Raw genomic sequence first — 57,193 nt, forward strand, 5'->3', positions numbered from 1 at the left:
AAGTGCGGGCGATCTACGATAACTATGGCTATGAAACAGAGATTATCGTCGCTTCTGTCCGCTCGCCACTGCACGTCACCGACGCGGCATTAGCGGGCGCTGATATTGCAACGATCCCCTTTAAGGTGCTTGGGCAACTCGTCAATCACCCGTTAACCGATCGTGGTATTGAGGCGTTTCTGGCCGACTACGCTCGTTCACAGCAATAATACTGTTGTAAGCGCATCTTGCGCCTGCTTGTGTAAGGAAGCTGACACGTAAACCCTCATAAATAAAATGAGGGTTTATCTTTAATGGGTCAAATTATTATTTTCACTTTATTTAATAGTAATATGATAAGAAATATTTTTGTTAAATTTACTGTGTAAATAGAATTCATGGTTGACGATTTTAAAACAATTTTTTATACATGTGCTACTGCTTTTGTTGCGAGTGATTCCTCGGTGTGAGTGCCATGTGATCACGCTACAAAAGTGCTTTTATTACTTACAACAGGAATGCGTTATGGTTATGCCTCGAAAAAAAACCGACTATACTGTTCAATCCGTGTCTCATGCGCTCGATATTCTGGAAGAGTTCTGCCTGAATCGCGAGCCAGAAATGGGAGTTACTGAGCTTTCAAAAAAGCTAGAACTCCATAAAAACAATGTCTTTCGGCTCCTTGCAACGCTTGAATCGCGTGGGTACATTGAGCAGAATCAGGCAAATGGGAACTATCGCCTTGGGCTGCGCTCATTGGAACTTGGGCAGGTGTTTATCCGGCAGCTTGGCCTGGTGAAGCAAGCCCGCTCTGTGCTTGAAGAGGCTTCGCGCGAGTGCAATGAGTCTATTTATCTTGGTGTTCTGCGTGACTCTAACGTTGTCTATCTTGATATGGTAGAAACGACGCATCCTGTTCGCGTTGTGCCGCGCGTTGGCAGTATTGTGCCAGCATATTGCACGGCCATTGGAAAGGCTCAGATGGCGCACGATAGCACTGACGAGATCGCGCGTATTCTCAGTAAGTGCAAGCTTACGAAATGGACGCCCAAAACCATGGATAGTATGCCGGATATTTTGGAAGAGATTAAGCGGTGCGGCGAACGCGGCTACTCGCTTGACGACGAAGAGTACCAAGCCGGCGTCATCTGTGTTGGCGTCAGCGTGCGTGATTACACAAATACCGCCGTTGCGGGAATTAGCGTGACCGGCCCTGTGCAACGCATGTCCAGTGAGCGGATTGAGAAGGAAATCATCCCGCTCGTAACGCGTGCTGGTCGCGAGATTTCGCGTCGCCTTGGGTCTGTCTACTACGATTAACAAAGAGGAACCCCTTTCATGTATTATGCCTATTGGATGAATCAGACTACTTTTACACCCGGTAAAATACTGTGCGTGGCGCGTAACTATCGTGATCACGCCAAGGAAATGGGGAGTGATGCTCCTTCTGAACCTGTTTTTTTTCTGAAGCCATGCACGTCGATAGTGCCTGATCCGTCGAAGGCGATTATTCCGTCATGGACGAACGATTTCCAGCATGAAATAGAATTGGTTGTGCGTATTGGGCGCATGTGTCGTAATTGCACTGCAGCAGAGGCGGTGTCCGCTATTGATGGCGTGGCCGTTGGTATCGACTTTACTGCTCGTGATATGCAGCAGCGTCGCAAGCAAGCTGGCATGCCGTGGGAGCAGGCCAAAGCTTTCGATGGCGCTTGCCTCCTTTCTCCCTTTGTTGGAGCCGATGCGCTTGACTTGAGTGCGCTTGACCTTGATCTCTCGGTCAATGGCGTTGTGCGCCAGCAGGGAAATTCGAGCCAGATGGTGCATGATATTCCAGCGCTGATCGCGGCTGCCAGCCGCTACTTTACTCTTGAAGAAAACGACTTGATTATGACGGGAACGCCCGCCGGTGTTGGTCGATTGGAGCATGGAGATCGCGTTGTCGCCACTATTGCCGGTGTTGGTGCGCTGGATTTTGCGGTAGTGGACGAAGGTGCGGTGTGATGATTCGCCTTGCCATTTATCAAATGGATGTCGTTACCGCTGATCCTCGGGCGAATTATGAAAAAGTTGCCGCAACATTGGCGCGTACGCCATGCGATGTGCTGGTGTTGCCTGAATTGTGGAGTACGGGCTACTGTAATAAGGAATTCGCTGAGCTTGCTCCCGAGTGCGACGCAATAGAGGCAAAACTTGCCGCGCTTTCATCGCAGTATCATTGCACTATCATCGGTACGATGCTCCAGCAGCGCGGGAGTGCGATATATAATCACCTCACCGTCTGGAATAAAGGGACGCTTGAGCTTGTTTATGACAAGATCCACCTTTTTACCCTGTTGCGTGAAGAGAAATACCTGACTCCCGGTGGAGCAATCGCGCTGAGTGACACAGGAGTTCTGGGCGCGTATGGCGTTGGCATATGTTACGATCTACGCTTTCCTGAAATGTTCCGCGCCCTTTCTACAAATGGTGCCGGTGCGCTCTTCTTGCCGAGCCAGTGGCCGCTGGCGCGTGTCGATCATTTTCGCGCCCTTTGTATTGCCCGTGCGATTGAGAATCAGGCATATTTTATCAGCTGCAATAATGTTGGCAGCCTCCATGAGAATATGCAGTTTGCCGGCAACTCGATGGTGATTGATCCGTGGGGCAATGTGCTTGCGGAAGGGAGTCGCAATCATGAAGAGGTGCTCTGCGTCGAAATTGATCCCACGAAAAGCAGTGAAGTGCGTCGGATCATTCCGGTATTTCGCGACCGTCGTCCCGAATGCTACTGATGGAATCAGCGAATATTTTCCATTGCAGAGGGAAAACGGGTGTGGTAGTATCCCCTGTCGATTTTAAGGAAACAACGTTTACTTTTTATAAAGATCTGGAGGTAGGTACGTGGCCAGAAAGTGTGACATCTGCGGCAAAGGACCTCAAGTTGGAAACAACGTGAGCCATGCCAACAACAGAACGAAAAAGCGCTCTCTTCCGAACTTGAAGAGCAAGTTGGTAGAAGTCAATGGCAAGCCAATGCGTATTAAGATATGCACCGGCTGCCTGAGAACCCTTGACAAGGTAAGCTAAGTAGCGGATTTTGTCAGAGTGTCAAAAGCCCAGTGGAGTGAGTCCGCTGGGCTTTTTGCATTTCAGTTTATGCTGGTGGGTCGGATTGGTGCAGGTAGGCTTCCCGCGTTAGCCGTGCCGCATTGGCAGGGAAAATCGTAAAAGCAGGTGAGCCGTCGAGTATTTGGGCATTCACCAGATCCGTTGCTACGCCAGCGTGCTGCACACGGGCAAACGGAGGGCGGACAGACACGTCAAGCTGCCACGTATCACGAAAGTATTGTTTCACGGCCGACCTGCCAACGTATTCAGGTGGAAGCGTAAACGGCATGTACGCTTCGGGCGTTGCGGAGTAGTAGTGCTGGTGTTTTTCGTGCAGCCAGACGATGGTGGCGCGCGCCTGTCCTCTCCGTTGTTGTTTGATCTGTGGGTCTTGCGGGCTACGACTGACAGCGTTTGCATGGCAACACTGCGGGCGCAACGGGCAGGCCTCACAGTGTGGTTCTTTGCGGCAGACCACTCCTGCGAAATCCATCAGTAAGCCATTTAATTCCGGTAGATAGGGAAGTAAGGCTGTTTCTGCGTCAGCAAGCTCTGAGCTTTTACGTTTTTCGCCATACAGATAGCGCCCCAGTACTTTTTCGAGATTGGTGTCGCAGGCCAGTACCGCTTGCCCGAAGCCAAATGCTAGAATGGCGCGTGCGGTATACGACCCAATGCCGGGCAGGCGGCGCAGGGCGGTTTCATCGTTGGGAAACATTCCACCGTATTCGTGGCAGAGGCGTTGCGCGCACAGGAGCATATTGCGGCCGCGTTGATAGTAGCCAAGCCCGGCGTAGTAGGGCAGAAATTCTTCCCATGGCACATTTTGCAGGTCATGCAGTGAAGGGAAGCGGGTGATAAACCGCGTGTAGAAAGGGGTGACTCGGCTGACTTGCGTTTGTTGCAGCATCACCTCGCTCACCCAGATATGATATGGGCTCGCCGTGGCAGTACGCCAGGGGAGCCCTTCGCGACGAAACAGAGGAGCGTGAGCAGTGAGTGTGGCTCCTAGGAAATCGAGCGTCTCTGTGATCAGCACGCCCCAGCCCATTGCGTAAAATTCTGTAAGTCTTGCTCGATCATCCCTTGCAGCATGGCGCTTATACCGACACCCTCTTCGGCGCCATCTAAGTGCGGAAAATCAACCGTAATGATAGCGCTATCGCTGTCGGCACCTGCTTCAACGCCAAAGCGACTCAGAATAGACATGCCAAGTGCCTGATAGGTCGCCTCAACACGCCGTTCCGCATCATGGCACTGCCATGTAAAGGGAATTGGCCCCATCATGGTGATGGCACTCCACGAGCCGTTGGTTTGTGGCTCGACGGCGTCGATCATCATTGACCATTCCGGGTAGGCCGAAGGGTCTTTCAGCATTGCATAGACCTGATCTGGCGGGAGAGCTATCGGATAACGGCTCTGGTTCACGCTTTTCCTCCAAGACGGGTTAGGTATTCGGTCAAGCGCAAGGCGGCTTTACTTCCCTCGCCGACAGCAATGCCAATTTGCTTGTATTTGACGCTTGTGACATCGCCTGCAGCAAAAATCCCCGGTACGTTGGTTTCGTTGAGGCCGTTGACAACGATTTCGCCCATTTCATTTGTTTCTAATAAGTTATCTGCAAGCGCAAAGTTTGGTGAACGGCCGATTTCGACGAAAACACCATCAGTTGTAATTTCTTTGGTAACGCCGGTGTTCTTTTCTTTAATACGAATAGCGGTCAGGTATTGGCCATCGCCGATGATTTCGTCTGGGATATAATTTTCATACACATTGACGGGCAGCTCGGCAAGGCGATCCATCAGAATTGGTTCGCCGCGCAGTTGACTGCGGACAATAAGGTTAACCTCGCTGGCAATCTTCGCCATCTCCAGCGCAGCTTCGACGCCAGAAGTGCCGCCGCCGATGATAGTAACCACTTTTTTGCGGTACAGTGGGCCGTCGCAGGTGGTGCAGTAGGTTAATCCTTTGCCGTTATATTCATCTTCACCAGCGACGTTGATTTTCTTGGGTTTTGCCCCAGTCGCGATGATTACCGATTTGCCGGTATAGCGTTTGCCGTCAGTGGTGATGAATGTTTTTGTGTCGCCATGATCTTCAATTTTTTCGACAGCGGCACCGAGCTCGATATCGACGGCATATTTCCGGACGTGCTCTTCAAAGAGCATTGCCATTTCCCAGCCAGTGGAGTGGATAATGCCCAGATAATTTTCGACATCAAAGGTTTTGGTCAACTGTCCGCCGGAATCATAGGCCACAATCAGGGTAGAAAGGTTTTTGCGCGCAGTGTAAATGGCGGCCGAGGCACCCGCAGGGCCGAGTCCGGCAATAATGACATCATAGATTTTTTCGGTCGTATTCATGTATGACTCCTCCATAGAACAAGTTAAAATTGCACAACGGCACTGCCGTGTCCGCGCCGGATTTCCATTTTTCCGCCACCCTGAGCGCGGGCAGCCAATAAGGCCTCTACCAACCGAGGCAAAGTGCCGACTTCTTGCCCATTGATGGACATAATAAAATCGCCCTGCACTAACCCAGTTTTATCACCCCAGCTACGGCGAAGCACTTCTTTTATTTGCATCGCACGTTGTTGATAGGGCTCAACGCGCAATCCTAACCACTCTTCCAGTACTTTCAGGCCGTATTCAATCGGTAATGAACGCGCGGCCACCGGAATGCGCAGGAGTTCGCCGCGCCGCACAATGGTCAGCGTAATCGTGTCGTCCGGCGTGTAGTCGCCCACTTGCTCTAGAAAATCGGCTTCACTGGAAACGGGAATATTGCCAACTTGGATGATAATATCCTGTGGTTGTAACAAGCGTTGTGCGGCAAGTTGCTGGTCGATAATACGGCTGACGAGTACGCCATACGGCAGCGTATGGCCGCCAAACACGGTGCGCATCTGCTCGTTCAACTCCTGCACTTCTATGCCAATCCATGCCCGTTCAACTCGCCCATGACGTACCAGCGAGCGGTACACGCGCAGTGCTTTGTTTGAAGGAATGGCAAAGCCAATCCCCTGTGCATTGCGATAAATAGCCGTATTAATACCGATTAGATCGCCATTGATATTCAGGAGTGGCCCGCCACTATTGCCAGGGTTGATCATGGTGTCGGTTTGGATCAGATTGTTGAACATTCGGTCGTTATCCTGAATGGAGCGTCCTGTAGCGGAAACGATTCCCGTGGTTACGGTGTTTGAAAAGCCAAACGGATTACCGATGGCGACAACTGGTTCGCCAATCAGAATATGATCGGAATCAAATGGGCGGATGCACTGGAGCGGTTCGCCAGGGCTTGCTTGAATGCCCAATACGGCGATGTCGCTACGGCGGTCAAGTCCAATGAGTGTGGCAGTATAGCTACGGTTGTTGCTGGTGAAGACCGTGATCTCTGTCGCGCCATCGACCACATGCGTGTTGGTGAGAATGTGCCCTTGGCGGCAGTCGATAATTACTCCTGAGCCAAGCGAGCGGGCGCGATAGGTGCGGCGTGGATCGCGGAAAAAATTGCCAAAGAATTCTTGAAATACCGGATCATTAAACACAAACGGCACTGACTGTGTTTGCTTGACCGTTACCGTGGATATGTTGACAACGGCGCCGCCAACCTTTTCCACAACCTCAACCACCGGCGTGCGACGTGGATCGCCAAAGGCATTTGGCGTTATCGCTAAGTATATAATGAGGAAAAGTAAAAGAATACGGCTCATAGATTGATCCTTACGCAAAAAACNGTAAGGGATGATAATGCGCGGGTGAAATTACTTCTCTGATGCTTTTTTTTCCGATTCGGTGTGATGACTCTCGGTCTCTACCCCTTCGGTGCGTGGCGTGGCAATGCCAATATCGTCAGCGATGTAATCTTCTGGAGCGTCAATGGGTTTCTTGCTATTTTCATCGACTTCTTCAGGTTTTTCTTCTGGCTTTGTTTGTTCATCAGGAGTGAGGTCGGCCATCTCGCTGCTCAGGTGAATTTCTTCCAGCAATGAATCGTGAACCGTAATTTCCGCTTCTATTTTTTCCACCTGCTCGATAAGGCCAAGAAATTCTTCATTAAACTGGAGATTTCCCGTCTTGAGCAATTGATAGGTTAATTCCCCTAATTCCTGAAGCTTAGCGGATTTTTTCCGCTCAAGGTTGACGATTTCAAGCTTGAGTTTGCCGATTTTTGTCAGCTTAACCACTTCGTCTTTACTTTTTACAACCCCTTTACGAATCGATTCGTAAATTTTGTCAAGCGATCCGCGTGTATCTTTGGAATCCATGTGGCACCTCCGTGCTGGTTATGTAGCCGTGTTGACAATGCGACGACTGGTAAGCTCCCACCAGAATTCTTCTACGCCAACACGAGTGACGGATGAAAATGGCAAGAGAGTAACGCTGCGTGAACTGTAGCTCTTCTTGAGAACCGAAAGCCGTTTGTTCAGCTCAGACTTTCCGAGTTTATCTGTTTTTGTCGCCAGAATCAACACTGGCAATTGGACTTTTTCCAGCATTGCCAGCGCTTCGATATCGTTTTTCTGTGGCTCAAGGCGGGAGTCGATAATCAGTACTGCCAGTACGAGCGCCTTGCGGTGAGCCAGATAGTGGTAGATGGTTTTATTCCATTCCTGCCGCTGCGCTTGTGAAACCTTTGCGTAGCCATAGCCCGGCATATCGACAAAGTAGGCTTCATCGTTAATATTAAAGTAGTTAAAGAGCCGTGTGCGCCCTGGAGTTTTGCTGGTTCTGGCGACTGAATTGCGGCGCAGCACCGAATTCAGGCAGCTCGATTTGCCGACATTGGAACGACCAAGAAAAACCACCTCGGGGCGATCTTCGGTTGGGCATTTGTCGAGCGATGGTGCCGAAGTGATGAATTCGACCTTATTCGCATTGTAGATAGTTTTCGGCTCGTTGGTCATGTCTCAATTCCTTCGTGAGTACCCTGTTGGATACGAAAAAAGGGAACCATTCGGTTCCCCTTCTGTTTTTAGCCCTGCATTCTGCGGAGCTTGTTGAGCAATTTCTGCTGCTTGCGCTTTGCTTTCAGAAGCTTGCGTCTTCTGGCTTCGGTTGGCTTTTCGTAGAAGGTATATTTCTTCATCTCACGAATCAGACCTTCCCGTTCAACTTTCCGCTTAAATGCTTTCAACGAATCGCTGATGTCGTCGCCATCCACTCGGATAAATGCGTTGACGCTCACGATCAATCACCCCATTTCTGTATACATTAGCCGGAATAGTTAGCATAGTGCCGCGCGCGAAGTCAAACTATTTTCGACCGCGTGAGCGGGTGGCTACACGCCAAAGACTTTGCAGCGGGCATGGAAACATCCGACAAACTCACGGTGGTAGCGATGGAAGAGTTCGTCGCTAAAGGCTTTCGCATCGTGTATGCCAAGTTCCGGCAGCGAGATGGTCGGCACCGGGGTGTTGTGTGAAGAGAGATTAAAGCCGCAGTGGATCAGCGTTGAAACACGCGAGGCAGTGGCAATGGAGACCGACAGTTTTCTATCGTTGGCGTAGATATCGTCGCCACGGCGCGCAACCGGTGCGCCATGTTCGCGGAGTAAATCGGTGACCAGCGAGATAAAGAGTCGTTGCAAAAAGACCGTCGCGAGGAGGTCGATATCGAAATATTCGTGAATGCAGTGGAGCATAGATTCGGAATATATTGGTGCGTTCTGCGCCACATCATCGCTATCGACAAGGTGTTCAAGTTCAACGCGGCAACCGCCGAGAAAGGCAACCGCCCCATTTCCCATTACCCCGCCACTGGTGCGCGGAAAAAGTTCGCGCAGTTGTGTACCGTCGTAAAAGAGCGGTTTTTCCAGAAAGGTGTACGCAAACGACACGGGCTAGTCCCCAATCATAGCGCGTAGTTGTTCGACACCCAGCCATTCGGCGTTATTATCGCTGGAGTAGACGAATCCTTCTGGCACTGGTGTTCCCTGAATTTTTGTTTTCCCTTTCCACCACCACGCTTGTGGGAGAATAACATAACGATCATCGAGTTCGACGGCGCTACGGGCATCGTCTTCTGGCACCATAACTTCATGCAGCTTTTCGCCGGGGCGAATGCCTGTTACGACTTGTTGGCAATTTGGTGCAATGGCGAGCGCTAAATCCATAATATTCATAGAAGGGATTTTCGGGACGAAAATTTCGCCGCCGTGCATCATTTGGAATGAAGAGAGGACGAATTGCACCCCTTGCTCCAACGTGATCCAAAAGCGGGTCATCCGTGAATCGGTAATCGAAATCTCTTCGCCTGTGGCGGCCTTGGCTTTGAAAATAGGGATAACGCTGCCGCGCGAGCCGATGACGTTGCCGTAGCGCACAACCGAAAATATCGGGCTTTTGCCGCCGCTGTACGCATTGCCCGCGATAAAGAGTTTGTCGGAACAGAGTTTGGTGGCACCGTAGAGGTTGACGGGGTTGGCGGCTTTATCGGTCGAAAGGGCAATAACTTTTTTGACATCGGCTTCAAGGCACGCTTCGATGATATTTTGCGCCCCGAGAATGTTGGTCTTGACGGCTTCAAACGGGTTATATTCGCAGGCGGGAACTTGCTTGAGCGCAGCGGCGTGAATCACATAGTCAATCCCTTTGAGCGCCATAGTGAGCCGTTGCTTGTCGCGCACATCGCCAAGGAAATAGCGGACTTTAGGGTTTGACAGCGTTTCCTGCATTTCAAATTGCTTCAGCTCGTCACGCGAATAGACGACGACGCGCTTGGGCTGATGGTCGCGTAGCAGAATTTCGATACATTTTTTCCCAAAAGAGCCTGTGCCACCAGTAATCAGGATGCTTTTTCCGTCAAGAAAGCTCATGTGGTCACCTCGTAATTGTTGCAAGAGCGCTCTATTAGCGCTGTTCTAAGAGTTGTGACTTTTCGGGTCGTGCCGCAAGACTCTCCGCAAGCGTGGCGAGCGCACGGTATTCAAAACGGGTAATTTCCCCATCTTGCATGTAAATATCGAGCCGCCGTTGTACTTCCGGCCATGTTTCTGCGTAGGCGCGAATTTCGGCATATTGATCGTTGCTGATTTCTACACCGTCAAAGTAGAGCTTCGTACTTATCCCCAAAAGAAGCACCAGAATGGCTGCTGATACCCAGTGGAGGCCACCAAGCTTTTCTTCGCGCCACCATCCACTGATGAGGATGAAGAGGAGAAGCAGAATGATACCACCGAAGATGAATGTCATTATTCTCTCCTTTACAAACGTTTACAGCCCAGAAAAACCCTGCTCGCGAGTTTTGGCAAATACCACGTCCGGCCATTGTTCCTGAACGTATTTAAGCTGCCAAGCGTTTGGAGCAAGGTACGTCAGATGATCCTCGGCGTCTAGTGCCAGATTGGCTCGACATTTTTTTTCAAAATCGGCCAGCATCTTCTTGTCCGCACATTGAATCCAGCGAGCGGTGGAATATTCGACTGGCATATAGTGCGCCTCGACCGAGTACTCATTTTTCAGGCGTGCGACCGTTACTTCAAACTGCAAAATCCCGACTGCGCCAAGGATAAAGTCATTGCCCATCAGCGGACGGAAAACCTGTACCGCTCCCTCTTCGGCAAGCTGTACTAGCCCTTTTTGCAGTTGCTTCGCCTTCATCGGATTGTCCAGCACCACTTTTTTAAAGTGTTCTGGGGCGAAGTTGGGAATGCCGGTAAATTGTAATAACTCTTTTTCCGTGAAGGTATCGCCGATTTTGATCGTACCGTGATTATGCAGGCCGATGATATCGCCGGAAAACGCCTCTTCGACATTGGCGCGATCCTGCGCCATGAAAATCGTAGCGTTGGCAATAGAAACATCTTTGCCGATGCGGTGATGGCGCAGCTTCATGCCACGGGTGAATTTGCCGGAGCAAATACGCAAAAAGGCAATGCGGTCGCGGTGCGCGGGATTCATGTTGGCCTGAATTTTGAACACAAAACCGGAGAATGAAGCTTCGTCCGGTGCAATCATTCGAGACGTGGTTGGGCGCGGACGCGGAGCAGGCGCCAGTTCTACCAGTGCATCAAGCAGTTCGCGTACGCCAAAGTTATTGATAGCACTGCCGAAAAATATCGGCGTCTGGCCACCGTTCAGGAATTGCTCCGGATCAAACGGACTGGCCGCCCCTTCCAGGAGTTCAATATCAGTACGCAGATCGTCAGCTTGCGAACCAAGGTGTTCGTCCAGCAAGGGACTGTCGAGCGAGTCGATTAGCACCACATCGCTGTGACGTTCCGATTTTTTGGACTGGAACAGGCACAGCGAACGGGTAAAAAGGTTATATACCCCGCGAAACGATTTCCCCATGCCAATCGGCCACGTCATCGGCACGCATTCCACCTGCAATTTATTTTCGATATCTGCCAGAATGTCGAGGGGCGCAAGCCCTTCGCGGTCGAGCTTATTGATGAACGTCAGGATTGGCGTGTTGCGCATGCGGCACACTTCCATCAACTTTTCCGTCTGCGGTTCAACCCCTTTCCCGCTGTCAATCACCATCATGGCGCTATCAACCGCCGAAAGAACGCGGTAGGTATCTTCAGAAAAGTCTTGGTGGCCGGGGGTATCAAGCAAGTTGACTTCAAAATCGCGGTAGTCAAATTTCATCACCGACGACGTCACCGAAATCCCGCGCTCCTGTTCAATCTTCATCCAATCGCTGGTGGCGTGACGATCTGACTTGCGCGACTTGACCGTTCCCGCCATCTGAATCGCGCCGCCAAAAAGCAGCAGCTTTTCGGTCAGTGTGGTTTTTCCGGCGTCCGGGTGTGAAATAATGCCAAACGTGCGGCGGCGGGCGACTTCATTTGCAATGATACTTTGCACAGTAGAATCCTTGTCTGGTTAAAAATAGAAAAAGGCACGGACTCGTGCCAGCAAAACGCAATGCAAAATGGTTGGAGCGGGAAAATTGGTTGACTATCCCGAACAGTGGGCTCTGCCAAGCTGAGCGACACTCCAAACATAATGGCTACGTATGATAAACCATTAGCGAATCATGTCAACTTTGAATTCAATTTGGGTGTGGGGTTGGGGGGGGGTGGAGGAATCCACAGGCAAGGATACTCAAGTTCGGTGGATCCCTTACCATGTGAACGAGTTGGTGGAGCGGGGGAATCGAACCCCCTATTCGTGGCGTATGCTCTTATGTAAGCGAAGTTTGCCAATTAATACTGCGTATCTTGTTTGGGTAGAGGTTTGCTACCAAGCACTCCAGAGACGCCACAACCCCAAGCCAAGCACGTACGAATGAGTTAGTCATAATGGTCTCCTTTACTATTGAAAGTGTAAAGCGAACCTCTACCCCAAACGATACGCCAATATTTAAGCTACACTTCGCTATATGCCATAAGTTGTTTAAAACTAGGGAGTATATTTTGTTTTTTGACACCGTGGGCAGGGTGGCAATGTATCCGTCTTGTCATTTAGCACAACAACCTGCCCGCAATTATCGCAAGTATATGTCCCTAGTCCTGGTTTTTCGCCTGTGTTAGACATTTTTCCTCCTTATGATTTTTGAGGCGGCATGAATTGCGAATCAATCATAACTCAGAAAATTATATCCTGCACCTCCCTATTTTATCAACAAGAAACATGGTAGAGCGCATTTGTCGTTAATGGCAAGGTTGTGGCTCCAACCAATTTCTCGCACCAGTGGTGCGAGTTTTTCTCGTACAGAGTAGGTTTCGAAAAATGCTTTCATCCGCCAGAGGTTGGAAGCTGAAAAGCCACCTATACCGGGGAACTCCGTCTGTAAGTCGACGGCGAGCAGCTCCACCACGGATTTACCCCAACCTTCAGCATTCTGCCGTTCGACGATCATCTGCCCAATGTCCCAATAGAGGCCGACCAGTTGCTTGTTGACCGCCTTGAGGGCTTCGTATTGGGCGGAGCGGATGCGCTGTTTGATCTCGGTCAGTAGGTGTGGGTAGTCGCCCGGTTTGTCGAAGCTGTTTGCTGGAGTTTTGTCGGTCGGCTTCATGGTTAATCCCTCCTTGCATTTTCAATCAGGTTATCGTTTTTCTTGAATTCCCTGTGCCGCTGCCAGCAATTGCCCCAGTGCCAGCGCGCCATCGTTGGGCGGATAGATGCGCGGGAGGTAGATTGGCAGGCCGGTTTCCCGCAGTGCTTCCAACGCCAACGTGCACAACACGCGATTTTGAAAAACGCCACCACAAAGCACGACTGGAAGCCCTTCTTGGCGGGCAAGGGTGACGATCAGTTTCGCCAAGGTGTGGAAAAACCGCGTGGCTCCTACGGTGGGGTTTTGTTCCAGCATCAGCGCGCGCGCCATGGGGCGTGGGTCGATCAGCATACCGTCGATTGGCATGGGGTAAGGTTTTACGTGTAGATTGGGGTCGAAGTGGGCTTCGAGTCGCATCGGGGCGTCGGCGTCGTGCCGCGCAATGTGACACAGGCCAAGGAGGCTGGCGGCGATATCAAAAAGCCGTCCCATCGATGTGGTGCGGATGGTGGTGGGTTTGCTGGCCAGCCCCGCAAGAAGGTGAATTTCCTGCGGCGTGAAGGTGGCAAGCGCGCGATCATCGGTTGGGATAGCGGCGGCACCGAATATTTCGCAGAGCATACCTAATGCACTGCGGCGCGGTTCACGCGCACATTTTTCGCCGCCGGGGAGTGGGAATGGTCGCAGATGGGCGAGTCGTTGAAATCCTTGGGGGTCGACGCGTAGCACTTCGCTGCCCCAGATCATGCCATCGCTGCCATAGCCGGTGCCATCCCACGCCAGTCCCAGCACGGGTTCGTTCAGTTGGTATTCTGCCATAACGGCCAGAATGTGTGCGTGGTGATGCTGCACGCGCACGAGTGGCAGCCCTTGCTGGGTCGCCCAGCGCGTGGTGTCGTAGTTGGGGTGCAGGTCGCATGTGATCTGCTGCGGTTCAAAGCGGTAGAGGCGGTAGAGTGTTTCGCGCATTCTGTCAAACGTGGCAAAGCTTTCCAGCGTGTCAAGGTCGCCGATATGCGGGCTGAGAATGGCCTGATCGTCCCAACCGATGGCGATGGTGTTTTTCTGCTGCCCGCCAACAGCCAGCGTTGGCACGGCGAGTGGGATGGGTAGGCGGGTGGGATGGGGCGCCATGCCGCGCCCTTTGCGCACGGGCAGCGGGCGGTCGCCAATGACGGCAATCACGCTGTCGTCGCAGCCGTTGACGATTTCGCGGTCGTGGTCGAGGACGGCGTCGTACACGCCTGTCAGATGGCGAGCGAGCGTGTCAAATTCGGTGATGATCGGTTCGTCGGCAATGTTAGCGGATGTCGCGATAATCGGTGTACCCAGTTGTTCCAGTAAGAGCATGTGGAGTGGCGTGTAGGGGAGAAATGCCCCGATCCACGGCAGGTCGGGGGCGACGTGCGAGCTGAGTTGCTGGGCGCCGTCGTCATGGCGTGTGGTGATCAGCACGATAGGGTGGGCGGGGTGTTGCAGCTGCCGCCGCTCTTCCGGCGTGGGCTGAAGGTACGCATTCAGCTGATCAATAGTGGGAAACATGACGGCAAACGGTTTGGTCGGACGGCGTTTGCGCTGGCGCAAGGTTGCCACGGCATAGTCATTGGTGGCATCGCAAATCAGGTGATAGCCGCCAAGGCCGCGCAAAGCGATGATGCCACCACGCTGAATCCATGCGGCGGCTTGGTGCAGGGCGTTTTCGCCAGTGGCGCACTCCTGGCCCGTGCTATCGCGCAACCAAAGGCGCGGACCGCAGGCAAAACAGCTCACGGGCTGGGCGTGAAAGCGGCGATTGGCGGGGTCGTGATATTCCGCGGCACACGCCGGACACATCGAAAACGGTGCCATCGATGTTGCGGGGCGGTCATACGGTAAAGTGTGCAGGATCGAGTAGCGCGGCCCGCAATTGGTGCAGTTGATAAACGGATAGCGGTAGCGGCGGTTGCGGGGATCGTGCATTTCGGTGACACACTCATCGCACAGGGCAATGTCGGGCGGCACGGAGACGGTTATGTGGTGGGCGCTGTGCTCGGTGAGATTGATGTGAAAACCCTGCTGTATTTGATAGGGAATCTCATTGTGCTGTTGTGTGGCAATATGCGCCATGGCGGGGAGTGCGGTGGGGAGCGAGGTGAGGAATTGTTCGATGGCGCTGCTCAGGCCGTGGAGTTCGGCGGTAACGCCGGTAGCAGTGTTGCGGACTTCTCCATCAAGTCGGAGTTCTTTGGCGAGCCTGGCGATGGCGGGGCGGAATCCGACCCCCTGCACCGTACCGGTAAAGTGAAGGCGGATTCCTTTGAGGTGAGCAAGCATATTAGCGTTTCGATGGTTTTGCGTTCATGGCATCAGCAAAGGCGAAGCAGGCTTCAGCAGAAACAAAGCCGGAAGTCACCTGCTCTATCACCTGCGCGAGTTTGAGCGAAGGGTAGTGAATGCCCCGTTCAATAGCGCTGATATGGGCGCGCGAAACGTGTAGCAGGTCGGAAAGATCAGCCTGTGTCATATTGCGCGTGATGCGGTATTCGTAGAGTGGATGGATTGGTATGGCTTTAAATTTCATGGAATCCTCCCCGTTCATTTCTCATGCGCTACACCCAGTATAAATATGAGAATTGAATGGATTTGTGTCAATTGTTAATTGTGTTATTTCCAGAAACCTATTCGGCCTACTTGCATGGCAAGTATCCGATTTGTCCAAATCCCTCCGGTTAACACGGGAGTCAGCGTTTGCGAAGCGTCGGCAAGCTGGCTGGCAACAGCATGGGCGGTAAAGTCTGCAAAGCTTTCAATGCAACCAAAAGCAATAGCCGCTGGCGAAGCGCCCGCCATGCGATAGCTGATGACGGAACGCAGCAGCCAACGGGGATCGAACAGTGCCTCGAATGATGTGCCCTGCGGCGCACCGTACTGCAAGCGCAGCCCTTTGGCAAAGGGTTGCTGGAGGGCGATGGATTCAAGTTCGGCGGCATCGTCATCGAGCGTATTTTGGGCATTTCCTTGTCCGAGAATGCGGCTGGCAACGCCCCAGACGTGCCAGACACTGCCAAGGTGCAGCGGGGTGTGATCGTGGCTCAGATGTTGCCAAATTTCGGGATAAGTAGCGCGAAAAGTTTCTAAAAGACGCGCGGCACCTTCGTCGAGCGTGGCAATGCTCTGCACCAGTCCGGCGACAGTTTGCGTTTGGTCGATGGCGCACGGCACGGCTGTTTGCTGCCCATCATGGCCGATTTGGTAGAGTGCTAACGCTTCACTCCCGAGTGGAGCGTGACAGACGATCGTTCCGGCCACTTCGTTGTGCGGCAGCGCATGGAGGTCGAGCGACCGCTGGCCGTCGCGAATACGTAGTGTGCTGTCGGTGCAGGCTATGCGTGGCCGCTGTTCCGGCTGAAAGAGTTCGCCGCTGAAACTCAGCCGATAGCTGGCATTTTCTGGATCATCGCATGGCCATGTCACCAGTGGCAGCGATTCAGCATCGGCTAGCGGTTGTGCTATCAAAAAAAGCATTAGGTCGTCGGGTAAGGCGCACCATATACCGCCCCAATCGCTGTGTGTGCGTTGGCGGAGTGCTTCGCGGACGGGGACAAAGAGGGCAGGTTTTTCGATGGTAGCGCAGAGTTTTTCTTCTTCTGGGGTGGCGTGTGTCCAACGCGATATCCCACTGAGATCGGCAAAAATAAGGGTTGCGCCGCGACGATTCCGAGCACTTTGGGCGTCAATCATTGCGACTTCCTGCCAGCCACTGAATGTGTGCACCGCGACTGATTCTCCCTGACGCAAGGTTTCCACGCATTGTTGAAAAAGGAGGGGGAATTCTTCGCTCGCATGCGCCACGGTGCCGACGCCGTTTGGTTCATGCCATTCCAGAGTCCGTGGTTGTGGCGCAAGGCTCTTTGTGTACCCACAACAGGGGCAGAAATGAAACGGATTGGTATATGCGTGGCTGTGCGGATCGTTTACATTCGCAACACAATGGGCGCACGGTGGAATATTGAGTGGTATGTTTGGTAGGTTCCACTGTTCGTTTTCAGCGGGCCACTCGGTTGCGATAGTGACGTTCGCTTCACTCAAAAAAAGCGATGTCGGGATTTCGAGCGCCAAGACTTCGCCAAATTGACCGAGCGCTTCGGCGGTGCCACGTGCAAAGAGCAGTGTTTGTGTCTGGCGACGGACAAGCTGTGTTTCCAGAGTGGGTGCGGCGCTCATGCAGCGTTGCAAAAAGCGTTCAATAATTCCGGTATCCGCACAATTTTCAAAGGTAAAGAGGAGTGTATGGTTCATCGTGATGTCTCCAGCGAAGGTTGGCAGCTTTTTTGTGCCAATTCGGTTAGTGTTTTTTCGGCAATGCGTGTGGTTTGGACGCCTAAACCGTGCAAATGTGCCAGAAGTTTTTTCTCCATAACGGCTGCGCCGTGCAATACGGCAGGTGTCATAACAAAAGAGGTTTCGGCAATCACTTCAGGGACAACTCCCAAAATGAATGTGGTTGGCCGGTCGCCCGCCATATCCATCATGGTGAGGGTGTGCAGCATTTCCACTTCGTGGGCACTCCCCTGCCAGCGGATGGCGTCGGGGATAACGGCATAATCAAAAAAATAGACCTCGCCAACGGCACTGTTCGCCACGTCTACGGTGTCAAGAATGACAACATGATCGTACGCGGCGATGGTGGGAATCAAGTGGTGCGCCAGTGTGCCACCATCAAGAATATCTACTTGATGTGGTCCATCGTAGCGATAGTTGGTAATCATGAGCGTAGCCAAATGTACGCCCACCCCTTCGTCACCAAAGAGGACATTGCCGATGCCGAGCAGGAGAATTTTCATGGTAACCTCGTTTGGTGAAATTGGGCGTTGCTGCGGGCATTTCTAGCACTCGGATAGCTGCGCATCAAGGTTTTTATCCGGTACAGGTGGGAGTATCCGGTGAAATATTTTGATCTGGAAACCGTGCCAGCCGTTCCGGTATTCATAGCCTTCAAGAAAAAAAATATGCTACAGTACGCAAAGTTTCAGATCAATGGGAGAGGCTAATGGAACGCTACCTTGAAGACCTGCTGCGACAGACGCAACATACGATTAAACTTGGGCTTGAAAATACAGTATTGGCCATGGAAATCTTTGGCAATCCGCATCGGCGCTATCGTTCGATCTTGGTTGCCGGAAGTAATGGTAAAGGAACCACGGCGGCGTATATTGCCGCTGGGCTCCGTGGAGCGGGATTTCGCACGGGACTTTTTTCTTCGCCACATCTGGTTTCGCTTGCGGAACGAATCAATTTGGATGGGAAAGATATAGATGTCGCTCTATTAAAGGAGTATATCGACTCGACGGTGACGACCTGCCGCAGGCATAACCTTGAGCTGACTTTTTTTGAGATTATGACGGTTGTTTGCGCTCGTTGGTTCGCCGATCAGCAATGCGAGTATGCGGTGATAGAAGTTGGCCTTGGTGGGCGACTCGATTCGACGAATGTCCACCCGAATGAGTGGTCGGTGGTAACCACTATCGGCCTGGAACATACGCAGATTCTTGGCAATACGGCAGAGGAGATCGCGGCGGAAAAACTAGCAATTGTCAAGCCAGGAACGGTGTTAATTACCGGCGATGCCACTGGATGGGAAAAACCACTGGCGGAGGCGCTGAAGAAAAATAGTGCTACCCATATAGACTCGCGCGGCGAAGATATTGCGCCAGATGTGCACGATGCGCTGAGCTATCCTTTCCTTGAAGCAAATTTTCGCCATGCCGTTGCCTTTATGCGGTACCTTGGGGTTGTCGATCCGGCAATATTGCGCCAGATGGCGGCCGTTCGTGTCCCGTGTCGTATGCAGGAACGGACGTACAAAAATCGCCCATTACTGCTGGATGCGGCGCATAACTCGCCCGCGATAGAAGTTATTCAGCCGCACGTGAAGGAGTTTATCGCACGCCATAATCAGCGGAGCATCTTAGTCACAACGCTGCTGCGCGATAAGGAGCTGGATAAAACCGTCTGTGACTTTTGGAAATGCTTTGATGTGGTGATTCTGACGCCGATCAGTAATCCGCGTAGCCGTACTTCGGACGAGCTTTTTGCGTTGCGTAATAATTGCGGGCACGAAAAAATATTTATGGCGCGGGGGGTTGGCCCTTCTGTGAAAGCGCTCAATAATTTTATCACCGGAAAAAGCCCGTTTTCGGTCGTGGTCACCGGATCGATTTATCTGCTTGGACAAATCCTGCCACTGCTGGAGGAGGCGTGATTCGGCACTTTTTGTCAGCACGCTTGCGCTCTCTGGCGCTTTGTTCCACCCTTCTTGCGAGCCATATGGCGTATGCCGATCAATGTACGACTTCGGCGGCGTTGATGGCCGACGCGGTAACGCGCAATCCGGCAACCGAGCAGATGATTGCGACGGGAAATGTCACGTTAGAAAATGAAGAGTATCGTATTCGTGCGGATCGTGCCGAATATTTTGAACAGGAACGGCTTATCGTTTTTCGCGGCAATGTTACCGTCGACAGTGTCGGAAGTCGCATTACGACGGAGCAGATTGAATATTCTTTAGACAGCGGACTTGGCGAAGCAACGAACGCCCAAATCGTTCACGATGATACCTACCGCTTTTCAGCCACCAGCCTGCGTCGCACCGGAGCGCTGAGTTATCAACTCGAATCGGGAACTTTCACCACCTGTGCTGGTGATTGCCCCGATTGGCAATTTCGTGCGGGGCAGGCTGAAGTGACGCAAGGGCGTTATTTGGTCGCTCGCGATGTGACGTTTCGCATCCGCAATGTTCCCGTTTGGTATTTTCCCTATTTGGTCTATCCCGTCAAAAATCAGCGCGAAGCGGGGATCTTGATTCCGGCATTGACGAGCAGTTCGAATAATGGAACTGGATTGGAAATGACGTACTTTCATCCATTTGGCGATGCGCGCGATATTTCAATTTTTGCGAACGTGTACACCCGCACTGGTGTGATGCTGGGCGGCGAATATCGTCAGGCTGATGATGGCTTTGGCGCGCTCGCACTGAATCACCGCTTCATTCAGGAAAGCAAGACCAAGTCCGACGATCCGCACCGCTATCGCACGTACGGTGAATATCAATTGCGGCGTGATGCGTGGATGGTTGATGGTCGCTACGATGCGGCTTCTGATCGCGATTTTGCGCATGATTATAACGATGAGTCCGGCCCAGAGTGGTTGCGCGATGCTGGCCGCAGTGAAACGCTGGCCAGTGTTGGTTATCAGGGAGAGGCGTGGAGTGCGTTTGTGCGTGGGCAGAGCCAGCAGACGTGGATTCATGAAGCCACGCAGCACCGCGATAATCGGCTGACGACCGCCCCCTATGGCGCGGCATTTCTGGAACGCTGGGGTAGCGACTGGCAGCTTTCTGGATCGCTGGATGCTGGTTCCTATCGGCTTCGCGAATCGACACTTCCGTTTACGACTGACGGCAACCGTTTGCGCTACAGCAGCCGTAATTCTGACTATGACGCGATTGATTTTAGTCGTGCCACCCTGACGCTCCACCGGCCACTGGCCACGCGCTATTGGGGAATGGAGTGGCAAGTGGGTTTGCAAGGAGAAACGTGGAAGCCGCAGGACGGAACCACACTGAACGCTCTCAATGAAAAACCACTTTGGCGAGCTGAAGGCGATGAGACAATCAGTTATCTGCTCCCCTTTGTGCAAGTGCGCTGGAACAGCGCCCGTTTGTACGCCGATCACGGGTGGGCGCGCCACAGCATCGGATTAGAATTTGACGCCGATTACCGTCAAGATTCTAGCGTAACGGCCGCTCAGCCACTGTTCGATACCTTGCTGGCACAGCATGAGCATCGCTTTACGCCGCGGCTGGTCAACCGACTCACCGGAACCAATTGGTACGCGGAGCACCATATTGGGCAACCATTTTCCCCAACAGAATTTGGCAACAATAATTCAGGCGAAATCCTGAACGGCATTGTGTTGGGGATTGGCCGCTTTCGCGTTGATTGGCACTCGTTGTACGATCCAAATCAAAAAGAAGTGACGCGCCAAAGTGTTGGAACTTCATGGGAACTGTTGCAAGGGGTACGGCTGGGTGCAGTGCACACGTATGAACGGCGTGGTGTCAGTAATGGGGCGCTCGATCTGCGCCTGACGCGCGGACAGTGGGAAGTGATTCTTGGTACGGAAATGACCGCCGAAGAAAACAGTGTCAAGCGAGCCTTCAGTGAAATGACCCCGCGCCGTAAGCACGTTGAAGTTATCCATCATGCCGACTGCTGGCAAATGCGCGTGGGAGTTGCCGAAGACCGCACGCCCGCGATTGAAGTTGATCGCACGGTCTATGTCAAATTTACCTTAGCGGGGTAATTCTACTCTGTTAAAAAACAAAAAATCCCCCGCGTGGCACGCGGGGGATTTTTTTTCTATTCAACAACTAAAGTTCCACGCAAGCGCGTATGTAGCGGACTACAGATAACGCTGCACACAAAGCCGAATTCCCCTTTGCGTTTCGGGGTAAACTCAATGGTTTTCATTTTACCGGGCAGGATTTTGCCCGCGTCAACACCCAGTTCGCCGATAATAAAGCCGTGGGTAACATCTTCGCTGATGAGGCGCAAGCGCACAGGTTCGCCCTGTTTGACAACGACTCGGTTTGGCGAAAAACCGCCATCTTCCGCCGCACGGATGATAATGTCGATGGTGTTTGGTTCCTTGCCAATGTTTTTTGCCAGCGTGAAGCCGATCGGCAGGCCGATAACCATGGCAATCACGACCAGTGCAGCAAGTATTTCTTTGAATGATCTCATTGTCCCCTCGCTTTCTGCACTTACATGAACAGCCAGATAAACAGGCTGGTGACCAGCGTCAAGAAGGCCGTTACCGGCAATAGAATCGCCACCTTCTGCCCACCGCTGACGTCATATTTTGCCAGTAGTTTCGCTCCGATGGTATTGGAGAAAAGCAGTCCGACAAAGAGGATAGCCGCCTGAATGTACGGATAGAATGATGTGCCAACCGGCTTCCATTCGATTCCCTTGGTGCCGAACAGATCCCAGCCCCAGCCGAAGGGGTCGGAAATAACGTGCAAAATGTAAATGCCGTTAATAAAGAGGAACGATACGCTGAATGCCATCCAGCAGGCCAGTCCCAGCGGTACCAGAACATATGTCATGGTGACAAACAGGTCGCCAAAAGGGATTGGATCTTTATTTTCCTCTATTGGCGCAGCTTCCGCTTCTTTTTCCTTACTGCCAAAGATTAGCCCTTTGGTGATGATAGCGAGCTGCACTACCGGATAGAAAATATTCCCCAGCGATGAGAGTTTGCGATCGGCTAACCCTTTACCGATCCAGACGGCAATGGCAAATAGGATCGGCACCACAATCAGATTCAGCGCCAGGAAACCACCCGCGTACCAAGCAAATCCCGGCATGCTCAGGTTTGCCCATTGCTTGACAGAACCCCACGAACTTTGGAAGATAACGGAATAGGCGAGTGCACACGAAAGCATGATGAAGGCTTTGTAGGCTTCGTCCATGCTTTTCCCTTTGCTTACCAACAAGTCGCTACCGAACTTCTGCCAAACGAGGCGGATGTTATTTTTTGAGCAGGTCTTAAAGCATTCGGTGCACAGTCCGCAGTAGGCATTACGTTCGATATTCCACGGTGCTTCCATCCACGGACAGCCATACCCTTTTTCGCTACCGACAATGCACTCTTTTTCGCGGTGCCCTTTACACACGGCTTTGTCACCCACGCGCACACCCAGTGGCGCAAGCAGTGAATAGAGGCCGATGAATCCCCCGACCGGGCAAAGGTAGCGGCAGAAAATCCGTCTGCCGTAAATGAGCGAAAAGACGATGGCCAATACGATAAACAGTGACAGTACTACTCCCGTCACGACAGGACGGGTGAGGATGATACCACTTAAAAGCGCAACTAATAAGAACGACCAGTTTTGCAACCAGATATTCTTCAGCCGCTTTGGCCATTTGGCGTTCGTCAGTGGTTGCTCGCTCCCCTTATCTACAAATGCCTTATGGTCAATCCACTCACCGGGAGCAGGCAGTGGACACATGGTACACCACAGGCGTCCGCCAAGCGGCAGAAGGATCAGAATCAGCGCCGCCCACCAGACAATCCAGACAAAAATCAACGAGAAGTTGGCGTTGCCGACATGAGTTCCGGCAAACGCGGCATAGAGAATAATGGCAAAGAAAAATACGTTGACGACCATGAGGATATACTGCAAAGAGCGCTGCTTGAGCAAAGCCAGCAGCCACGGAAAGCGCGACGTCAGGTCAATTGGAGGCTCGGCCTGTGCCGCCGTGACCTGCGCAAAATAGGTTTTACGCTTCAGGAAAATATAGAGCAGGCTGCCAAGTCCGATCGCAATCGTGACCAGCAACGCGGTCGGAGCAACAAACCCCGGCTCTACCACGAGCGTGCCGACCATGAAGGGGTGCATTGGGCCACAAACCACGTTGCAGCGGAAGGTAAAATTACCGACCTTATCGGCAACGAATTCAACCGTGCCTATCTGTCGATCTTTTGGCGAATCCTGCACGCTTACATCGTATTCGTCAATATAGAGGCCGTGAGTCACATCTTCGGCAATCAGTTTTATTTGTACTCGATCGCCTTCGCGAACTTTGACAACACTGGGTTTATATTCAAATTGACTGGCATGAATCTCGATGACGACCAGATCGGCCGTATCTTGCGCCGAAGCTGGAAGAGCAATGATTCCTAAAAATAAAATGAGGCTAAAAAAAGAGGCGAACAGTCGCTTCATCTTGGTACCACCTTCCGTATAAAACCCAACTCTGAAAAAAAGTCGCCCCCAGTACGGGAGCGACTTTCATCAGTAAACCAGAGCCACAATTATGGCAATTCAGGCTTTTCAACTATTGGCAGCGTACCACCAAGGGACTTGAGGAATGCTACGAGTTCCCCTTTTTCTTTGTCGCTCAGGTTCAGCGGACGTACCAGTGGGCTGGTGTTCGGATGACCGTCGCCACCTTTATTTTTGAACTCAACCACATCTTCTATCGTTCTCAATGAACCGGCATGCATGTATGGCGCGGTGTGTGTGATGCCACGAAGAGCAGCGGTTTTGATTTTCCCGAGGTCTTCTGGGTTGCCAGTGAAGCCAGCGCGGCCTTTGTCTTCATCTTTGATGCCGATATTGTGGAAGTTATTGTCGGTCAGACTTGAACCATTATGGCAGCTAATGCAGCTTGCTTTGCCAGCAAAGAGTTGCATGCCACGCTTTTCCACGTCGTTCAGCGCTTTATCGTCCCCTTTTAGGTAGCGATCAAAGGCGGTATCGGTAATTACGATGGTGCGCTCGAAAGAAGCGATAGCTTTACCAATGTTCTCGGGGTTGATACTGTTTTCACCGAATACTGTATTAAAACGCTCAACATAGGCTGGAACAGCTTTCAGGCTATCAACCAGAACGTCGAGTTTCTGGTTCATTTCGCCTGGATCTTGAATCGGGCCAAGAGCTTGCTGCTCAAGGGTTTTCATCCGGCCATCCCAGAATTGCAGGCTGTAGTAGCCAGAGTTAATGATGGTAGGTGAATTGCGCGCCCCTCTGTGTCCTTTAAAGCCAAGGAACGTTCTGCGAGCATCGCTCCACCCTTTGGTTGGTTCGTGACAGCTGGCGCAGCTTAATGTTCCGTCGCCGGAAAGGCGGGTGTCGAAGTAAAGCAGTTTTCCGAGTTCAATTTTTTCAGGAGTTTGGGGGTTATCTGCTGGAATTGGCATTTCACCGAGTGGTTGGAATACTTTTTTGGGGTCAAGATTCTGATTCGCGGCAACTGATGTTGCTCCCATGATCAATGAAAGACCGACGATGCAGGAAATGATGCTTTTCTTCTTGAAGTTCATACTCTACCTCTCCCTAAAAAAATTTGTTACTCAACAATAAACGTCATTTTAATCCATGGATGGAGCGTGCAAAGCGGCTCATGCACTCCGGGCTCACCCGGAGCCGTCCACAGTCGGCGTACGGTCTGCCCGCCGTATACCAGAATCTCAGGTAAGTCGGCTGTCGAGGAAAGGAAGTTGTGTTCGCCATCTTCGTCCGTGTTTTTGATAACAAACAAAATCTTTTCACCCGCCTTAATGTTGACCGTGTTCGGTAAAATCGTTTCCGGCGTAAAGTCGAGCTCAATCACGCGAGCATCTTCAGCACCCGCTGGAATCGGCTCGTCCTTTGTGTACTCCACCGCAGCAGTCGGACTGCTGGCAGCGGCGGTGCTGGCAGTAGCGCTACTTTTCTCCTTGTCACTCCCACAAGCTGTAATCGTGATCAAAAGCGCAAGCAGAACCGAAAACAAAAACCAATTACGCATCTCTTCACCTCCCTTCACTCTTTTCGATAATAGTATCTGTTACGATTTCTATCAGAGGCATAAGGAGATATCAAGTGATTTTTAGTGCGAGTGAGAATTATTTTTATTTAAATTGAATGGCTAATTGGCAATGAATGTTGGAATTGATTTTAGATGGAATAAGTTATGCTTTGTAGAGGGTAATGTGTGTAATAGTGAATATAGAATAGGTTTATAAAATGGAACGTATCTTCAGGAGAAGCAAACAGCGTTTTGATGTGCGCAACACGCAAAGCGGTGTCAATGAGCACTGCAAATTAACTTTCCTGTAGCAAGCCTTGATCCATCCGATAGCGGCGGGTAGCCCACTCTGCCCAGCAATGGTGGTGGGTCACCATAACAACAGCTTTGCCGCGCTCCACTTCGGAACGGAGCAATTGCATGACTTTTTCTGCCCACGAGGGGTCGAGGTCATTCGTCGGTTCATCTGCAATCACAAGCGGAACATCCTGCGCGAGCGCCCGTGCAATGGCAACACGGCGCCTTTGGCCGACGCTAAGTGCATGCGGTAGAAAATGAAGCCGTTCTGACAAACCAACTGCTTCGAGAAGCTGTTGCGCTTGGGTGCGCTGCAGGGCAGAAGGGCGTTTTCCATAACGCAGTGTATGGGTAAAAAGAACGTTTTCAAGTACGGTCAGAGCTGGAAGCAGGTTGGCCTCCTGAAAGATAAAGCCGACATGGGAGGCTCGCAATCGTGTTAGTTCCCGTTCGCCAAGGGGAGAAAGTGCCTGTTTGGCCAAGGCTACTTCTCCCGATGTAGCGCGCAGTAACCCCCCCATCACGTAGAGAAGTGTGCTTTTTCCGGTTCCAGAAGGACCTTCTATCGCAATAAAATCACCAGCTTGAATAGTCAGATTGATACCAGCAACTGGGCGCACCTGTTCGTCGCCACGGTACTCTTTCACGACTTCTGTCAACTGGCATATACTCATACGTTCTCCTCTGTCCGGTCGTTCTTAATCGAGATCACCACGTGAAATGGCTTCTTGTGGATCGAGCCGTGATGCCCTCCATGCAGGATACAGCGCGCTCAATGCACCAATTCCTACCGCCATGACTAATCCTGCACCACTACTGCCAAGTACTGTCATGGCATCAACATGCCATGGTGGAATCACCAACGCCCCTTTGAGCCATTCCAGTGCATAGAGTGCACCTGCTGTGCCAAGGAGCGACCCTAACAACCAACCGGTGATGATGGTGCATGTCACTTCGCCAGCAATCAGCAATAATACATCGCTGCGTTGGCCTCCGAGCGCGCGGATGACACCGATTTCCCGTTTCCGTTCACGCGCAAGAGCAAGGAAGCGCCCCAGTAAAGCAATTCCGGTGCTCAACGCAATTCCGCCCCAAATCCACACGAAGACAATGGCAAACGAATGCATCTGTTGCCGCATGCCACGGATAATTTCCCCCGCAGCGACTGCCTGAACCGGCAACCCAGAATTATTAATTTCGCGCGCCACAAGCAGTGGTAGCGAACCCGGTTCAGTTTGTAGCATGACGACTGAAACCAGCGCTTCGGGCGGATATTCTTTCCAAAGTCCTTGCAAATAGGGGCTTTCTTTCGCTAAACGGCGGGCGACATCAATTGGAAGAAATACCGTATCGTCCATGCCGGTTCCGGTGAGTTCTAACTTTCCTGCCACCGTAAAAATGCCATCAAGAATGATGGCGCGATTGCCAAAGAACGGTTTTACCACGCCGCCGATTAAGATTTGGTCATCGGCCAGCTTTTGGATATCCTGATTTTTCAGCCATGGATGAACGATAAAGTCGCTCGCCGGATCGTAGCCAATCAAGCGCTTGGCTTCGCGCAGATCACAGCAACTTTCGTCCAACGATTGCGTGAAAAACTGCGGTGTTACTCGTTTGACATGTGGTAATTGCGCAATGTGCTCAACCAAATCCCGGTGCATATACACATTCACTGGCTCAGCGGTGAAAATCGTCTGTTGTGGCGTTACGCCCATTCCCTGCGGAAACACAATGACATCAGCCCCAAGCCGTTCCGACGCGAGGCTTACGCTTTGCTGTAAGAGCGAAAATACAAGGTGCGCCACAACAAACATAGCAATGGCAAAGGTCACAACCAGCACCGTGATCAGCGACTGTTGTGGGCGACGGGTAAAGTTGCGCCAGACGAGCAGGAACATGTAGATTACGCTCCTGCCAGAATTTTCCGGAAACGCCACCAGAGCAGCAAGCCAACAACTATAGCGAGCACTCCTTCCGCAATCAGCCATATCTCCGTATCGCGACACGGCATTGTTTTGCTCATGCACACACCAATGACCCATGACTGGGGAGCGACAAGAATACACACACCGATTGCTGCTACAACCAGTCCAAGTACCGCTGCGAACTGGCGCCGTAAAACCAGCAAAAGCCCAACAGTCGTGAGCAGCCCGCCCAGCAGTATTTCTGCCTTCGCGCTGTAAGCGCAGCGCATGGGACGGAGTGCGCCACTTTTCATTTCAACAAAATCAGTACAGACGGGAACCAACAATTCTGGTGTTAGGATAACAACGATACCGAGGATCAGCGGTATCCAGCAAAGCACATTCCATACAGGCGATTCTTTCATTCCCTGCTCCCACTTTGTTTTATATAATACACAGCACCCACTGGGCCGCCAACAACAGGAATACTCTGTACTTCTTTGCCTGCCGCAATATCAAAAACCTGCACTAAATCTGAATCCATATTGGTTACGGCAACCCGATTTTCGTTGGAGAGAATCGGTATTACGGCAAAAGGGTATTTGCCAGTCGTTAGACGGCTGATCTCTGGATATCCCTCTGTTAATGCGTAGCTGACGAGGCGTTCTGAATCATGCAACACCACATGAAGGGCGTTGTTTGAAATGCTCATCGAAGCTGGCATATCGCCAGTGTGAATCTTTCCGATATTCTTGCCCTGCACCAAATCATGCACCAAAATTTCGGTGGCATCATCCTGAGAGCCATGACCGCCGCTATACAGTATCGTCCCGTTGGGATGCAAAGCGAGTCCTGCTGACTTCGGTACGGCTTCATAGGTTTCGATAACAATGTGCGCATCCAAATCGACCAGCGTCAACGTTGCGGCGTCGTGATTCAGCACGGCTAAGCGATTATTACTCAAGATCTCCACATTATAGGGCGCTTTGCCTGTCTCGATCTGCGCTATTTCTTGCCGAGCAACTACATCCAGAATGGAAAAAGCATCCCCTTTGGTATTGCTGACATAGGCGTGCGCTTTCGATTCATCAACCGTGACCATCCCCGGGACGCGACCGACTTTGGCCGTGCCCAGTACCGCAAACGAATCGAGATCAAGGAACCATACTTCGTGCCCCAAAGCGCATACCACTAACAGCTGGTTGCGTGGGCGATCAACCGCCAACCCATAGGGCTTGCTGCCAACGCGCTGTTCTGAAACAACAGTACCGCGAGCCAGATCAATCGCTACGACTTTGTCTTCGTTCATCGCAGTAACATACAGCCGCTCAACGGCGGTAATGGGCACCACATTGACAGGAGTAAGTGCAGTCAAACCCGCATCGCTACGCACAACTTCTTTGCGTTCACACCCGCTCAAAACCAACAGCAGAAGAAGTGCCACAAGTGCCCATGAGCGGTTTACAAAAAATACGTGCATGCTTATTCAACAACAAAGGTCATTTTAATCCATGGATGAATCGTGCACATAGCACCATAGGTGCCGGGGGTGGTTGGAGCCGTCCAGACACGCTTGACGGTTGCTTCCGGATTTACGAGAATTTCTGGTAGCTCTGCTTCGGCAGAAAGGAAGTTATGCTCCCCTTCGTCATCCGTATTTGTGATAACAAAGAGGATTTTTTCGCCAGCTTTCATAGTGATTTCGTTCGGCTCAATTGTTTCGGGTGTAAATGTTAAAATGATTTCACGAGCGTCTTCGGCACCAGCAGGAGCAGGCTCTTCCTTCACAGTTTCTTGAGTTACAGGAGCTGCCGTTGTTACGGCTGCAGCAGCGGGAGTCGCACTGCTAGTGCTTTGCGTCTTTTTTGCGTCATTGCCGCAAGCCGTTAAGAGAAGTGCTACCGAGGCCGCCACGAGAAAGGGGATCATTTTTTTCATACAGAAACTCCTTTTTGGTCATTTTAGTAATAATACGCGATATCAATAACAGAAAGCATAAAAATGCACAAGTAGTATTCTATGGTGTGCTGGAGGTAAGAGTTCTCAGCGTCTTCAGGTATTATTTGACGCAGCGATCAACGGGAGAATCCGTTCGAGTTGATTGGCGCGCGAGCCTTTCACCAAGAAGGTTGCGCCATGAAATTGTGCGCAGGCGGCAACTATTTCGGTGTACGAAGTGCAATGAATGGCCTTTGCTCCCAGCTCTGTCGCCATTACTTGTGCTCCTTCGCCGTAGGTCACAACGAAGTCAAGTCCGTGGGCGGAGCGCGCAACTTCCCGATGCTTCGCATCACTAAAATTGCCCAGTTCGCGCATTTCGCCAAGAATAGCGATGCGCGGTGCGGGGAGCTTGAGCAGTTCGGCTACGGCTTGTTTCATCGAATCGGGATTGGCATTATAGCAGTCAAAAATCCAGACGTTGCCGGCGATGTGGTGCACTTCCCAGCGCAGTGGTGCTGGTTGGAATTGCCGCCAGCCGTGAAACATCTGCGCGTATGGGATGCCGACGGCATGCAAGGCGGCGGCAGCCAGCAGGAGATTTTTCTGCTGAAACTCCTGCGCAAAAGGGACATAAAACGCGGCGGCTTCAAGCGCGCCGGGTAGCACAACTTGTGCGAGATATTCGCCCCCTTCTACCGAGAAAAAATCCTTCATCCGAACATCGTTATGCGCGCCAAAACCTGTGGCAATAACCGTGCGGGTTGTATGACGGGCGGCGGCCAGCAGTGCGGGATCGTCCCCGTCAACGATGAGCGTGCGAGCAGAAGCCGCAAGTTCGAGCTTGGCCTGCATGATCCCTTCCCGACTGCCAAGGAGTCCAATGTGGGCGGTGCCAATATTGGTAATAACGCCGATAGTTGGTTGTAAAATACGGCCAAGCGCTGCAATTTCACCAAATCCGCTCATGCCAAGCTCAAAAACGCTGAAAGCGGCATCATGATTGGAACTGAGGAGCGAAATCGGCAAGCCGATGTGATTGTTGAAGTTACCGCGTGTTGAGTTGACATCGTCGCCACACGTTGCAATCATGCGGCACACTGTGGTTTTGCCAGAGCTACCGGTGACGGCAATCACGGGGCCGTTAAACCGCTTTCGCCACGTAGATGCCATCTGCGAAAGGGCGCTGAGTGTATCTTTGACAACCAGAAAAGAAAAACCGCTTTGCGTCCACCGCTCACTATTTTCTGGGAGTCGACTGACAAGTGCACACGCGGCTCCGCCACTCTGCGCTTGCGCAAGGTAGTTGTGGCCGTCATCGCGGTCAGTCATCAACGCAATAAAGAGGTTGCCCATCTCGATTTTTCGACTGTCTATGGTAAACCCGTCAAAGCGACAGCCGGGATCACCAACAATGGTGCTGTCGGGAAAAAGCTGGTGGAGGTGCTCAAGCGTACATGGCTTCATGGTGTCCTCTCTTCTGGTGAGCGATTGTATCCCGTAAGATTCGGTTGATCTTGCTTCCTTGTCAAGTTATCTTCCGGTGGTGGTTGTTTCTTTTAAAGGAGGCTCGCCATGATCCTTATTTATATTGCCAGTGATATTGAATGTGAAGCGCTCCTCCCCTTTTTGCCGGGTGATGCAGAGGTCGTAGTCGGTGGCGTCGGCAAAGTTGCCACCACCTTTGCCGTGCTGCAAGCGCTGCGAACGCACCAACCAAAGCTGGTAGTGGGTGTCGGCATTTCTGGTTACTACGGCAGTCGCTTGCGGGTGGGCGATGTCGCCTTAATCACACGTGACTATTGGATTGATGAAGGAGTGCAAACGCCAGAAGGGTTCCTGCATCTTTCGTCACTTGGCTTTGGTGATCCTTTCGTCGAAAGCCCTTTTGAATTTCCGGATCTCCCCTTTGGTGGAGACTATCGGGTGTTGCCATGCCCAGGGGCGACGGTGAGTAGCTGTTCTGGCATGTTGAGCGTTGCCCGCGAGCGGTATCATTCGTTTCCTGATGGCATTACCGAGAGCATGGAACTGGGCGCGATGGGATACGTCTGCAATGCGCATAGCATACCGTGGTTTGGGTTACGCGGAATTAGTAACCTGTTAGAGGATAGAGATTCACGTCGATGGGATATGACGAATGCCCTGCGGCATGCGGGGGAATATTGCAAAATTTTGTGGGGGAGATTGGCGGGCTCCTGACGCGCCCTCTTCTGAAAACGAAAGGAATAATAACGCTATGAACGCAACACAGTTTACGGTCGAAGTAGTTGATCTGGTTTGGAAGGCCGGAGCCATCATCCGCGAACAGATCAATACCGCGAAAGATATTCAGTATAAAGGTGAAATCGACTTGGTTACTTCCACCGATCTCGCGGTGGAAGCTTTTCTGAAAGAAGGGCTTGCAAAACTCTTCCCCGACTACACGCTTGTAGCGGAAGAGAGCGCCGATATCTCTTCGGGGAAAGTGCCAGCTAAAGCAATTTATATCGATCCCATCGACGGTACGACAAACTTTGCCCATGATTTTCCTTTTGTCGCCATCTCGGTTGGCGCGTACCGTGACGGTCAAGGCGAATGGGGCATTGTGTACAACCCGTATAGCGACGAACTTTATCACGCCGTGGCGCAGCAAGGGGCATATTTGAATGGCAATGCTATTCAGATCAGCCACACCGATAGCTTGCGCCAAAGCTTGCTGGCAACAGGATTTCCGTACAGCGTCGCGGGCAATCCCGCCCACCGTCGCCAAATGTTAGATGTGCTTGACCGCGTGCTGGAGCAGACACAAGGAATGCGCCGTTGCGGGAGCGCCTCGTTAGACCTTTGTTTTGTTGCACGTGGCATACTCGACGGGTTCTACGAATGGGGGCTGAAGCCGTGGGATATTGCCGCGGGTGCGCTGATTCTGCAGGAAGCCGGAGGAAGCGTGACGGATATGCGCCGCCAAACGCATGATATGTTCGCCGATGGCATTGTGGCCACCAACGGACGAATTCACGAGCAACTGTTGAACCTTATGGGTACGGTGGGATAGTAGGTGCGACTGAGCGGTAGTGTTTTTTGGGAATTCAGCTATCAGTATTCCCTTCCTTCTATTTCGATATTGCGGACAATCATAGAAAACTACGCGGGTTGCACTTATTGCATTTGCCTTGATTTCCGCCGATTGTGCGGCATTTATCGCCTAGAGTAGGCATTCTGTCATTACGTTTTTGAGTCAATGGATGGCAAATGTACTGGAAGTGTATTTGTCGCTACTATTTTTGGGTTCACTGGTTCCAGCACACTGCGCGCCAGGCAAGGCGTTCTCGATAAGATCTTGCCGGAATTACATTCGTGCCCGTAACGTGATGAGTGTGTTGGTGTTTTCCCTCGCAATATGCCGGAATCCATCGGTTATGCGCTGATCCTGCGAGGCGGTTGACCAAAAAGCAATGGCGGCTTCACACGCGGTGAGCCATAGTGCTCGCTGGCGTGGCAAGGGCGGGGTTGGTGTAAATTCACGCAGGGGGAGTTCGCCTCCGGCCAGCGGAGCATAGAGCATGGGGAGCATGTCGTAGCTTGGGGCAAGTTGCAGTGTACCTTGGTATGGGCGAAAACTGAGGTTGCCAAAGTGCATATCGGTATTGGCGATAAGTGTTCCAAACCACCACAGAAGATGGACACGGTCGCGGTCGTTTTTTTGTAACCATCCACGGCTGTGCATCGCATCGGCGAGAGATGGCCAATTGACAGGTGCTTTGCCCAGTAGGGCGGCATTGATAATTTCTAGGCTGATGAGTGGGCTACGGCCAAACTGTCCATGTCGATCAAAGCGTTCGACTTCAAGAAAAATTCGGTTGTGAGCGTGCAGGATGCGGCTTTTGGCGGCACGCAGATCATGCCATTCGTTGATCTGTTCCGACGCTAATTGTTCACATATCAATAAGTCGCGCCAGCGTGTGACCGCTGGTGAATTGTCGGCACCGGAAAATTTTACAATGACATGTGGGGTTGCACTGCCTGGCAGTTCGCGTATGGCGGTGAATTTAGGAAACTCTCCGGCGGCGCTTGATCCTGCTCTGCCAGAACTGAGCGCTTGCTCGGCTAGCTCGATATAGCGTGTTTCTAAATGAACTTCGCTGAGTGGTGATGGTGGGTTCAGTTTGTCCAGTTGCCAACGCTCACAGGCCGTGTCGCCTACGATCAGATTGCCACTGAGGTCGCACCCCTTATGTGTGAGCACATATATCAGGTGTTCATCGCTCCATTGGAGGGGATTGTCGGGAACTTCCAGAGGCTGGTGAATGGCTCGGGCGAAGTTCCTCCCCATAAACCCTTGTGGTTGAAGTTGGTAGAGGGGATAGGGTAACCCATCCCACCAGCCGCCATGATTTTCGTCGCCTTGTGGCCAATCTGTTCCTTCTAACGACATCCAAGATCCCGCGGGATGAACAAGAGCAAGTGGAGCGAAAAGACTTGCTTGGCCTGCTTCGTTAATCTGATAGACGGGGATATCTTCTACGCTGCCGCGCACTGCGCGGCGCAATGCATAGCGTGTGCGGCGTGCTTTTCCGCTGACAAGGAGGGCGGGCCACGGCTCTTTTAGTAGTCGGTGCAGCGTTGCCAAGCTGATGTTCAGTTTTTTGGCAAGTGTAGTGGCTTTGCTGCCAGCTTCTCTGGAGAGGACATGTTCGAGCCGTTCTCGTGCTTGCTGATATTTGTTTGCCATGCCGACCTCGTTGAGGAGATTTCTGATGAAATTCTTAACGAGATTTTGCGATATAAGCTTCAGAAAATCAATATGTTATATTTTTATATTCGAATAATGACCATGTTTTTTGATGCAAATGCTACGTGGATTATTATCGCGTTTTCCCCGCCCGCATGCTGTTCGCGATGGCGAGTAACGCGACGCCGACGTCGGCCAGTACGGCTTGCCAGAGTGATGCGAGTCCCAGCACGCCCAGTCCCATAATGGCGAGTTTCAGTCCGAGTGCCAGTGCAACGTTTTGCCGTGCAATACTGATGGTGCTGCGAGCAATGCGTATCATGCGTGGTAATCGTTCGAGCGATTCTCCAAGCAAAACAATATCGGCGGCTTCAAGGGTGACGTCGGCACCGCGTCGTCCCATAGCGATGCCGACATGGCTGGCGGCGAGCAGGGGGGCATCGTTGATGCCATCGCCAACGGCGATAACGGTCTTTCCGTTTTGCTGCTCTTCGCGCAAAAGGTTTACTTTATCGTGCGGCAGTAATCCGCCGTGGGCACGTTCTATGCCGATAGCGTGGGCGATGCGGGTGGCCCGTTCTGGCGTGTCGCCTGAGGCCATCACACATTTTAGCCCCAAGGCTTTCAGTTGTTGGAGGGCGCTTTCGGCGTCTGGCCGCACGGTATCAGCCAGCAGGCAGCGCCCGGCATAATGGCCATCGACGATGCAGTAGAGTGCGAGTTGGTTTTCGTCGGCAACCTTAGGAAATGACAGATCGGGATGGGTGGATTTCAGTCGTTCTCCGCCCAGCCACACGTCATGGCCGTCAATGACGCCGCGCATCCCAACGCCGGGGATTTCTTCGAGCTGTGAGGGCACCAGTGGCGTGATGCCGAGGGCGCGAAATGGCTCAGCCAAAGGATGATTGGAGTGGCATTCGAGTGACACGGCGTATTGCTTCAGGAGTGCTTCCTCCCACCCGTCAGCGCATTCCCATTGGACGATAGAAAATTCTCCCTGCGTGAGAGTGCCGGTTTTATCAAAAATGATAGTTGTGGCGCGGCTGAGGGTATCCAAAAAGGCCGCTCCCTTCACCAGTATGCCTTGCCGTGCGCTGTTGCCGAGTCCCACGAAATAGGTGAGCGGTACTGAAAGGACGAGTGCGCAGGGGCATGAGATGACGAGAAAGATCAGCGCGCTGTAGATGTGGTCGCTCCACAGTCGTCCGGTGTGCCACCACCCGAGCGTATCGCCCAGTCCGGGTATTCCGGCGAGGAGTGCAGCGGCAATGACGACGGTTGGTGTGTACCAGCGGGCAAAGCGGGTGATGAATTTTTCGAGTGGTGCTTGGTTGCGGCGGGCGGAGCTAATCAATTCGATGATTTTCCCTAGGGTTGAATCACCGTAGTTGGCGACAGCGACGATGTGTGCTGGCGATCCGGTTACGACGCTTCCGGCGAGGAGCATTTCCCCTTGATAGTGCTGTACGGGAAGGCTTTCGCCAGTAATGGCGCGGCAGTCGAGTTCGGCGCGTTGATCAAGCAAAGTACCGTCGACGGGGATGGTTTCGCCGGGGCGGACAATGATGGTGTCGCCGGGGAGAAGCGCTTCGGGTGGAACATCTTCCCACTGATCTTCACGCTTGCGGTGCGCTACGGCTGGGCGGAGTGACCGCAGTGCTTGGATGTTGCCGCGGCTACTTTCTAGCGCCCGTTCTTCAAGGTGCGAACCAATGGCAAAGAAGACCATAACACCCGCCGCTTCTTCCCACGCCCCCAATGCCGCCGCTGCCAGAGTGGCGAGCGACATGAGGAAATTTTCGTCGAAGATGGTTTGCCATTCGCGCCGCAAAATATTTTTCGTGGCTTGCGTGTAGACGGGAAAGCCCGCCCACAGTGCGAGCGATCCAAAGCCGATGGCCAATGCGCCTTCGCCGAGCGGTGAGTCTGGCCAGTACGGGCTATGACCCATAATCCAGAGTGCAATATAGAGAAAAATCATACACCAGAGCGAGGGAGGAAGAGCCCGCCACCATGAAGTTGCTTGAGTTGAGGGTGCGAGGTCGCTTGGAACCTGATGGAAATAAACTCCCGGCTCAATGCTATCAGCGATGCGATTGATCTTGGCAAGGAGCTCATCACTATTGTCGCAATCCGCGCTGAGGTGGGCGGTTTTTTCCAGAAGATCAAGCTGGAATTTTTCTACTTCGGTAAGTTGCCGAATGGCGCGAGCGATGGCATCGGCGCAACTGGCACAGTGGAGGTTGTTGATATGGAGTTGAATCGTATGGTGATGGTCGTGATGATGATGAGCGTGTGACATGGTTGCCTCGCAAGAGAATGTTGCGAGTAATAGTATGGAATAAGTGAGCTATTGGCAAACTATTTTGTTGCAACTAACAGATGGCGTCATGGCTTTTAATTACGGTGTTATCTAATGCCGATGGGAGAAATGGTGAGCTTCGATAGCTAAGAGTTGATCGAGCGGGAGTGGCCGGTAGATGCCAAAACCTTGTGCGTAGTCAATTCCCATGGCGCGTACGCGCTCAAGCACTTCGTCGTTTTCGACACATTCGGCAACGGTTTTCAGTCCGAGCCCATGCGCCATCTGTTGCAGGGCGCTGACGGCCTGACTCGACGCATTGCTGGACAGCATTCCCATAACCAGTGAGCCGTCAAATTTGACGACTTCCAGCAAGCCGCGTTCGGCCATTTGCACGACCATGCTCATGCTGGAATATCCGGAACCAAAATCGTCGAGTGCGAGGCGGATGTGGTGATGGTGATGGAGGTAGTCGACGACGTCCATGCTGGTCAGTAGTGATTGTTCGGTAATTTCAAAGAGTACGCGGATCTGACTGCGCTGGGCGGCGGCGGTAAAATTGCGTAGTTCGGTAATGTATTCGCTGGAACGGAGTGAGATCGGGTGGACGTTGACAAAAAGGCTCGGGCAGCGCGTAGCCAGTTGTTCAAAGTCTTGGGTGATGCGGCGCAAGACCAGAGTGTCAAAATTGACCATCGCGCCCATGCCGGCGATCATATCCATGTAGCGCCCTGGGCTGACGTGGTTGCCGTTATCCTGAATGCGGGCAAGGATTTCCACTTGTTCTATGCGACCTGTTTGCGTGTTGATAATTGGTTGGTAAAATACGGTGAAAAGCTCTTCGCGAAAGGCTTCAATCAGGTATTCGCGATCACAATGATGCCGCTCCAACCCTTTCAGAAAGTCGCCAAGGTCATTTGGGTCGATCCAGACATGGTTAGCCGAAGTGTGGGCGGAACGCTGGGCAAGGTATTGCCAGAGTGTTTGCAGTTCATCGGGGAGGTCGTGAAGTTTGGCATCGAGTATGAGCGAGCCGGAAACGAGTCGAAACGGGATGGGTGTTTGTCGAAAACGGATTTCCTGTGTAGTTAGTGCGTTGACGATATGTTCGCGCAGAGGCATAAAAATATCGTCACTCATCCCAATAAAGGCAATAATAAAGAGCGAGCCGGTGCGGATATACACGATTTTTCCGCCACCGCAACCGTGCAGGAGTTTATCGATACGCATTTCGAGATGTTCTAGGAGATGGTCGCCTGCTTCGGCACCCCAGAGGGCAGCTATCGGTTCGTAATCGACAACATTGACGACCATAAGACCCACTTGCCCTTCATTGCTGAGTTGACGCGTTAGGAATTGCTGAAAGCGCGGGCGCGAGTTTTCGTAGTACAGGACAAAGAAGTTACTGAATTTACGAATGGCGGCATAAAACGCATCTTGCATGCGGCGGTAGCCAAGGAGCGCAACCAGATAATCGTCGCTACGGAGGGCTTCAAAGAGTTCCCCTGCAAGACGATGGCATTGCAGGTGGTATTCCCAGAATTCTTCGGCCATGGAGTCTTCGCTGATCAAAAAGCGCATATCCGCACGTTGTACTAAGGCGCAAAAACCACAAGTGTAGTCTTGCTGGGGCAGGGATTGTGTGTCGGCTGCTTGCAAGATGTCGATGACGTGGGCGCGAATGTCGCTCATCCATTCGAGAAGCGACATATAAAATTTGGTGTAGGAAAAGGTTGATATGAGCGAAAGGTCGTAATCTTCTGGTGCTTGCGCTTGGTGAAGGAGGAGTGAGTGGGAGAGTTTTTCGAGGGCGAGCTGCAGAATGGAGCACCAGCGCGATCCGCCACATTTTCCGATTGCGGGGCCGCCAAGTACCCGTTCGACGGTGCGGTTCCACGCCATCACGTCGGAGATAGGAACATTATATTCGGTAAGCAATGTAGCGCACTGATCAAAAAGATGTGCCGCTGCTTTGGCATCACCATCGTGCAGGGTTTCGAGTACGTGTAGGTAGGTGCGGAGGATTTCGGTGGCGGCTTCTTCGTCAAGGCCAGCACGAACCTGCGCCTTAATCCAGCGCTGCAGAGGTATGCTATCGACAAGCTTTTGCGCTTGTGCTTGGCGGAATGGGTTGCGTTGGACTGGGGGAGTTATCATGAAAATCCTCCAAAATGATCGATCATTCATAAACGAACTTATGGCGCAAAGCAATACCGGAAAGATATCTGAATGTATTTTCACACTTGCCTTTCGCAGGCGAATTCGCTAGTTTGAGCGGCATGTGGTTTGCTAGCGTAGTTCGTGATGTTGTTGCAACCCTGTTTATTGTATCTGAATCAGAAGGGCTTTCTGTTCATCGGAAATTATTGCCGCACTGATTCGCGTACTGTTTGTACATGAAAGAAATCAACCATTGTTTTTAAGAGGAACACATTGAAAAAGCACCACCAGTATGATGCCGATCGTCAACCGGCAAATGTTTCGCACGATTATTATTCGCGTGTCGACCAATATCCGTCGCACATTGGGTATTCGCGCCCCGCATCCACGCAGACGCCGTCACCATCACGTCCAAAGCCAGCACCAAATCCCAATCGGAACACATCAAAGCCCAAAACTGCTGCGGTAGCGCCTGTCCCGCAATCAAGAGGTCAGAACTTGCAGGCTGGCGAGATTACCCGCATTGGGAATAAAGGGTTTGGCTTTATTCGCTGTAAAGAGTCGGGCGATGAGGTCTTCTTTAAAACAGAGCGTTTCGAAGGGGAAGCTCCTCCTTTCGTGGGGCAAAAAGTTCGCTTTGCCATGCAAGAGGGGAATCGCGGGAAATTTGCCCGTATCGTTTACCCAGCGTAAAAAATAGCTGACAAATCTCCATGTTTTTCTATAATTTGTTGTGGTAACAGGGAACATATGGTTTGAGGCACTCTATTTGCATTGAGGAAATGTAGGAAATCATTTCTTCATTCCTTAGGAGGACTCCAATGATTACAGCCACCTCGCTCCATCAAATATCAAATTCTACGAATGCTGCGACGACCAATCGCGACGACTCGGTTAAGTCTGGCGCTCCCGCACGCGGCTTGGCAAAAACATTGGCGAACGCGGTGCGTGATCGCGCGGAACTGACGAGTGTTGCCAGTGCAGGCAACGAGGCGCATCGTCCGCTTTCGGCGAGTCGGGTGTTTGATCTCCTGACAGGGCAGGGTGGCGGCTCGCAAGGTGTTTTCAGTCAGTATTTGACAGAGATTGATCAACGTCAGATAACCTTCCCGCCCAAACAGGCGCCTGAGTCGGTATACCGCGCATGGAAAGATGCGACTTCTCAAGCTGACGGCGATACCGTTGCCGCGATAGAAGAAGACCTGAAATTCGATCAGGTTATGGAGATGTTCCGCAGCCATAAGCCAAGTGCTATTATTGGTGCGAGTAAGCAAGAGGATGAGAAGAAAAATCCGTATCAACAAGAAGCTACGCGGGCTTTCGTGGAGGCAACGCAACGCACTGTGGAGCGCTATTCTGCCGTTGAAAGTTATACCGAGAATGATTCCATGATCACGCGGAAAACCGTATTAGAATCCTTTCAACTTTCGGTACAGAAGCTCGGATTTTAAGGTTTCATCCTCCGCTCAACGCAAAAAGCCCGATGACTCTGGCCATCGGGCTTTTTGCGTTGTTTCGTTAGTCAATAACGTTATTCAGTGCTTCCAGTAGTTCCGCAAGCTCGATGCCGTGAGCACCAGCGCCCTGCGAAATGTTTTCGAATCTGGCCGCTGCGCAGCCTAAACAGCCGAGGCCAAAGCTGGCGAAAACTTCAACGGTCTGTGGATATTGTTGTACAACATCCATAATTCCCATATCTGGGGTAATTTTTTGCTGTGACATGCGAAAAGCCTCCTTGGTAACTTCAAAGGGTATCTTAATTGTGCAATTTATTGAGTGTCAAATACTTTTTCCGGCCAACTGCCAATTGACACCACTTTGATACTTCGAGTACCATAGGTCTATTCTATCGACAGGAGTATCGATGAACATTGGCGAAGTTTACGCCCTGCTGGTTTCTGAGGTTGCCCGTATTGAACAGGAAATTCAGGGAAATCTCCACTCGCGGGTCGCGCGAGTAAAAGAAATAGGCGAATATATTTTCAGCAGCGGTGGCAAGCGGCTCCGCCCACTTCTTGTGTTGCTCGCATGCAAGCAGTGTGAGGGGAATGTTGATCGAGCTATCCGCATTGGCGGTGTTGTGGAGTACATTCATACTGCAACCCTTTTGCACGATGATGTTATTGACGAAGCAAGTTTGCGGCGTGGCCGCCACTCGGCAAACTTTACATTTGGTAACCCNNCCGTCATTTTAGTTGGCGACTATCTCTATTCGAAAGCTTTTGAAGTGTTGGTCGCAGATGGCGATCCCCGCATTCAGCGGACACTTTCCAAGGTCACAACTTTGATGAGTGAAGGCGAAGTGTTTCAGTTAGTCAAATCGTTTGATTTTGGCATCTCGCTTGAGGATTACTTCAATATTATCGAGCACAAGACCGCCATTCTGATTGCGGCTTGCGCGCAATGCGGTGGCTATACGGGCAACGCGGATGAAGCAACGGCGCAGGCGCTCTGGGATTACGGCTACAATCTTGGTATGGCTTTTCAGATCATCGACGATATTCTCGACTACATGGGCGACACGGGGACACTTGGCAAGAGCATTGGCACTGACCTACGTGAAGGGAAGATGACCATCCCGCTCCTGAAGCTTCGCGATGCGGCAGACCACGACGAACGCACACAACTGCAGGCTATTGTTGAACGGCATGAACCGCCGACGAGTGAAGAACTGGCTTTTGTTATTCGGCTCATGGAGCAATATGATATTCGGCAGCACTCTTTAGCCGTTGGTCAGAAATTTATTGATGCGTCGCGCGAAGCAGCGGAAAAACTGAGTAACAACATGTACCGCACGGCGATGCTGTCGGTATGTGATTACGTTTTGGAACGCCAGCGCTAAGTGCCTGTTGAGGCGGGTTGAACGGAAAAAACTACTCACAGAAGGGGTAAAGTATGCACACGGTAGAAAACAAAAATGACATTGCCGTCATCACCATTGGCGAAGATCTCAACAATCCGAAGTCGAATATGGCGTTCAATGATTTTATGAAAAAAGTCTACGAAGAGCACAAACCACGCAATCTTGTCTTGTCGTTTGCGAACGTTGTATTCATTGATAGTTCTGGTATTAAAGAGATAATTCTTGCTCATCGCCACCAACAAAACGTTGGCGGCGTTTTAGCGTGCGTTGATATGAGCCCGTCGTTACGTGAGCTTTTTGAAATGGTTCGGCTTGATAAGGTATTCAAGATTTTCCCTGACCGCGAATCAATGGAAAAAACGCTGTTGGGGGATCTTTGAGTTTTATTCTCGCATCGGCATCACCTCGGCGCTCCCAGCTCTTACAATCACTTGGCTGGGAGTTTGTCGTTCGTCCATCGCATGTTGCCGAAACAACGGAACGAACCGATCCGGCTGATATTGTAGTGGAACTCGCGGCGCGCAAAGCGCAGGCCGTTATACGGGACAGTGACAGCTGGATTCTTGGCGCGGATACAATTGTGGTACTTGACAATCGTATTCTGGAAAAGCCTGCCGACCGTACAGAAAATCGTGAAATGTTGCGTGCCCTTTCCGGTAGAACGCATACCGTGTATGGTGGTATCGCGCTGGTTTGTCCCCGCGAAAACCGCACGTGGATAGAAACCGTTGCGACGCAGGTGACGTTTCACGATTTGAGCGATGCCATGATTGAATGGTACGTTGAGTCGGGCAGTGGTCTTGATAAGGCAGGCGGTTATGGCATACAGGATCGCTCATCCATCTTTGTTGCTTCGATCACAGGATGTTATGACAATGTGGTTGGTTTAAGCCGTAATCGACTGTACGCTATGGCATGTCAGTCTGGCTTGTTGCGATGGATGGAACACGGGAGAGTCGGTTGCGCATTGTAGGAGGAAGCCGCAAAGGGCTACAGGTTTTGTGCCCGTCGGGTGATAGCGTCCGGCCGACGACTGACTTAATGCGCGAAAGCCTGTTTAATATCTTAGGGCAGCAATTGAAAGACCTGACGTTTCTGGATCTTTTTAGCGGCACTGGCGCGGTCGCGATAGAAGCTGCCAGCCGTGGAGCACGTGTGATGGCCGTAGAAAATCATCGTCTGGCTGTGCGCTATCTCCGCAAAAACATTCAAAACAGTACCTTACCAATCGAACTCAGCAATATGGATGCGTTAAACTTTCTACAAAGTAGTACGCAGCAATACGATATTATTTTTGCCGATCCCCCGTATGATGCCAACTACTACCAGCCGATACTCGAAATAGTCAGTCGTCAGCGACTCCTGAGCGATATCGGTGTGCTCATTCTTGAGCACCGCACGCTTGAGGAAGTGCGCGGCATTGCCCCGTTAACCCTCTATAAAAACCGGAAGTATGGAAACAAGATGTTTAGCTTTTTGCAAATGGAATCGGAGCTGGTATGACGTGTGCAGTCTACCCGGGGACATTTGATCCCATCACCATTGGACATCTGGATATCATCGAACGTGGTGCTACCATGTTTGATGAATTGATTGTTGCTGTTGCCAGCAACGATCGCAAGCACCCACGCATTTCACACGCCGATCGCATCGATTTGATCCGCGAGAGCGTTTCTCACCTGCCAAATGTAACCGTTGAAGGATTATCGAAGCTGCTCATTGACTATCTGACCGAACGTCAGATATCTTATGTTATTCGCGGATTGCGGGCGGTGAGCGACTTTGAATACGAGTTGCAAATGGCGCTTATGAATCGGCAAATGTACCCTGAACTTGAGACCATTTTTTTAATGCCTCGTCAGGAGTACATTTTCCTTTCTTCCAGTATGGTGCGCGAAATCGGCTACCTTGGAGGAGATTTCAGCAAGTTTGTCCCGCACAGCGTATATGATCGCATTCGTGAATTTTTGATCAAATCCTGAGGAGGAAGTCCCATGAAAGAACGTCTTTCCGACCGCGTTAACTCGATTCAGCCCTCACCGACCATTGCCATCACAACGAAAGCCAATCAAATGAAAGCTGACGGCCTGAACGTTATTGGTTTTGGCGCTGGTGAACCCGACTTTGACACGCCTGACCACATCAAATATGCCGCTATCGCCGGCCTTGTTAAAGGGAACACGAAATACACGCCAGCCGATGGCATGGTGGCACTCAAAGACGCCATCATTCATAAGTTCAAGCGTGATAACGGCTTGACTTTTGCCCGCAACCAAATCACCGTCAACGTGGGGGCCAAGCACACCCTGTTCAACATCTATATGGCGCTTTTGAACCCTGGTGACGAAGTCATCATCCCTGCGCCATACTGGGTCAGCTACCCTGACATGGCGCTGATGTGCGATGCCGTACCGGTGTTCGTTGACACTCGTGAAGAAGACAACTTCAGCATGACGCCTGACATGCTCGAAAAAGCGATCACTCCGAAAACCAAATTCGTAGTGCTGAATAACCCATCAAATCCGACTGGTGCCGGTTATAGTAAAGAGGCGCTCGAAGCTCTTGCTGCCGTTATCGTGAAGCACGACCTGATTTGCATCAGCGACGAAATCTATGAAAAGCTTACCTACGGTGATTTCAAATTCGTCTCTATCGCGTCACTTGGCGAAGAAATCCGCAAGCGGACGATTATCGTCAATGGTCTTTCCAAAGAGTGGGCCATGACCGGCTGGCGCATTGGTTACGCGGCTGGTGATCCTGCCATCATCAGCGCGATTGGCAAAATTCAGTCGCAATCTACTACGAATCCGACCAGCTTTGCGCAGGATGGTGCGATTGCCGCGCTGCTTGGACCGCAGGAAAAAATCCAAGAATTCGTGAAGGCGTTTGATGAGCGCCGCACGTACATTGTGGAGCGCTTCAATACCATTCCAGGCCTTTCGTGCATTTATCCAAATGGAGCCTTCTACGTGTTCCCGAACATTGCGAAAATCTTCGGCAAAAAAACCGCCGAAGGCAAAGTGATTAAAGACTCTTCTGATTTTGCCGATTACCTCTTGGCAGAAGCGCTGGTTGCAATCGTTCCGGGTATCGCCTTTGGTGCCGAAGGGTTTATGCGTCTGAGCTATGCTATGTCGATGAAAGCTATCATCGAAGGGATGGATCGGATTGAGGCTGCAGTTCGCAAGCTGAGCTAATGTTCCTAATTCGCCGCAGATAAACCGGAGTGGGGATACCCCTGCTCCGGTTTTTTGCGCCAGAGGAATCACCCCTCCGCATTGCTATTCTAGAAGGAGCATACGTTTTCATGTCATTTTCTTTCTCTGTTTCCCACCGCTCGGGCGAAGCTCGCGCGGGAATGCTCACGACGCCGCACGGCACAATTCAGACACCGATTTTCATGCCGGTCGGTACGCGCGCAACGGTAAAAACACTCACTCCTGATGAACTCGAAGGCCTTGGCGCGCAGATCATTTTGGGCAATACCTACCATTTATATCTGCGGCCAGGCCACGAGCTGGTGCGTGAGTTTGATGGCTTACACGGCTTTATGCGGTGGCAAAAGCCGATACTGACGGACAGTGGTGGGTATCAGGTTTTTAGCCTCGGCAAGACGCGAAAAATTACCGAAGCGGGGGTTGAATTTCGCTCGCATATTGATGGCAGTAAGCATTTGATTACGCCGGAAAAGTCTATCGAAATTCAAATGGCGCTCGGGGCGGATATTATGATGGTGTTTGACGAGTGTCCACCAAGCGACGCGCCGCGCGACTATCTGGAAAAAAGCTTAGCTATGACGCTTCGCTGGGCGCAGCGGAGCCGCGATACCTGGCGTGATCGGGAAAAACAAGCTCTGTTCGGGATTATCCAGGGTGGACTTCACTGCGATTTACGCTTACAATCCCTCGGTTCTTTGGTGGAAATGGATTTTCCGGGCTATGCGATTGGCGGACTCAGCGTTGGTGAGCCACCAGCCGAGATGTACCGCATCACGGAATATCTTGCGCCGCACATGCCTGCCGATCGTCCCCGCTATCTGATGGGGGTTGGAACGCCCGAAGATCTTGTCACCTGCATTGGACACGGGGTCGATATGTTCGACTGTGTCATGCCGACGCGCAATGCTCGCAACGGCACGCTCTTTACCAATTTTGGCAAACTCAATATTAAGAAAGCAGAGTATGCGTGTGATCACGAGCCGATTGACGCGCTGTGTGACTGTTATACCTGCCGGAATTTCAGTCGCGGCTATTTGCGTCACTTGTTTGTGAGTGGCGAAATTCTCGGTCTGCGACTGAATACCATTCACAACCTTTATTACTACTTGACATTGGTCAGAAGGGCGCGGGCAGCGATTGAGTCCGGAATCTTTGAGTCATTCCAAAAAGAGTTTTTCGCAATGCGCAAATGATTATAAATAAATAACTTGCCGTCGTGCTCAAAAGTTGGGCAAGTTAAGTCAGCAGGCTACAGTGGTGGGTTTCCACAGCGAAATCCACAGGAATTCACAGAGTTATCAACATTTTTGTTAAAAACCCGTACAAGGAGTTATGTATGAATCAGTTGTCGGCCATTCTTCCCTTAGTCCTCATGTTCGCTATTTTTTACTTCCTGATTATCCGCCCGCAGCAGAAGCAAGCCAAGGCGCATAAGTTAATGATCGAAAACCTGCAAGTCGGTGACGAAATTGTCAGCGCCGGTGGTTTTTTCGGGCACGTGACTCGCGTGGAGAGCGATGCCATCCACGTCAAGCTCGGTCAGAATATGGAAGTAAAACTTCGTCGTGCGAATGTTTCGGAAGTGGTCAAAAAAGCCACTCACGTGGCGGAGTAGTTCGGTAGAGTATGAAAACCACCCTGATAAGTAAGATTATCCTGATTCTGGCAGTGGTCGGGCTTGCGTTGTATTCGGCGCTTCCTCTTTCTGAGCGGATCAACCTCGGGCTCGACTTGCAGGGTGGTATGCACCTTGCGTTGGAAGTTGATACCGAAAAAGCCCTCGAAGGGAAGCTCGACGTAATCGTCAATGCCTTCCGTGCGGACTTGAATAATGCCAAATTGGTTGTCGGGGCGGTTGAACGTTCTGGCAATCAGGTCAGTGTTGCTTTGCCCTATGCGCAAGAAAAAGAGTCTGTTCGTAAATATTTTGAGCGCCATTACGATGCCCTTGAAGTGGTACGTGAAGAAAGCAACCTGCTGGTTTTCGCCTATCCGGATGTTGAAGCTGAGCGATTAAAAACGCTTGCTGTTTCGCAGGCTTTGGAAACCATCCGTAATCGTATTGACCAATTCGGCGTAGCGGAACCGACTATTCAGAAGCAGGGAGCCAACCGGATCATTGTCGAACTCCCTGGCGTGAAAGATCCTGACCGCGCGACGGAGCTGATTGGTCGTACGGCGGTGTTAGAATTTAAAATGGTGAATGAATCCGTGTCGCCGCAGGATGCCGCGGCCGGCTTTTTGCCGGACGACATGATGCTTGCCTATCAGCGTGTGCTGGATCCAGAAACGGGACAAGAGGTGGGGCGCACTCCGTATGTTTTGACCAAAGTCACACCACTCTCCGGCAACCGCTTGGTTGATGCCGAAGTCCGCATTAACAGCGAACGAGGCGATCCGTATGTCGGGATTAAATTTGATCCTGAAGGGGCGCGTATTTTTGCCGACCTCACGGCGCGCAATGTTGGCAACCGCATGGCGATTGTCCTCGATGGGAACGTCTATTCGGCTCCAGTGATTAACGAACGGATCGGTGGCGGTGAGGCCTCTATCAGTGGCCGTTTTACGATGGAAGATGCGCGCGACCTCGCGATTGTGCTCCGTTCTGGGAGCCTGCCCGCGCCCGTTGAAATCATTGAAAACCGGACAGTTGGGCCAACTCTCGGCCAAGATTCGATTGACAAAGGGGTACGCGCCGGACTGAGTGGCCTTGTTCTCGTACTCCTCTTTATGATTTTCTACTATCGCCTTTCGGGTGTGATTGCCAACCTTGCACTGATCGTGAACGTCATTATTCTGCTGGGAATGTTGGCTTATTTTGGGGCGACGTTAACCTTGCCAGGGATTGCGGGAATTATCCTGACAATCGGTATGGCCGTTGATGCAAACGTTCTGATTTTTGAACGGATTCGCGAGGAGCTTCGCAAAGGGGCGACGCCGCGTAATGCGATTCAGGCTGGCTATGACAAAGTTTTTAGTACGATTTTTGATTCGAACATCACCACGCTGATTGCGGCGATGGTGCTGTTCCAATTTGGTTCTGGTCCAGTCAAGGGGTTTGCTATTACGCTGAGCATCGGTCTTCTCGCCAGTATGTTTACGGCGATTGTCTGTACACGAGTTGTGTATGAGGTCGCTTTGGCGTATCGCCCGATCAAGAAACTCAGTGTGTAGGGGGATAGAGTGAAGAAATTTGAATTTGCTACTATTCCATTTATGGGGATGCGCTGGATTGCCGTGAGTGTTGCTGTGCTGCTGGTGCTCTGTTCGTTGGTGCTGCTTGCGACACGCGGGCTGAATTACGGTATTGATTTTACTGGTGGATCTTTGGTGCAATTGCAATTCAAAGAGCCAACGCCGATTGAAGATATTCGTGCGAACTTGTCCCAAGAAGGATTTGGCGATAGCGAAATTCAGGAATATGGTTCGCCACGTGACATTCTGGTTCGTGCGCCACAGTTTGACGAAAAGAATGCCAATGCGGTGACCAATGCGATTAAGAGTCGCATCGAAAGTGCCTATGGTGACAAGGTTGAAGTGTTACGCATCGAAACCGTAGGGCCGAAAATCGGTGGCGAGCTCCGTCAGCAAGCGCTTTACGCTGTTCTTTATTCATTAGTCGCAATTGTTTGCTATATTTGGTGGCGCTTTGAATTAAAGTTTGGTTTGGCAGCGATCATTGCGCTGGTGCACGACGTGATTATCACGATGGGGATGTTTAGTCTGACGGGAATACAGTTTTCGCTCGCCGCGCTGGCGGCAGTGTTGACCGTCGTAGGCTATTCACTGAACGATACGATTGTTATCTTTGACCGTATTCGAGAAAATCTGGTTGTCAATGAGGGCGAGGAGAAGAAACCTATTATAACGATTCTCAATGAATCGATCACGCAGACATTGTCGCGGACGATTATTACAGGTGGTACCACCTTGTTTGTGGTGTTGACTCTGTTCTTCTTTGGTGGTGAAGTCCTGAGTGGTTTTGCATTTGCGCTGATCATTGGGGTTATTATCGGAACGTTTTCTTCGATCTTTATTGCCACCGTGCTGCTGGTCTATTGGCAACCAGCTTACGATGAGCCGCATCTGAAAAAGCTGAACGAAAAGCCAGAGGAAGTCGTATGACGATCGACCCAGGATATCTCGCGATATTCCTGGGAGTTGGCCTTACAACCGGTTTTTTGGCGGCTCTGCTTGGGATTGGTGGCGGGGTGATTTATGTCCCCGTCATCATTTACCTGTTACCGATCGCTGACGGAATGGCGGGTACGGGGACGGCGGAGTATATGAAAACAGGGATTACGACTTCTTTGGTGGTCGTTTTCTTTGCCGCAATTTCAAGCTCTTTTGCCAACCTTCGGGCGCGCAATGTTCATTTTCCATTGCTGCGCCGTGCGCTTGTTGCGGGAACTGTTGGTGCACTCGCGGGAGCTTTTTTTGGAGCACTTGCGCCAGCGTTGCTGCTGAAAAAGCTTTTTGGCGCATTTCAGCTCTACATCGGCACACGACTGTTGCAGTCAGCAAAACGGCAGGATCATGCGGCGGGGAATGAAGACCTTGCTTGGAAGAAAGTACTTCCCATAGGGACGTTTAACGGATTTATCACCTCTACATTCGGCATTGGTGGCGGCCTTTTCAGCGTACCGGCGTTTAACTATTACTGTCGTGTCCCATTGGTAAAGTGCATCGGAACGTCGAGTAATCTGATATTGGTGAATGCGTTATTTGGCATTATGGGATATCTATTTAGTATCTTGATTACTGCGGAAAGTTATATCCGCTGGGATATCGCGGCGGTTATAGCAGTTGGGAGCATGCTCAGCGCGCCACTGGGCATAAAAGTGCTTCCGAAAATTCAGCCGACGTTGTTTAAGCGGGGATTTGCACTGCTGGTGCTCGTTTCGGCGGCTAATCTACTGTTGCGGTGATATTTGCAAATTTGAGAGACGAGAGTAAGGAGGCATGTATGGCTCTGGCAAAAGACATTATGACAACGAATCCGATTGTGGTTAGCGACACTCTTTCGATTCAGGATGCGGCGCGTTTGTTGCTGGAAAAGAATATTTCCGGCGCTCCGGTTGTTGACGATACGGGGAAAATGGTTGGCATTATCACAAAAAAAGATATTGTTGATACGGTTCGGGAAATGAAACTGCCGCGCTTGATTAACATTTTTGATGCGATCATCTACCTCGAAAGTGCCGAAGAGTATAATCATGAACTCAATAAAATGGCGGCAGTATGCGTCAGCGATGCCATGACAAAAAAAGTCATCACGGTTTCGCCTGATATGGAACTGCCCCGTTTAGCCTCGCTCCTTTCGGAGCATCACATTAACATGGTTCCCGTCACGCACGGCGAAGGAAAATTGCTGGGGATTGTCAGCACGACCGATGTTCTGAAAGCAGTCGCATATGGAAGTAATCAGTCGTAGTCCGGAAGAAACCGCTGCTTTTGCCGCGCAACTGGCAAACCGTTTGCGCCCTCCGGTGTTACTGTTGCTGGAGGGTGACCTTGGTGCCGGAAAGACCACCTTTGCCAAAGGGTTTGCGGCGGCACTTGGTATCGACGCACGGAACGTGACTTCGCCTACCTACACGCTCATGAACGAGTATGTTGGGGAAAATGGCCGCTTGTGTCACTGTGACTTATACCGTTTGCAAAGCGCCGACGATTTTTATGCGACCGGAATCGAAGAAAGTTTTGCCGGAGCCTATACGCTGGTCGAATGGCCAGATCGGCTCCCACATGAAATTACCGATGAAATTCAAACGTTGCGGCTGGAATTTGCCGTAAATCCGCATTCAGATGAGCGGTGTATAACGCTCAGCGAACCTTTTCAGGTGGAGCGGTGAGTGATAAAAGGGCTTTTTCAATTAAAAGGTGGGGCTGGCGATCGCGATATTCAGCTGGTCAAAGCCAACATTCCACTCCTCAAAAAAGTGGCAGAGGCGAAAGAATCACTGGATGTGTTTCTGGGGGATATCCTTGCCTATAAAGCCTTCGGCAAACTGGGCAAAGAGGCTCCATTGCGCAGCTCGGCTGCAGATAGCGTTAACGAAGAAAATCTGACGCTCGATATCGATTACGTCTACCCCAAAACTCCGGTCTATAAAAGTAATAAAGTCGTTGTTCTGTTTGAGTTTGAAGGGAAAATGTATCTCTTTGAATCGACAATAGCGCATGTTGATCGTGCGGCAGAATCCATTACGCTGGATCTCCCTGTCAAAATTGAACTCAACGAAAAGCGCACGGCTTTTCGTGTTAATACTTCCCGTTACAATATCAAAGTAAGCTTGAAGAATATTACCCAGACAGAAAAAGGGCAGTCCGAAGGGAAGATTGCTACTGTTGAGTATGTTGGCAAGGCATTCGACCTTTCCGATAGAGGGTTACTCTTTATGGCGCTTGTCCCAATGACGGTTGCTGTCAATGATATTGTGCATATTCAGTTTAGTCTGCCACCTCGCGCAAATCTTGTTGGTGGCGCAGTCGATACGCTTGGCCGTGTGGCACACGTCCGCAGCCTCAATCGCTTTTGCGGTATCGAATTGCTTTCCGCCGAGCAGACGGCAAAAACACCGTTTGCCAAAGCGTATCCTTATTCTTTGTCGGGCGAAAATCGCACGGCACTGGGGCGCTTCTGTCGCGCGGTGAACATTGAAAATCTTCAGAAGGAAAAGTTTCTTGACCTCGGGGAAAAGAATATCGAAGAAGAGGAAAAGGTAGATATCATTATTCTTGGTGATCGCAAAAACCGTTATTATAACAACGATGTGTTTGACCGTGCGTTCCAGAAACACTTTTTAGCTGGCGAGTCAAAGATCATTGAATACCTGCGCACGCACCACGAAAGCGCTGTTGTGTACGATAACACTGCCGATAAAGACGAAGCTGGCATTGAGATGAGTTGGAACGATCTCGTAAAAACGCTCCGTTCTTCAAAAATGATGAACCGGATTTATATCCTTGATAACAGTGAAATTGATGAGCTGAAAAAGGCCAAACTCAAAGCCTTCCGCGTTTTTTATTGTCACACGTCAAGCATGCGCCATCCGAGCGATTTCATTTCCCTCCTTAACGGTCGTGGATAACTCCCCGTGTCACTCTATGAATATCCTCCCTACGAACAAAAAGTTATTCGTGAACTCAAACTCTGGCACGTTGCGGGCAGTGAATCGGCATTGCTTGATGTGCTGCACCGTATTGGCACTCCGGTGCGGGCAGCACTGCGCCACGTGTCGCCTGCTACGCGTTCGCTAGGTGATCAGATTGGCGTAGCTGTCATGCGAGGATTTCAGGAATGGAGCAATCAGCCATTTGAGTTTGATGCGCTCTATCCGCCGCTGCACGCGTTGGGATATACGGCGGACGGCATCCATGATATTGCGCTGACGCTGACGCTGGAACAGTGCGATCGGTTGGCGGTAGAATGCACACACGAGCACCTTGGGTATGCTACCCTGTCTGGTAGTGCCGGAGGGATGATGGGATTACCTGGTATTGTTGCCGATGCCGTGGCGTTTTTGGCGATCAACTACCGGATGTTGCGCCTCATGGCGGCGTGCTATGGGTTTGATCCGCGCGATGAGCGGGTCGCGACGCTGTTGCTCGGCATTATGGCGCTTGGTGGAAAAAATGATGTCAATGATGCCGAAAACACCTCGCCAGCGTTCGATGCGATGGCATCAAAAGTAGGCTGTTATTTTTTAGTCAAGCAACTTGCCATGGGGCTCAATCGGAGTGGTGGCGCGCTCAGCGCACAACTTCTCAGCCGCTTTGCGGGGCGTTTTGCCGGAGTGATCAGTTCTAAAGTGGCCGATGGTGCCTTGGGCAAAGCGCTCCCACTGGTTTCGATAGCGATTGGTGGCGCTGTCGGGTACACTTTTACCGAGCATAATTTTGTGCATGGAACGAATTTGCTGCGGGAGCAATATTTGGAGCGCAAATACGGCTTTGATATGCTGTGGCAACAATCGAAATAAGGAGATGGCTATGCAGGTTGCAATCATTGGAGGCACAGGATTTGTCGGAAGCCACGTGACCCGTGCGGTGCTGGATGCAGGGCATACCGTTTCGTTGCTGGTTCGTTCGACTGGCACCAAAGTGCCCGCCGGAGTCACTTCGTTTGTTGGCGATATCAGTGACACCGATTCGCTTGCTCGCCTCTGTCAAGGGGCCGATGCCGTAATCTATCTCGTGGGCATTATTCGTGAGTTCCCGCCAGTAGTGACGTATAAGACGTCGCATGTGTACGGGGTGATCAACACTATCAGCGCCATGAAGCGGTGTGGTGTGACACGCTTGTTGCATATGTCGGCACTCGGCTCAGAGTTTGAAAGCCCAAGCGGATATTTACGCACGAAGTACGATGCCGAAATTATTGTGCGTCAGAGCAGCCTTACGGAAACTATTTTCAAACCCAGCGTGATTTTTGGCCCAGGTGACGGCTTTATCAACCTTCTGCGCAGGCTCACCAAGTTGCCTATCGTTCCCATGATTGGCGATGGACATTATCCTCTCCAGCCCGTCAGTGTCTATGATATTGCGGCTGGATTCGCGGCGGCGCTCACCACTCCGGCGATGGAAGGGAAGTGTTACGAGATTGGCGGGCCGACGGTGTATGCGTACCGCGACTTGCTGGATACCGTTGCCCGCTTACAGGGGAAAGGGGTGCCACTGAAAGTTCCGCAACCAATCGCGCTGATGCGTTTATTGGCGACACTGTTCGGCAAATTTGCCTTTTTTCCGCTGACGACGGATCAGTTGTATATGCTACAAAAAGGATCACAAACCGTTGATATGCGGATGTTTGAAGACGCGGGCATTGCTCCGCAGTCGCTGGAAAGTCGCTTTGCGACCGATTATACATAGGAGCTACTACCCATGGAAAATACTCATCGACCATTAAAGTTGGTAACGACTATCGTGCGGGTGGAGCTGAGTGAAGCTGTGATTGCGGCCATAGGGGAAATTGGTGTCGATGGCTGGTCGGCTACTCGTGGGCGTGGCACCAGTCAGCGGAGTTACGCCGAGTTCTTCGGTATGCGCATTGAGCCGATGAAAGAAATTATTTACACAATTGTTACGGCAGACCTAGCGCTTGATGTGGTTGCCGCCGTGCGTATTGCCGCAGCGCTTGATGTTCCAGGGAACGGGGTATGTTTTGTGACGGACATTGAACACGCAGTTGGCGTATAGGGTTTAATCTATGCGTCTTCTTTGGGGTTGTGTTTGCGCCGGAAAAACCGATTACGACGCTTCTTGGGGGGAGTTTTCTCTTCAGGATGGTCTGGCAGTTCGCAATATCCTCTTTCCGCATCAGCTACCACGTCTTTGCGGTGTTTGGTGAGCACCCGTTTGAGTCGGGCAATGTTTTCTTTGGGAACAAGGATGAAGAGCAGGTCATTGCTTTGGATGACGGTGTGTCCGGTCGGTGTGGTGATGTTGTCTTCGCGGATAATGGCATTGATCAGCGTCCCTTTCGGGAGAAGCAGATCGCGAATTTGTTTACCGACGATGTCATCATCTTCGTTCACGATGTACTCAATAATATCGGCATTGGCGGTGCCGAGTGAGAGAAGCTCGATAGTGTGTTTCTGTTGTTTTTTGCCTGGCGATTCAAACCCGAGCCATTTCGCGAGCGGTGATATGGTCGCGCCTTGAACAAGTGTTGAAGTGAGAACAATAAAGAAGACTACGTTAAAGAAACTCTGGCTGTGTTCGACTCCAGCCAACATTGGATAGGTCGCGAGAATAATTGGTACCGCACCCTTCAGACCTGACCATGAAAGGAAGGTAAATTCCTTAAAGTTAAAATGAAACGGGATAAGACTAATATATACCCCAATTGGGCGGGCGACGAGCGTGAGGACAACCGAGAGTAGTAAACCGACTACCAAAAACTCTTCAAACATCTCTTGTGGTGCAACCATCAGACCCAGCATGATAAACATGAGGATCTGCATCATCCAAGCAAGCCCTTCGTTAAAGCGGAAAATGGCGTGACGGTAGGGGACGTCGGAGTTGCCGATGACCAAAGCGAGAATGTAGACCGCCAGAAAGCCGCTGGCATTTATGAGCGCGCTGGCACTAAAGACGAAAAAGGCAAATCCCAATCCCAAAACGGGATAGAGTCCACCTGAGTCCAGGCGAATACGGTTGAGTACCCAGACGGCGAAGCGTCCAAACGCGTATCCTGCTATCCCACCAACTCCCATTTGCCAGAAAAATTGTGGTATCAGGCTGAGCAGTTCGGCCTTTTCCGACAGGATCAGCTGGATAAATCCCAGCGTGAGGAAGACGGCCATGGGATCGTTGGTACCCGATTCTGCTTCCAACGTGCGCGCGAGATTTTCCTGAATGTTTTTGCCACTCAACACCGAAAACACGGCAGCGGCGTCGGTGGAACCGACGATGGAGCCGAGCAAAAGCGCTTCAAGCCAGCCGATAGGCAGAATCAGCTTGGCCGCGATACCAACAATACCTGCGGTCACTACTACGCCGACCGTAGCTAGACTGAGCGCCGGTGCCATAACTTTACGCACGGCATCCCATTTGGTCTGCATACCGCCGTCGAAGAGAATGATAACAAGAGCAACCGTCCCAAAAAGCTGGGCAAGGAATGGGTCGGAGAAATTGATAAGCTTAAGACCGTCACTTCCCGCGATCATCCCAAAGCCGATAAACAGTACCAGCGCAGGTACACCGTAGCGGGTGGCAAAGCGTGTCGCAATGACGCTGATAATGGCGAGCAGAGCAAACAGCACCAGATAGTAGTTAGTATGAAAAATTTCTGGAATACCTGTGGAAAAAAGTATTTCGAGCATGGATGTTGCCCTCTCAGCGTTCTCTAACGTGGTACAAACGCCATCCGTTGCGTTTTTATGTGGCAATGATGGCGCCAGAATGTACCATAAGGAAAAGACGCATGGGATATTTTTATGCATTTATCTTGAATTTTCTCTCTTTGAAAACAGCTTGCAACCTTCGGTGGAAAGTATAGGATGCGCGCCAGCCATTGGTATCAATGGTGAGATACGGTGATGCTTGAGGTTTGTATGTTGCTGGCTCTGGCTTCAATTATTATTGGTTTAGCATTGTTAGTGTGGAGTGCGGACAAGTTTGTGGTTGGTTCGGCGGCAGCAGCGCGGTATTTTGGGATTTCCCCGTTGGTCATTGGTATGGTGATTGTGGGCTTTGGAACGTCAGCACCGGAAATGGTGGTTTCGGCCTTGGCGGCTTTTCAAGGGAATCCAGGGATTGCGTTGGGGAATGCTTTTGGCTCGAATATAACCAATATCGCGTTGATTCTCGGCATCACTGCGCTTATCAGTCCGATTGCGGTGCATTCGCAAGTATTGCGTAAAGAGTTGCCTCTCCTTACTGGGATAACATTTTTCGCTGTTTACCTCTTGTTTGATCTTGAGATTACCCGTATTGACGCGCTCTTACTGCTCGGTGTTTTTGCGCTCATAATGGTGTGGACGTTCCGGCAGGGAGCGCAAAGTAGTAGTGATGCGCTCAATCAGGAAATGTCGGAAGCGCTGCAGGAAAATCGCCTTTCATTGAAGGCGTCAGTGGTATGGATGATTATTGGACTGGTTGTGCTCATTCTTAGCTCCCGTTTGCTTGTCTGGGGAGCTGTCACCATTGCACGTGACTTGGGTGTGAGCGATCTGATCATCGGCTTGACTATCATTGCTGTTGGCACTTCGTTGCCAGAATTGGCATCTTCCGTGATTGCTGCCCGCAAAGGGGAGCACGATATTGCGTTGGGCAATATTATCGGTTCCAACATTTTCAACACCCTCGCCGTGGTGGGTATCGCTGGTGTGATTCAACCGATGGCGGTTGATGCCGAGATCCTGCATCGCGATTTGCCGGTGATGGTAGGATTAACACTGGCATTGTTTGTGATTGGCTTTGGCTGGAAGCGTGCTGGTCGAATCAATCGGCTTGAAGGGAGCATGCTGCTGGCATGTTATCTTGGATATACGGTGTATCTGGTGACAAGTGTTCTTGGGTAATGATGTACTGAAAAGTACTGTTTGTCGCTTGTACTGCCGAGGGAGGATGGCGCATGTCGTGGTTCATTTTGGTTGTCGCGGGGCTGCTTGAGGTCGTTTGGGCTGTAGGGTTGAAATACACGGAAGGATTTACGCGCCTTTGGCCATCGCTGTGGACATTATTCGCACTTGTGGCAAGTTTCGTTTTACTTGGGATTGCGATGAAGTCGCTCCCAGTTGGAACCGCTTATAGCGTGTGGGTTGGCATCGGAGCCGCAGGAACGGTCGTTCTCGGTATCTACCTGTTTGGTGAACCGATAAATACCCTACGGCTTGTCAGTGTTGGTTTGATTCTGTTAGGGGTTGCTGGGCTTAAACTGGCTACTCCATCATAAAATGAAATAGACTAGCGCAGATAGACAACCACGA

General features: G+C 51.4%; 61 protein-coding genes and 1 pseudogene (1 of these 62 running past the window's edge). 30 read left to right on the forward strand and 32 right to left on the reverse strand.

Annotated elements, in window-relative coordinates; translation table 11 throughout:
* The 5 genes from fsa to rpmB all read left to right on the forward strand — a co-directional run.
* A protein-coding gene (gene fsa / locus P304_RS0108435) for a fructose-6-phosphate aldolase (protein ID WP_027390185.1) crosses the window boundary here: on the forward strand, window positions 1–209 show its 3' end. It extends 436 nt beyond the left edge of the window; only the last 209 of its 645 coding nucleotides appear in the window; its start codon lies beyond the left edge, outside the window; it ends in the stop codon at window positions 207–209.
* A gap of 301 nt (window positions 210–510) precedes the next feature.
* Window positions 511–1,299 (forward strand): IclR family transcriptional regulator, encoded by a 789-nt coding sequence (locus tag P304_RS0108440; RefSeq protein ID WP_027390186.1) that lies wholly within the window; start codon window positions 511–513, stop codon window positions 1,297–1,299.
* Window positions 1,300–1,317: 18 nt separating this feature from the next.
* Window positions 1,318–1,983 (forward strand): fumarylacetoacetate hydrolase family protein, encoded by a 666-nt coding sequence (locus P304_RS0108445; protein ID WP_027390187.1) that lies wholly within the window; start codon window positions 1,318–1,320, stop codon window positions 1,981–1,983.
* Window positions 1,983–2,753, forward strand: a complete 771-nt coding sequence (locus P304_RS0108450) for a carbon-nitrogen family hydrolase (RefSeq protein WP_051321543.1) — start codon at window positions 1,983–1,985, stop codon at window positions 2,751–2,753. The genes P304_RS0108445 and P304_RS0108450 overlap by 1 nt, the downstream gene beginning before the upstream one ends.
* Before the next feature lie 109 nt (window positions 2,754–2,862).
* Entirely contained in the window at window positions 2,863–3,048 is a 186-nt protein-coding gene (gene rpmB / locus P304_RS16670) for a 50S ribosomal protein L28 (protein ID WP_084417635.1), read from the forward strand.
* Between the two features lie 67 nt (window positions 3,049–3,115).
* Here rpmB and P304_RS16235 read toward each other — a convergent pair whose 3' ends face one another.
* The 17 genes and pseudogenes from P304_RS16235 to P304_RS0108530 form a co-directional block, all read right to left on the reverse strand.
* Window positions 3,116–4,108: an HhH-GPD family protein gene (locus P304_RS16235; protein WP_160165042.1), complete on the reverse strand. Its 993-nt coding sequence runs from the start codon at window positions 4,106–4,108 to the stop codon at window positions 3,116–3,118.
* Window positions 4,102–4,497 (reverse strand): SRPBCC family protein, encoded by a 396-nt coding sequence (locus P304_RS0108460; protein ID WP_027390189.1) that lies wholly within the window; start codon window positions 4,495–4,497, stop codon window positions 4,102–4,104. The genes P304_RS16235 and P304_RS0108460 overlap by 7 nt, the downstream gene beginning before the upstream one ends.
* Window positions 4,494–5,432, reverse strand: a complete 939-nt coding sequence (locus tag P304_RS14775; RefSeq protein ID WP_034764839.1) for an NAD(P)/FAD-dependent oxidoreductase — start codon at window positions 5,430–5,432, stop codon at window positions 4,494–4,496. The genes P304_RS0108460 and P304_RS14775 overlap by 4 nt, the downstream gene beginning before the upstream one ends.
* A 23-nt stretch (window positions 5,433–5,455) precedes the next feature.
* Entirely contained in the window at window positions 5,456–6,784 is a 1,329-nt protein-coding gene (locus P304_RS14780; RefSeq protein WP_034764841.1) for a trypsin-like peptidase domain-containing protein, read from the reverse strand.
* A 51-nt stretch (window positions 6,785–6,835) separates the two neighbouring features.
* Window positions 6,836–7,339 carry a hypothetical protein gene (locus P304_RS0108475; protein ID WP_027390190.1) on the reverse strand — a complete coding sequence of 168 codons (504 nt, stop codon included), beginning with the start codon at window positions 7,337–7,339 and terminating at the stop codon, window positions 6,836–6,838.
* Between the two features lie 18 nt (window positions 7,340–7,357).
* Complete coding sequence (yihA, locus tag P304_RS0108480; protein ID WP_027390191.1) at window positions 7,358–7,978, reverse strand: ribosome biogenesis GTP-binding protein YihA/YsxC; 621 nt, start codon at window positions 7,976–7,978, stop codon at window positions 7,358–7,360.
* Window positions 7,979–8,046: 68 nt separating this feature from the next.
* Complete coding sequence (gene rpsU, locus P304_RS0108485; protein ID WP_027390192.1) at window positions 8,047–8,259, reverse strand: 30S ribosomal protein S21; 213 nt, start codon at window positions 8,257–8,259, stop codon at window positions 8,047–8,049.
* Window positions 8,260–8,352: 93 nt separating this feature from the next.
* A complete protein-coding gene (locus P304_RS0108490) occupies window positions 8,353–8,910 on the reverse strand; it encodes a DUF366 family protein (protein ID WP_027390193.1) in 558 nt (185 codons plus the stop codon).
* Window positions 8,911–8,913: 3 nt separating this feature from the next.
* Entirely contained in the window at window positions 8,914–9,888 is a 975-nt protein-coding gene (pseB, locus tag P304_RS0108495) for a UDP-N-acetylglucosamine 4,6-dehydratase (inverting) (RefSeq protein ID WP_027390194.1), read from the reverse strand.
* Window positions 9,889–9,922: 34 nt separating this feature from the next.
* Window positions 9,923–10,264, reverse strand: a complete 342-nt coding sequence (locus tag P304_RS0108500) for a hypothetical protein (protein WP_027390195.1) — start codon at window positions 10,262–10,264, stop codon at window positions 9,923–9,925.
* 21 nt (window positions 10,265–10,285) lie between these two features.
* Window positions 10,286–11,884 carry a peptide chain release factor 3 gene (locus P304_RS0108505; RefSeq protein ID WP_027390196.1) on the reverse strand — a complete coding sequence of 533 codons (1,599 nt, stop codon included), beginning with the start codon at window positions 11,882–11,884 and terminating at the stop codon, window positions 10,286–10,288.
* Window positions 11,885–12,421: 537 nt separating this feature from the next.
* Window positions 12,422–12,556, reverse strand: a complete 135-nt coding sequence (locus tag P304_RS17675; protein WP_084417637.1) for a zinc ribbon-containing protein — start codon at window positions 12,554–12,556, stop codon at window positions 12,422–12,424.
* Between the two features lie 106 nt (window positions 12,557–12,662).
* Window positions 12,663–13,040 (reverse strand): annotated as a pseudogene (locus P304_RS0108510) (DUF1016 N-terminal domain-containing protein); the annotation flags it as partial.
* Window positions 13,041–13,070: 30 nt separating this feature from the next.
* Window positions 13,071–15,335: a carbamoyltransferase HypF gene (gene hypF / locus P304_RS0108515; protein ID WP_027390198.1), complete on the reverse strand. Its 2,265-nt coding sequence runs from the start codon at window positions 15,333–15,335 to the stop codon at window positions 13,071–13,073.
* A gap of 1 nt (window position 15,336) precedes the next feature.
* On the reverse strand, window positions 15,337–15,582 hold the full coding sequence (locus tag P304_RS0108520) for a helix-turn-helix transcriptional regulator (RefSeq protein WP_034764846.1): 246 nt from the start codon (window positions 15,580–15,582) through the stop codon (window positions 15,337–15,339).
* Between the two features lie 83 nt (window positions 15,583–15,665).
* Window positions 15,666–17,300 carry a hypothetical protein gene (locus tag P304_RS0108525; protein ID WP_027390200.1) on the reverse strand — a complete coding sequence of 545 codons (1,635 nt, stop codon included), beginning with the start codon at window positions 17,298–17,300 and terminating at the stop codon, window positions 15,666–15,668.
* The gene (locus tag P304_RS0108530; protein WP_027390201.1) at window positions 17,297–17,845 is read right to left on the reverse strand and encodes a HyaD/HybD family hydrogenase maturation endopeptidase; all 549 of its coding nucleotides are present in this window, start codon (window positions 17,843–17,845) and stop codon (window positions 17,297–17,299) included. The genes P304_RS0108525 and P304_RS0108530 overlap by 4 nt, the downstream gene beginning before the upstream one ends.
* A gap of 206 nt (window positions 17,846–18,051) precedes the next feature.
* On the opposite strand from P304_RS0108530, the gene P304_RS16240 reads away from it, so the two are divergent.
* Window positions 18,052–19,263, forward strand: coding sequence for a bifunctional folylpolyglutamate synthase/dihydrofolate synthase (locus tag P304_RS16240; protein WP_051321545.1), 1,212 nt, complete (start codon window positions 18,052–18,054; stop codon window positions 19,261–19,263).
* Entirely contained in the window at window positions 19,260–21,365 is a 2,106-nt protein-coding gene (locus P304_RS0108545) for an LPS-assembly protein LptD (protein WP_027390202.1), read from the forward strand. The genes P304_RS16240 and P304_RS0108545 overlap by 4 nt, the downstream gene beginning before the upstream one ends.
* Window positions 21,366–21,421: 56 nt before the next feature.
* On the opposite strand, the gene P304_RS16245 is transcribed toward P304_RS0108545, so the two are convergent.
* The 10 genes from P304_RS16245 to P304_RS0108595 all read right to left on the reverse strand — a co-directional run bounded on the left by P304_RS16245 (window position 21,422) and on the right by P304_RS0108595 (window position 30,966).
* Window positions 21,422–21,805, reverse strand: a complete 384-nt coding sequence (locus P304_RS16245) for a cupredoxin domain-containing protein (protein ID WP_051321546.1) — start codon at window positions 21,803–21,805, stop codon at window positions 21,422–21,424.
* A 20-nt stretch (window positions 21,806–21,825) separates the two neighbouring features.
* Window positions 21,826–23,793: a 4Fe-4S binding protein gene (locus tag P304_RS0108555; protein WP_027390203.1), complete on the reverse strand. Its 1,968-nt coding sequence runs from the start codon at window positions 23,791–23,793 to the stop codon at window positions 21,826–21,828.
* An 89-nt stretch (window positions 23,794–23,882) separates the two neighbouring features.
* Window positions 23,883–24,893 carry a cytochrome-c peroxidase gene (locus tag P304_RS0108560; protein WP_027390204.1) on the reverse strand — a complete coding sequence of 337 codons (1,011 nt, stop codon included), beginning with the start codon at window positions 24,891–24,893 and terminating at the stop codon, window positions 23,883–23,885.
* 26 nt (window positions 24,894–24,919) lie between these two features.
* Window positions 24,920–25,360, reverse strand: a complete 441-nt coding sequence (locus tag P304_RS0108565) for a cupredoxin domain-containing protein (RefSeq protein WP_027390205.1) — start codon at window positions 25,358–25,360, stop codon at window positions 24,920–24,922.
* 296 nt (window positions 25,361–25,656) lie between these two features.
* The gene (locus P304_RS0108570) at window positions 25,657–26,331 is read right to left on the reverse strand and encodes an ABC transporter ATP-binding protein (protein ID WP_027390206.1); all 675 of its coding nucleotides are present in this window, start codon (window positions 26,329–26,331) and stop codon (window positions 25,657–25,659) included.
* A 24-nt stretch (window positions 26,332–26,355) separates the two neighbouring features.
* The gene (locus P304_RS0108575; protein WP_027390207.1) at window positions 26,356–27,555 is read right to left on the reverse strand and encodes an ABC transporter permease; all 1,200 of its coding nucleotides are present in this window, start codon (window positions 27,553–27,555) and stop codon (window positions 26,356–26,358) included.
* A 5-nt stretch (window positions 27,556–27,560) separates the two neighbouring features.
* Window positions 27,561–27,986, reverse strand: a complete 426-nt coding sequence (locus P304_RS0108580; protein ID WP_051321547.1) for a DUF4418 family protein — start codon at window positions 27,984–27,986, stop codon at window positions 27,561–27,563.
* Window positions 27,983–29,041: a YncE family protein gene (locus P304_RS0108585; RefSeq protein WP_027390209.1), complete on the reverse strand. Its 1,059-nt coding sequence runs from the start codon at window positions 29,039–29,041 to the stop codon at window positions 27,983–27,985. The genes P304_RS0108580 and P304_RS0108585 overlap by 4 nt, the downstream gene beginning before the upstream one ends.
* Window positions 29,042–29,043: 2 nt before the next feature.
* A complete protein-coding gene (locus P304_RS0108590; RefSeq protein ID WP_027390210.1) occupies window positions 29,044–29,499 on the reverse strand; it encodes a cupredoxin domain-containing protein in 456 nt (151 codons plus the stop codon).
* 114 nt (window positions 29,500–29,613) lie between these two features.
* Window positions 29,614–30,966 carry a UDP-N-acetylmuramoyl-tripeptide--D-alanyl-D-alanine ligase gene (locus P304_RS0108595; RefSeq protein ID WP_027390211.1) on the reverse strand — a complete coding sequence of 451 codons (1,353 nt, stop codon included), beginning with the start codon at window positions 30,964–30,966 and terminating at the stop codon, window positions 29,614–29,616.
* A gap of 108 nt (window positions 30,967–31,074) precedes the next feature.
* On the opposite strand from P304_RS0108595, the gene mqnB reads away from it, so the two are divergent.
* A complete protein-coding gene (mqnB, locus tag P304_RS0108600) occupies window positions 31,075–31,701 on the forward strand; it encodes a futalosine hydrolase (RefSeq protein ID WP_027390212.1) in 627 nt (208 codons plus the stop codon).
* A gap of 37 nt (window positions 31,702–31,738) precedes the next feature.
* A complete protein-coding gene (locus P304_RS0108605; RefSeq protein WP_027390213.1) occupies window positions 31,739–32,536 on the forward strand; it encodes an inositol monophosphatase family protein in 798 nt (265 codons plus the stop codon).
* 294 nt (window positions 32,537–32,830) lie between these two features.
* On the opposite strand, the gene yjjJ is transcribed toward P304_RS0108605, so the two are convergent.
* The 3 genes from yjjJ to P304_RS0108625 form a co-directional block, all read right to left on the reverse strand.
* Complete coding sequence (gene yjjJ, locus P304_RS0108610) at window positions 32,831–34,213, reverse strand: type II toxin-antitoxin system HipA family toxin YjjJ (RefSeq protein WP_027390214.1); 1,383 nt, start codon at window positions 34,211–34,213, stop codon at window positions 32,831–32,833.
* 133 nt (window positions 34,214–34,346) lie between these two features.
* Window positions 34,347–36,515 carry a heavy metal translocating P-type ATPase gene (locus P304_RS14795; RefSeq protein WP_084417640.1) on the reverse strand — a complete coding sequence of 723 codons (2,169 nt, stop codon included), beginning with the start codon at window positions 36,513–36,515 and terminating at the stop codon, window positions 34,347–34,349.
* 111 nt (window positions 36,516–36,626) lie between these two features.
* Entirely contained in the window at window positions 36,627–38,672 is a 2,046-nt protein-coding gene (locus P304_RS0108625) for an EAL domain-containing protein (RefSeq protein WP_027390216.1), read from the reverse strand.
* Between the two features lie 276 nt (window positions 38,673–38,948).
* Here P304_RS0108625 and P304_RS17345 point away from each other — a divergent pair, with 276 nt between their 5' ends.
* On the forward strand, window positions 38,949–39,368 hold the full coding sequence (locus P304_RS17345) for a cold shock domain-containing protein (protein ID WP_027390217.1): 420 nt from the start codon (window positions 38,949–38,951) through the stop codon (window positions 39,366–39,368).
* 128 nt (window positions 39,369–39,496) lie between these two features.
* Window positions 39,497–40,126 carry a hypothetical protein gene (locus P304_RS0108640; RefSeq protein ID WP_027390218.1) on the forward strand — a complete coding sequence of 210 codons (630 nt, stop codon included), beginning with the start codon at window positions 39,497–39,499 and terminating at the stop codon, window positions 40,124–40,126.
* 67 nt (window positions 40,127–40,193) lie between these two features.
* Here P304_RS0108640 and P304_RS0108645 read toward each other — a convergent pair whose 3' ends face one another.
* Entirely contained in the window at window positions 40,194–40,397 is a 204-nt protein-coding gene (locus tag P304_RS0108645) for a DUF1858 domain-containing protein (protein WP_027390219.1), read from the reverse strand.
* Between the two features lie 142 nt (window positions 40,398–40,539).
* On the opposite strand from P304_RS0108645, the gene P304_RS0108650 reads away from it, so the two are divergent.
* From P304_RS0108650 to P304_RS0108730, 17 genes are all read left to right on the forward strand, one after another.
* Window positions 40,540–41,517 carry a polyprenyl synthetase family protein gene (locus P304_RS0108650; protein WP_027390220.1) on the forward strand — a complete coding sequence of 326 codons (978 nt, stop codon included), beginning with the start codon at window positions 40,540–40,542 and terminating at the stop codon, window positions 41,515–41,517.
* 53 nt (window positions 41,518–41,570) lie between these two features.
* Window positions 41,571–41,918, forward strand: coding sequence for an STAS domain-containing protein (locus tag P304_RS0108655; protein WP_027390221.1), 348 nt, complete (start codon window positions 41,571–41,573; stop codon window positions 41,916–41,918).
* Entirely contained in the window at window positions 41,915–42,511 is a 597-nt protein-coding gene (locus tag P304_RS14800; RefSeq protein ID WP_051321549.1) for a Maf family protein, read from the forward strand. The genes P304_RS0108655 and P304_RS14800 overlap by 4 nt, the downstream gene beginning before the upstream one ends.
* Window positions 42,499–43,041 carry a 16S rRNA (guanine(966)-N(2))-methyltransferase RsmD gene (rsmD, locus tag P304_RS0108665; RefSeq protein WP_027390222.1) on the forward strand — a complete coding sequence of 181 codons (543 nt, stop codon included), beginning with the start codon at window positions 42,499–42,501 and terminating at the stop codon, window positions 43,039–43,041. Before P304_RS14800 ends, rsmD begins: the two co-directional genes overlap by 13 nt.
* Window positions 43,038–43,520, forward strand: a complete 483-nt coding sequence (gene coaD, locus P304_RS0108670) for a pantetheine-phosphate adenylyltransferase (protein WP_027390223.1) — start codon at window positions 43,038–43,040, stop codon at window positions 43,518–43,520. The genes rsmD and coaD overlap by 4 nt, the downstream gene beginning before the upstream one ends.
* 12 nt (window positions 43,521–43,532) lie before the next feature.
* Window positions 43,533–44,735 (forward strand): pyridoxal phosphate-dependent aminotransferase, encoded by a 1,203-nt coding sequence (locus tag P304_RS0108675; protein WP_027390224.1) that lies wholly within the window; start codon window positions 43,533–43,535, stop codon window positions 44,733–44,735.
* Window positions 44,736–44,845: 110 nt separating this feature from the next.
* Window positions 44,846–45,949 (forward strand): tRNA guanosine(34) transglycosylase Tgt, encoded by a 1,104-nt coding sequence (tgt, locus tag P304_RS0108680; RefSeq protein WP_027390225.1) that lies wholly within the window; start codon window positions 44,846–44,848, stop codon window positions 45,947–45,949.
* 143 nt (window positions 45,950–46,092) lie between these two features.
* On the forward strand, window positions 46,093–46,371 hold the full coding sequence (gene yajC / locus P304_RS0108685; protein WP_051321550.1) for a preprotein translocase subunit YajC: 279 nt from the start codon (window positions 46,093–46,095) through the stop codon (window positions 46,369–46,371).
* Window positions 46,372–46,382: 11 nt separating this feature from the next.
* Complete coding sequence (gene secD, locus P304_RS0108690) at window positions 46,383–47,930, forward strand: protein translocase subunit SecD (protein WP_027390227.1); 1,548 nt, start codon at window positions 46,383–46,385, stop codon at window positions 47,928–47,930.
* 9 nt (window positions 47,931–47,939) lie between these two features.
* Window positions 47,940–48,881 (forward strand): protein translocase subunit SecF, encoded by a 942-nt coding sequence (gene secF, locus P304_RS0108695; RefSeq protein ID WP_027390228.1) that lies wholly within the window; start codon window positions 47,940–47,942, stop codon window positions 48,879–48,881.
* Entirely contained in the window at window positions 48,878–49,684 is an 807-nt protein-coding gene (locus P304_RS0108700) for a sulfite exporter TauE/SafE family protein (protein WP_027390229.1), read from the forward strand. Before secF ends, P304_RS0108700 begins: the two co-directional genes overlap by 4 nt.
* Before the next feature lie 38 nt (window positions 49,685–49,722).
* Window positions 49,723–50,190: a CBS domain-containing protein gene (locus P304_RS0108705; protein WP_027390230.1), complete on the forward strand. Its 468-nt coding sequence runs from the start codon at window positions 49,723–49,725 to the stop codon at window positions 50,188–50,190.
* Window positions 50,171–50,611, forward strand: a complete 441-nt coding sequence (gene tsaE / locus P304_RS0108710; RefSeq protein WP_027390231.1) for a tRNA (adenosine(37)-N6)-threonylcarbamoyltransferase complex ATPase subunit type 1 TsaE — start codon at window positions 50,171–50,173, stop codon at window positions 50,609–50,611. The genes P304_RS0108705 and tsaE overlap by 20 nt, the downstream gene beginning before the upstream one ends.
* Entirely contained in the window at window positions 50,612–51,850 is a 1,239-nt protein-coding gene (locus tag P304_RS0108715) for a hypothetical protein (RefSeq protein ID WP_027390232.1), read from the forward strand. It abuts the gene before it with no gap.
* A 6-nt stretch (window positions 51,851–51,856) separates the two neighbouring features.
* Window positions 51,857–52,741, forward strand: a complete 885-nt coding sequence (locus P304_RS0108720) for an EcsC family protein (RefSeq protein WP_027390233.1) — start codon at window positions 51,857–51,859, stop codon at window positions 52,739–52,741.
* Window positions 52,742–52,751: 10 nt separating this feature from the next.
* Window positions 52,752–53,630, forward strand: a complete 879-nt coding sequence (locus P304_RS0108725; RefSeq protein ID WP_027390234.1) for a complex I NDUFA9 subunit family protein — start codon at window positions 52,752–52,754, stop codon at window positions 53,628–53,630.
* Between the two features lie 12 nt (window positions 53,631–53,642).
* Window positions 53,643–53,957 (forward strand): P-II family nitrogen regulator, encoded by a 315-nt coding sequence (locus P304_RS0108730; RefSeq protein WP_027390235.1) that lies wholly within the window; start codon window positions 53,643–53,645, stop codon window positions 53,955–53,957.
* Between the two features lie 8 nt (window positions 53,958–53,965).
* Here P304_RS0108730 and P304_RS14805 read toward each other — a convergent pair whose 3' ends face one another.
* On the reverse strand, window positions 53,966–55,585 hold the full coding sequence (locus tag P304_RS14805) for a potassium/proton antiporter (RefSeq protein ID WP_084417644.1): 1,620 nt from the start codon (window positions 55,583–55,585) through the stop codon (window positions 53,966–53,968).
* A gap of 231 nt (window positions 55,586–55,816) precedes the next feature.
* Here P304_RS14805 and P304_RS0108745 point away from each other — a divergent pair, with 231 nt between their 5' ends.
* Window positions 55,817–56,785 (forward strand): calcium/sodium antiporter, encoded by a 969-nt coding sequence (locus P304_RS0108745; RefSeq protein WP_027390237.1) that lies wholly within the window; start codon window positions 55,817–55,819, stop codon window positions 56,783–56,785.
* A gap of 53 nt (window positions 56,786–56,838) precedes the next feature.
* Window positions 56,839–57,159 (forward strand): quaternary ammonium compound efflux SMR transporter SugE, encoded by a 321-nt coding sequence (gene sugE / locus P304_RS0108750; RefSeq protein ID WP_027390238.1) that lies wholly within the window; start codon window positions 56,839–56,841, stop codon window positions 57,157–57,159.
* Window positions 57,160–57,193: the final 34 nt, after the last annotated feature.

This window comes from Chrysiogenes arsenatis DSM 11915, from assembly GCF_000469585.1.
GTDB classification, from domain to species: Bacteria; Chrysiogenota; Chrysiogenetes; order Chrysiogenales; family Chrysiogenaceae; genus Chrysiogenes; species Chrysiogenes arsenatis.

Bases quoted from the DNA above. Each gene is read 5' to 3' on its own strand.
- P304_RS14780 (WP_034764841.1), bottom strand. From the start codon at position 6,784: ATGAGCCGTATTCTTTTACTTTTCCTCATTATATACTTAGCGATAACG.
- tgt (WP_027390225.1), top strand. From the start codon at position 44,846: ATGTCATTTTCTTTCTCTGTTTCCCACCGCTCGGGCGAAGCTCGCGCG.
- P304_RS0108500 (WP_027390195.1), bottom strand. From the start codon at position 10,264: ATGACATTCATCTTCGGTGGTATCATTCTGCTTCTCCTCTTCATCCTC.
- coaD (WP_027390223.1), top strand. From the start codon at position 43,038: ATGACGTGTGCAGTCTACCCGGGGACATTTGATCCCATCACCATTGGA.
- tsaE (WP_027390231.1), top strand. From the start codon at position 50,171: ATGGAAGTAATCAGTCGTAGTCCGGAAGAAACCGCTGCTTTTGCCGCG.
- P304_RS0108705 (WP_027390230.1), top strand. From the start codon at position 49,723: ATGGCTCTGGCAAAAGACATTATGACAACGAATCCGATTGTGGTTAGC.
- P304_RS0108450 (WP_051321543.1), top strand. From the start codon at position 1,983: ATGATTCGCCTTGCCATTTATCAAATGGATGTCGTTACCGCTGATCCT.
- sugE (WP_027390238.1), top strand. From the start codon at position 56,839: ATGTCGTGGTTCATTTTGGTTGTCGCGGGGCTGCTTGAGGTCGTTTGG.
- P304_RS0108555 (WP_027390203.1), bottom strand. From the start codon at position 23,793: ATGAAGCGACTGTTCGCCTCTTTTTTTAGCCTCATTTTATTTTTAGGA.
- P304_RS0108655 (WP_027390221.1), top strand. From the start codon at position 41,571: ATGCACACGGTAGAAAACAAAAATGACATTGCCGTCATCACCATTGGC.
- P304_RS17675 (WP_084417637.1), bottom strand. From the start codon at position 12,556: ATGTCTAACACAGGCGAAAAACCAGGACTAGGGACATATACTTGCGAT.
- P304_RS0108525 (WP_027390200.1), bottom strand. From the start codon at position 17,300: ATGAACCATACACTCCTCTTTACCTTTGAAAATTGTGCGGATACCGGA.
- secD (WP_027390227.1), top strand. From the start codon at position 46,383: ATGAAAACCACCCTGATAAGTAAGATTATCCTGATTCTGGCAGTGGTC.
- P304_RS14805 (WP_084417644.1), bottom strand. From the start codon at position 55,585: ATGCTCGAAATACTTTTTTCCACAGGTATTCCAGAAATTTTTCATACT.
- yajC (WP_051321550.1), top strand. From the start codon at position 46,093: ATGAATCAGTTGTCGGCCATTCTTCCCTTAGTCCTCATGTTCGCTATT.
- P304_RS0108625 (WP_027390216.1), bottom strand. From the start codon at position 38,672: ATGATAACTCCCCCAGTCCAACGCAACCCATTCCGCCAAGCACAAGCG.
- pseB (WP_027390194.1), bottom strand. From the start codon at position 9,888: ATGAGCTTTCTTGACGGAAAAAGCATCCTGATTACTGGTGGCACAGGC.
- P304_RS0108590 (WP_027390210.1), bottom strand. From the start codon at position 29,499: ATGAAAAAAATGATCCCCTTTCTCGTGGCGGCCTCGGTAGCACTTCTC.
- P304_RS14775 (WP_034764839.1), bottom strand. From the start codon at position 5,432: ATGAATACGACCGAAAAAATCTATGATGTCATTATTGCCGGACTCGGC.
- P304_RS0108570 (WP_027390206.1), bottom strand. From the start codon at position 26,331: ATGAGTATATGCCAGTTGACAGAAGTCGTGAAAGAGTACCGTGGCGAC.
- yihA (WP_027390191.1), bottom strand. From the start codon at position 7,978: ATGACCAACGAGCCGAAAACTATCTACAATGCGAATAAGGTCGAATTC.
- P304_RS0108565 (WP_027390205.1), bottom strand. From the start codon at position 25,360: ATGCGTAATTGGTTTTTGTTTTCGGTTCTGCTTGCGCTTTTGATCACG.
- P304_RS0108605 (WP_027390213.1), top strand. From the start codon at position 31,739: ATGAACGCAACACAGTTTACGGTCGAAGTAGTTGATCTGGTTTGGAAG.
- P304_RS0108445 (WP_027390187.1), top strand. From the start codon at position 1,318: ATGTATTATGCCTATTGGATGAATCAGACTACTTTTACACCCGGTAAA.
- yjjJ (WP_027390214.1), bottom strand. From the start codon at position 34,213: ATGGCAAACAAATATCAGCAAGCACGAGAACGGCTCGAACATGTCCTC.
- P304_RS0108585 (WP_027390209.1), bottom strand. From the start codon at position 29,041: ATGCACGTATTTTTTGTAAACCGCTCATGGGCACTTGTGGCACTTCTT.
- P304_RS0108530 (WP_027390201.1), bottom strand. From the start codon at position 17,845: ATGAAAATTCTCCTGCTCGGCATCGGCAATGTCCTCTTTGGTGACGAA.
- P304_RS16240 (WP_051321545.1), top strand. From the start codon at position 18,052: ATGGAACGCTACCTTGAAGACCTGCTGCGACAGACGCAACATACGATT.
- P304_RS16245 (WP_051321546.1), bottom strand. From the start codon at position 21,805: ATGAGATCATTCAAAGAAATACTTGCTGCACTGGTCGTGATTGCCATG.
- hypF (WP_027390198.1), bottom strand. From the start codon at position 15,335: ATGCTTGCTCACCTCAAAGGAATCCGCCTTCACTTTACCGGTACGGTG.
- mqnB (WP_027390212.1), top strand. From the start codon at position 31,075: ATGATCCTTATTTATATTGCCAGTGATATTGAATGTGAAGCGCTCCTC.
- P304_RS0108475 (WP_027390190.1), bottom strand. From the start codon at position 7,339: ATGGATTCCAAAGATACACGCGGATCGCTTGACAAAATTTACGAATCG.
- P304_RS14795 (WP_084417640.1), bottom strand. From the start codon at position 36,515: ATGTCACACGCTCATCATCATCACGACCATCACCATACGATTCAACTC.
- P304_RS0108645 (WP_027390219.1), bottom strand. From the start codon at position 40,397: ATGTCACAGCAAAAAATTACCCCAGATATGGGAATTATGGATGTTGTA.
- P304_RS0108575 (WP_027390207.1), bottom strand. From the start codon at position 27,555: ATGTTCCTGCTCGTCTGGCGCAACTTTACCCGTCGCCCACAACAGTCG.
- P304_RS0108520 (WP_034764846.1), bottom strand. From the start codon at position 15,582: ATGAAATTTAAAGCCATACCAATCCATCCACTCTACGAATACCGCATC.
- P304_RS0108595 (WP_027390211.1), bottom strand. From the start codon at position 30,966: ATGAAGCCATGTACGCTTGAGCACCTCCACCAGCTTTTTCCCGACAGC.
- P304_RS0108440 (WP_027390186.1), top strand. From the start codon at position 511: ATGCCTCGAAAAAAAACCGACTATACTGTTCAATCCGTGTCTCATGCG.
- P304_RS0108700 (WP_027390229.1), top strand. From the start codon at position 48,878: ATGACGATCGACCCAGGATATCTCGCGATATTCCTGGGAGTTGGCCTT.
- P304_RS0108560 (WP_027390204.1), bottom strand. From the start codon at position 24,893: ATGAACTTCAAGAAGAAAAGCATCATTTCCTGCATCGTCGGTCTTTCA.
- P304_RS0108580 (WP_051321547.1), bottom strand. From the start codon at position 27,986: ATGAAAGAATCGCCTGTATGGAATGTGCTTTGCTGGATACCGCTGATC.
- P304_RS0108745 (WP_027390237.1), top strand. From the start codon at position 55,817: ATGTTGCTGGCTCTGGCTTCAATTATTATTGGTTTAGCATTGTTAGTG.
- P304_RS0108725 (WP_027390234.1), top strand. From the start codon at position 52,752: ATGCAGGTTGCAATCATTGGAGGCACAGGATTTGTCGGAAGCCACGTG.
- P304_RS0108640 (WP_027390218.1), top strand. From the start codon at position 39,497: ATGATTACAGCCACCTCGCTCCATCAAATATCAAATTCTACGAATGCT.
- P304_RS0108730 (WP_027390235.1), top strand. From the start codon at position 53,643: ATGGAAAATACTCATCGACCATTAAAGTTGGTAACGACTATCGTGCGG.
- P304_RS0108675 (WP_027390224.1), top strand. From the start codon at position 43,533: ATGAAAGAACGTCTTTCCGACCGCGTTAACTCGATTCAGCCCTCACCG.